The 57671-nt window shown below is 34.9% G+C and carries 57 protein-coding genes and 15 tRNA genes (1 of these 72 running past the window's edge); 51 read left to right on the forward strand and 21 right to left on the reverse strand.

Annotation, left to right across the window (positions count from 1 at the left end):
• From KJA13_03150 to holA, 5 genes are all read left to right on the forward strand, one after another.
• Positions 1–836 (forward strand): HAMP domain-containing histidine kinase (locus tag KJA13_03150; GenBank protein MBZ9578010.1); only part of this gene is annotated, 836 nt, incomplete at its 5' end.
• A gap of 101 nt (positions 837–937) precedes the next feature.
• Positions 938–1306, forward strand: a complete 369-nt coding sequence (locus KJA13_03155; GenBank protein ID MBZ9578011.1) for a response regulator — start codon at positions 938–940, stop codon at positions 1304–1306.
• A 120-nt stretch (positions 1307–1426) separates the two neighbouring features.
• Entirely contained in the window at positions 1427–2302 is an 876-nt protein-coding gene (mutM, locus tag KJA13_03160; GenBank protein MBZ9578012.1) for a DNA-formamidopyrimidine glycosylase, read from the forward strand.
• Positions 2303–2418: 116 nt separating this feature from the next.
• Entirely contained in the window at positions 2419–3108 is a 690-nt protein-coding gene (locus KJA13_03165; GenBank protein ID MBZ9578013.1) for a hypothetical protein, read from the forward strand.
• A gap of 81 nt (positions 3109–3189) precedes the next feature.
• Positions 3190–4113, forward strand: a complete 924-nt coding sequence (gene holA, locus KJA13_03170; GenBank protein MBZ9578014.1) for a DNA polymerase III subunit delta — start codon at positions 3190–3192, stop codon at positions 4111–4113.
• A gap of 5 nt (positions 4114–4118) precedes the next feature.
• Here holA and rpsT read toward each other — a convergent pair whose 3' ends face one another.
• Positions 4119–4382, reverse strand: coding sequence for a 30S ribosomal protein S20 (gene rpsT, locus KJA13_03175; GenBank protein ID MBZ9578015.1), 264 nt, complete (start codon positions 4380–4382; stop codon positions 4119–4121).
• Between the two features lie 130 nt (positions 4383–4512).
• Between rpsT and KJA13_03180 the strand changes: the two genes are divergently transcribed.
• The 13 genes from KJA13_03180 to KJA13_03240 all read left to right on the forward strand — a co-directional run bounded on the left by KJA13_03180 (position 4513) and on the right by KJA13_03240 (position 18187).
• Positions 4513–5985: a B12-binding domain-containing radical SAM protein gene (locus KJA13_03180; protein ID MBZ9578016.1), complete on the forward strand. Its 1473-nt coding sequence runs from the start codon at positions 4513–4515 to the stop codon at positions 5983–5985.
• An 86-nt stretch (positions 5986–6071) separates the two neighbouring features.
• Positions 6072–6644, forward strand: coding sequence for a Holliday junction branch migration protein RuvA (gene ruvA, locus KJA13_03185; GenBank protein MBZ9578017.1), 573 nt, complete (start codon positions 6072–6074; stop codon positions 6642–6644).
• Positions 6645–6864: 220 nt separating this feature from the next.
• The gene (locus KJA13_03190) at positions 6865–7275 is read left to right on the forward strand and encodes a hypothetical protein (GenBank protein ID MBZ9578018.1); all 411 of its coding nucleotides are present in this window, start codon (positions 6865–6867) and stop codon (positions 7273–7275) included.
• A 64-nt stretch (positions 7276–7339) separates the two neighbouring features.
• Positions 7340–8518 carry a UDP-N-acetylmuramoyl-L-alanyl-D-glutamate--2,6-diaminopimelate ligase gene (locus tag KJA13_03195; protein MBZ9578019.1) on the forward strand — a complete coding sequence of 393 codons (1179 nt, stop codon included), beginning with the start codon at positions 7340–7342 and terminating at the stop codon, positions 8516–8518.
• A gap of 7 nt (positions 8519–8525) precedes the next feature.
• Positions 8526–9929, forward strand: coding sequence for an RtcB family protein (locus KJA13_03200; GenBank protein MBZ9578020.1), 1404 nt, complete (start codon positions 8526–8528; stop codon positions 9927–9929).
• 78 nt (positions 9930–10007) lie between these two features.
• Positions 10008–10349 carry a DUF4870 domain-containing protein gene (locus tag KJA13_03205; protein ID MBZ9578021.1) on the forward strand — a complete coding sequence of 114 codons (342 nt, stop codon included), beginning with the start codon at positions 10008–10010 and terminating at the stop codon, positions 10347–10349.
• A gap of 159 nt (positions 10350–10508) precedes the next feature.
• A complete protein-coding gene (locus KJA13_03210) occupies positions 10509–10664 on the forward strand; it encodes a hypothetical protein (protein MBZ9578022.1) in 156 nt (51 codons plus the stop codon).
• The gene (locus tag KJA13_03215) at positions 10661–11605 is read left to right on the forward strand and encodes a Nif3-like dinuclear metal center hexameric protein (protein ID MBZ9578023.1); all 945 of its coding nucleotides are present in this window, start codon (positions 10661–10663) and stop codon (positions 11603–11605) included. The genes KJA13_03210 and KJA13_03215 overlap by 4 nt, the downstream gene beginning before the upstream one ends.
• 130 nt (positions 11606–11735) lie before the next feature.
• On the forward strand, positions 11736–13133 hold the full coding sequence (locus KJA13_03220; GenBank protein MBZ9578024.1) for a hypothetical protein: 1398 nt from the start codon (positions 11736–11738) through the stop codon (positions 13131–13133).
• Entirely contained in the window at positions 13130–14278 is a 1149-nt protein-coding gene (locus KJA13_03225) for a glycosyltransferase family 2 protein (GenBank protein ID MBZ9578025.1), read from the forward strand. The genes KJA13_03220 and KJA13_03225 overlap by 4 nt, the downstream gene beginning before the upstream one ends.
• Positions 14279–14318: 40 nt before the next feature.
• The gene (locus tag KJA13_03230) at positions 14319–16145 is read left to right on the forward strand and encodes a hypothetical protein (protein MBZ9578026.1); all 1827 of its coding nucleotides are present in this window, start codon (positions 14319–14321) and stop codon (positions 16143–16145) included.
• Positions 16146–16241: 96 nt separating this feature from the next.
• Positions 16242–17324, forward strand: a complete 1083-nt coding sequence (locus KJA13_03235) for a glycosyltransferase (protein MBZ9578027.1) — start codon at positions 16242–16244, stop codon at positions 17322–17324.
• Positions 17321–18187, forward strand: a complete 867-nt coding sequence (locus tag KJA13_03240; GenBank protein ID MBZ9578028.1) for a glycosyltransferase — start codon at positions 17321–17323, stop codon at positions 18185–18187. The genes KJA13_03235 and KJA13_03240 overlap by 4 nt, the downstream gene beginning before the upstream one ends.
• Before the next feature lie 52 nt (positions 18188–18239).
• Here KJA13_03240 and KJA13_03245 read toward each other — a convergent pair whose 3' ends face one another.
• Both KJA13_03245 and KJA13_03250 read right to left on the reverse strand, forming a co-directional pair.
• On the reverse strand, positions 18240–18959 hold the full coding sequence (locus KJA13_03245; GenBank protein MBZ9578029.1) for an ABC transporter ATP-binding protein: 720 nt from the start codon (positions 18957–18959) through the stop codon (positions 18240–18242).
• Position 18960: 1 nt separating this feature from the next.
• Positions 18961–19731, reverse strand: a complete 771-nt coding sequence (locus KJA13_03250) for an ABC transporter permease (GenBank protein MBZ9578030.1) — start codon at positions 19729–19731, stop codon at positions 18961–18963.
• 68 nt (positions 19732–19799) lie between these two features.
• On the opposite strand from KJA13_03250, the gene KJA13_03255 reads away from it, so the two are divergent.
• The 9 genes from KJA13_03255 to KJA13_03295 all read left to right on the forward strand — a co-directional run bounded on the left by KJA13_03255 (position 19800) and on the right by KJA13_03295 (position 24026).
• The gene (locus tag KJA13_03255; protein ID MBZ9578031.1) at positions 19800–20918 is read left to right on the forward strand and encodes a DUF763 domain-containing protein; all 1119 of its coding nucleotides are present in this window, start codon (positions 19800–19802) and stop codon (positions 20916–20918) included.
• Positions 20915–21388 carry an RNA methyltransferase gene (locus KJA13_03260; protein ID MBZ9578032.1) on the forward strand — a complete coding sequence of 158 codons (474 nt, stop codon included), beginning with the start codon at positions 20915–20917 and terminating at the stop codon, positions 21386–21388. Before KJA13_03255 ends, KJA13_03260 begins: the two co-directional genes overlap by 4 nt.
• Positions 21366–21438, forward strand: a tRNA-Arg gene (locus tag KJA13_03265). Before KJA13_03260 ends, KJA13_03265 begins: the two co-directional genes overlap by 23 nt.
• Positions 21439–21448: 10 nt before the next feature.
• Positions 21449–21534: transfer RNA gene (locus KJA13_03270), tRNA-Ser, on the forward strand.
• 2 nt (positions 21535–21536) lie between these two features.
• The gene (locus KJA13_03275; GenBank protein MBZ9578033.1) at positions 21537–21920 is read left to right on the forward strand and encodes a DUF4446 family protein; all 384 of its coding nucleotides are present in this window, start codon (positions 21537–21539) and stop codon (positions 21918–21920) included.
• 66 nt (positions 21921–21986) lie between these two features.
• Entirely contained in the window at positions 21987–23477 is a 1491-nt protein-coding gene (locus tag KJA13_03280; GenBank protein ID MBZ9578034.1) for a GTP-binding protein, read from the forward strand.
• A 1-nt stretch (position 23478) separates the two neighbouring features.
• Positions 23479–23826: a 30S ribosome-binding factor RbfA gene (rbfA, locus tag KJA13_03285; protein ID MBZ9578035.1), complete on the forward strand. Its 348-nt coding sequence runs from the start codon at positions 23479–23481 to the stop codon at positions 23824–23826.
• 33 nt (positions 23827–23859) lie between these two features.
• A tRNA-Cys gene (locus KJA13_03290) sits at positions 23860–23932 on the forward strand.
• An 8-nt stretch (positions 23933–23940) separates the two neighbouring features.
• Positions 23941–24026, forward strand: a tRNA-Leu gene (locus tag KJA13_03295).
• 48 nt (positions 24027–24074) lie between these two features.
• Here KJA13_03295 and KJA13_03300 read toward each other — a convergent pair.
• From KJA13_03300 to KJA13_03350, 11 genes are all read right to left on the reverse strand, one after another.
• Positions 24075–24584 carry a 3D domain-containing protein gene (locus KJA13_03300; protein MBZ9578036.1) on the reverse strand — a complete coding sequence of 170 codons (510 nt, stop codon included), beginning with the start codon at positions 24582–24584 and terminating at the stop codon, positions 24075–24077.
• Between the two features lie 81 nt (positions 24585–24665).
• Positions 24666–24737 (reverse strand) — tRNA-Gly (locus KJA13_03305).
• Between the two features lie 62 nt (positions 24738–24799).
• A tRNA-Phe gene (locus KJA13_03310) sits at positions 24800–24873 on the reverse strand.
• Between the two features lie 38 nt (positions 24874–24911).
• Positions 24912–24987: transfer RNA gene (locus KJA13_03315), tRNA-Val, on the reverse strand.
• A 3-nt stretch (positions 24988–24990) separates the two neighbouring features.
• Positions 24991–25073, reverse strand: a tRNA-Leu gene (locus tag KJA13_03320).
• Entirely contained in the window at positions 25064–25495 is a 432-nt protein-coding gene (rplS, locus tag KJA13_03325; protein ID MBZ9578037.1) for a 50S ribosomal protein L19, read from the reverse strand. Before rplS ends, KJA13_03320 begins: the two co-directional genes overlap by 10 nt.
• A complete protein-coding gene (locus KJA13_03330) occupies positions 25456–26100 on the reverse strand; it encodes an RluA family pseudouridine synthase (GenBank protein ID MBZ9578038.1) in 645 nt (214 codons plus the stop codon). The genes rplS and KJA13_03330 overlap by 40 nt, the downstream gene beginning before the upstream one ends.
• A gap of 1 nt (position 26101) precedes the next feature.
• Positions 26102–26174: transfer RNA gene (locus KJA13_03335), tRNA-Val, on the reverse strand.
• Between the two features lie 7 nt (positions 26175–26181).
• A tRNA-Ile gene (locus tag KJA13_03340) sits at positions 26182–26253 on the reverse strand.
• A gap of 7 nt (positions 26254–26260) precedes the next feature.
• Positions 26261–28165, reverse strand: a complete 1905-nt coding sequence (gene ftsH / locus KJA13_03345) for an ATP-dependent zinc metalloprotease FtsH (protein MBZ9578039.1) — start codon at positions 28163–28165, stop codon at positions 26261–26263.
• Positions 28166–28341: 176 nt separating this feature from the next.
• Complete coding sequence (locus tag KJA13_03350) at positions 28342–29436, reverse strand: S1 RNA-binding domain-containing protein (protein ID MBZ9578040.1); 1095 nt, start codon at positions 29434–29436, stop codon at positions 28342–28344.
• Positions 29437–29566: 130 nt separating this feature from the next.
• On the opposite strand from KJA13_03350, the gene KJA13_03355 reads away from it, so the two are divergent.
• The 7 genes from KJA13_03355 to KJA13_03385 all read left to right on the forward strand — a co-directional run bounded on the left by KJA13_03355 (position 29567) and on the right by KJA13_03385 (position 34464).
• On the forward strand, positions 29567–30223 hold the full coding sequence (locus KJA13_03355) for an MBL fold metallo-hydrolase (GenBank protein ID MBZ9578041.1): 657 nt from the start codon (positions 29567–29569) through the stop codon (positions 30221–30223).
• Positions 30224–30225: 2 nt separating this feature from the next.
• A complete protein-coding gene (locus tag KJA13_03360; protein ID MBZ9578042.1) occupies positions 30226–30426 on the forward strand; it encodes a hypothetical protein in 201 nt (66 codons plus the stop codon).
• On the forward strand, positions 30419–32899 hold the full coding sequence (gene gyrA / locus KJA13_03365; GenBank protein MBZ9578043.1) for a DNA gyrase subunit A: 2481 nt from the start codon (positions 30419–30421) through the stop codon (positions 32897–32899). The genes KJA13_03360 and gyrA overlap by 8 nt, the downstream gene beginning before the upstream one ends.
• A 2-nt stretch (positions 32900–32901) precedes the next feature.
• On the forward strand, positions 32902–33429 hold the full coding sequence (locus KJA13_03370) for a class I SAM-dependent methyltransferase (GenBank protein MBZ9578044.1): 528 nt from the start codon (positions 32902–32904) through the stop codon (positions 33427–33429).
• Positions 33430–33494: 65 nt separating this feature from the next.
• A complete protein-coding gene (locus KJA13_03375; protein MBZ9578045.1) occupies positions 33495–33848 on the forward strand; it encodes a hypothetical protein in 354 nt (117 codons plus the stop codon).
• A gap of 80 nt (positions 33849–33928) precedes the next feature.
• Positions 33929–34243, forward strand: a complete 315-nt coding sequence (locus tag KJA13_03380) for a hypothetical protein (protein MBZ9578046.1) — start codon at positions 33929–33931, stop codon at positions 34241–34243.
• A gap of 139 nt (positions 34244–34382) precedes the next feature.
• Positions 34383–34464 (forward strand) — tRNA-Leu (locus KJA13_03385).
• A 67-nt stretch (positions 34465–34531) separates the two neighbouring features.
• Here the strand turns inward: KJA13_03385 and KJA13_03390 are convergent.
• From KJA13_03390 to tsaD, 4 genes are read right to left on the reverse strand one after another with little or no spacing between them, the layout of a single operon-like run.
• On the reverse strand, positions 34532–35128 hold the full coding sequence (locus KJA13_03390) for an Hsp20/alpha crystallin family protein (protein MBZ9578047.1): 597 nt from the start codon (positions 35126–35128) through the stop codon (positions 34532–34534).
• Positions 35125–35892 (reverse strand): PrsW family intramembrane metalloprotease, encoded by a 768-nt coding sequence (locus KJA13_03395; protein ID MBZ9578048.1) that lies wholly within the window; start codon positions 35890–35892, stop codon positions 35125–35127. The genes KJA13_03390 and KJA13_03395 overlap by 4 nt, the downstream gene beginning before the upstream one ends.
• On the reverse strand, positions 35877–37922 hold the full coding sequence (locus KJA13_03400) for a valine--tRNA ligase (protein MBZ9578049.1): 2046 nt from the start codon (positions 37920–37922) through the stop codon (positions 35877–35879). Before KJA13_03400 ends, KJA13_03395 begins: the two co-directional genes overlap by 16 nt.
• 11 nt (positions 37923–37933) lie before the next feature.
• Positions 37934–38986, reverse strand: coding sequence for a tRNA (adenosine(37)-N6)-threonylcarbamoyltransferase complex transferase subunit TsaD (gene tsaD / locus KJA13_03405; protein MBZ9578050.1), 1053 nt, complete (start codon positions 38984–38986; stop codon positions 37934–37936).
• A 64-nt stretch (positions 38987–39050) separates the two neighbouring features.
• Between tsaD and KJA13_03410 the strand changes: the two genes are divergently transcribed.
• From KJA13_03410 to KJA13_03420, 3 genes are all read left to right on the forward strand, one after another.
• A tRNA-Glu gene (locus KJA13_03410) sits at positions 39051–39122 on the forward strand.
• 132 nt (positions 39123–39254) lie between these two features.
• Positions 39255–39788: a hypothetical protein gene (locus tag KJA13_03415; protein MBZ9578051.1), complete on the forward strand. Its 534-nt coding sequence runs from the start codon at positions 39255–39257 to the stop codon at positions 39786–39788.
• 93 nt (positions 39789–39881) lie between these two features.
• Positions 39882–41426: a glycosyltransferase family 2 protein gene (locus tag KJA13_03420; protein ID MBZ9578052.1), complete on the forward strand. Its 1545-nt coding sequence runs from the start codon at positions 39882–39884 to the stop codon at positions 41424–41426.
• Positions 41427–41753: 327 nt separating this feature from the next.
• Here KJA13_03420 and recG read toward each other — a convergent pair whose 3' ends face one another.
• Both recG and KJA13_03430 read right to left on the reverse strand, forming a co-directional pair.
• Entirely contained in the window at positions 41754–43877 is a 2124-nt protein-coding gene (recG, locus tag KJA13_03425; protein MBZ9578053.1) for an ATP-dependent DNA helicase RecG, read from the reverse strand.
• 2 nt (positions 43878–43879) lie between these two features.
• Positions 43880–43952 (reverse strand) — tRNA-Arg (locus KJA13_03430).
• 78 nt (positions 43953–44030) lie between these two features.
• On the opposite strand from KJA13_03430, the gene KJA13_03435 reads away from it, so the two are divergent.
• The 4 genes from KJA13_03435 (at position 44031) to KJA13_03450 (ending at position 45195) form a co-directional block, all read left to right on the forward strand.
• Positions 44031–44121: transfer RNA gene (locus KJA13_03435), tRNA-Ser, on the forward strand.
• A 5-nt stretch (positions 44122–44126) separates the two neighbouring features.
• Positions 44127–44213 (forward strand) — tRNA-Ser (locus KJA13_03440).
• 76 nt (positions 44214–44289) lie between these two features.
• The gene (locus tag KJA13_03445; GenBank protein ID MBZ9578054.1) at positions 44290–44706 is read left to right on the forward strand and encodes a nucleoside 2-deoxyribosyltransferase; all 417 of its coding nucleotides are present in this window, start codon (positions 44290–44292) and stop codon (positions 44704–44706) included.
• Between the two features lie 63 nt (positions 44707–44769).
• On the forward strand, positions 44770–45195 hold the full coding sequence (locus tag KJA13_03450; protein ID MBZ9578055.1) for an NUDIX domain-containing protein: 426 nt from the start codon (positions 44770–44772) through the stop codon (positions 45193–45195).
• Between the two features lie 61 nt (positions 45196–45256).
• Here KJA13_03450 and KJA13_03455 read toward each other — a convergent pair whose 3' ends face one another.
• On the reverse strand, positions 45257–45970 hold the full coding sequence (locus tag KJA13_03455) for a ComF family protein (protein MBZ9578056.1): 714 nt from the start codon (positions 45968–45970) through the stop codon (positions 45257–45259).
• A gap of 111 nt (positions 45971–46081) precedes the next feature.
• Between KJA13_03455 and pilM the strand changes: the two genes are divergently transcribed.
• The 10 genes from pilM to KJA13_03505 form a co-directional block, all read left to right on the forward strand.
• Complete coding sequence (gene pilM / locus KJA13_03460; GenBank protein ID MBZ9578057.1) at positions 46082–47176, forward strand: type IV pilus assembly protein PilM; 1095 nt, start codon at positions 46082–46084, stop codon at positions 47174–47176.
• A 4-nt stretch (positions 47177–47180) separates the two neighbouring features.
• Positions 47181–47705: a hypothetical protein gene (locus KJA13_03465; GenBank protein ID MBZ9578058.1), complete on the forward strand. Its 525-nt coding sequence runs from the start codon at positions 47181–47183 to the stop codon at positions 47703–47705.
• On the forward strand, positions 47705–48304 hold the full coding sequence (gene pilO, locus KJA13_03470) for a type 4a pilus biogenesis protein PilO (protein MBZ9578059.1): 600 nt from the start codon (positions 47705–47707) through the stop codon (positions 48302–48304). Before KJA13_03465 ends, pilO begins: the two co-directional genes overlap by 1 nt.
• A gap of 12 nt (positions 48305–48316) precedes the next feature.
• Positions 48317–48589, forward strand: coding sequence for a hypothetical protein (locus KJA13_03475; protein MBZ9578060.1), 273 nt, complete (start codon positions 48317–48319; stop codon positions 48587–48589).
• 87 nt (positions 48590–48676) lie between these two features.
• On the forward strand, positions 48677–50398 hold the full coding sequence (locus tag KJA13_03480; GenBank protein ID MBZ9578061.1) for a type II/IV secretion system protein: 1722 nt from the start codon (positions 48677–48679) through the stop codon (positions 50396–50398).
• Between the two features lie 86 nt (positions 50399–50484).
• Complete coding sequence (locus KJA13_03485; GenBank protein MBZ9578062.1) at positions 50485–50850, forward strand: response regulator; 366 nt, start codon at positions 50485–50487, stop codon at positions 50848–50850.
• Between the two features lie 6 nt (positions 50851–50856).
• Positions 50857–51924: a type IV pilus twitching motility protein PilT gene (locus KJA13_03490; protein MBZ9578063.1), complete on the forward strand. Its 1068-nt coding sequence runs from the start codon at positions 50857–50859 to the stop codon at positions 51922–51924.
• Position 51925: 1 nt separating this feature from the next.
• On the forward strand, positions 51926–53131 hold the full coding sequence (locus KJA13_03495; protein MBZ9578064.1) for a type II secretion system F family protein: 1206 nt from the start codon (positions 51926–51928) through the stop codon (positions 53129–53131).
• Between the two features lie 118 nt (positions 53132–53249).
• On the forward strand, positions 53250–57413 hold the full coding sequence (locus tag KJA13_03500; protein ID MBZ9578065.1) for a right-handed parallel beta-helix repeat-containing protein: 4164 nt from the start codon (positions 53250–53252) through the stop codon (positions 57411–57413).
• Between the two features lie 182 nt (positions 57414–57595).
• Positions 57596–57671, forward strand: the beginning of a protein-coding gene (locus KJA13_03505) for a prepilin-type N-terminal cleavage/methylation domain-containing protein (GenBank protein MBZ9578066.1). Its footprint extends 317 nt past the window's final position; the window shows 76 of its 393 coding nt (coding positions 1–76); the start codon lies at positions 57596–57598; its stop codon lies off the right edge, out of view.

Consider the following 57671-nt stretch of genomic DNA (forward strand, 5'->3'; position numbering starts at 1 on the left):
AAATTAGAGTAAATTTTATTTTAGAGATAACCACTGTGCCGGTGATAGTCAAGGAAAAGAAAGTTGGCACTTTAGTTATTTTACATAATGTTACTCGAGAAAAATTAGTAGATAGAATGAAAAGTGAGTTTGTTACTTTAGCTGCCCATCAGTTAAGAACTCCTCTATCAGCAGTTAAATGGAGTTTAATGATGCTTTTAGATGAAGATTTAGGAAAGTTAAACAAAGAACAAAAAAGTTTTCTTCAAGACACTTATAAAACAAACGAAAAGATGATTTCCTTAGTTAATAGTCTTTTAAATGTAAGTGAGATTGAAGAGGGAAAATATCTTTCTAAAATAGTTCTCTCAAGTATTGAAGATATAATTCAATCCATAGTAGATGCCCATAAGAAAGAGATGGAAAAAAGGAAACTCAGGTTTGAATTTAAAAAACCAAGAGAACAATTGCCTAAACTTATGTTAGATGTTGAAAAAATGAAAATTGCTATTAAGAATATTTTTGACAATGCTCTAAAATATACTCTTCCCGGAGGCAAGGTTTCAATTTCTCTGAAAGGGGATGAAAAGGAAATAGAAGTTCAGATTCAAGACACCGGGGTAGGAATTCTTCAATATCAACAGGGGAAAGTATTTACTAAATTCTTTCGAGGTGCTAATATAATAAAAATGGAGACCGAGGGGACTGGACTTGGACTTTTTATATCCAAGAATATTATTGAAGCTCACGGAGGAAGGATTTGGTTTGAATCCGAGGAAGGGAAGGGTTCAACTTTCTACTTTACTATTCCGGTAAAAGAAAGATTTGGCGAGTTTCTAACCGAGGAGTTTTATTAACATTGTATTTATCTTTTAAATAGAGTAAAATAAGAAATAAGAAACAAGAAACAGGAAACAAAACTCTTGTTATCTGTTACTTGCTACTTGTTACCTGACGTATGGCAAAAAAAATTTTAATAGTTGAAGACGATAAGTTTCTTCGGGAGTTAATTGCTCAGAAACTTATAAAAGAAGGTTATGATATTGTTGAAGCAGTGGATGGAGAGAAGGGAATAAAAAGCGTTAAAGAGGAAAAGCCAGATTTAATTTTGCTAGACCTTATTTTACCGGGGATAGACGGATTTGAAGTTTTAGCTAAAATAAAAGAAGACCCAGTTCTATCTCAAATTCCAGTGATTATTTTATCAAATCTCGGACAGAAAGATGATATAGAAAGAGGGTTAAAAATTGGAGCGGTTGATTATTTGATTAAAGCCCACTTCACCCCAGGAGAAATAATCGAAAAGGTTAAGGCCGTCCTTAAATAGATATTAGATATTAGATGCTGGATATTAGATAAATTGGATTTTGGATTTTAGATAGTTTCGCCTAACACCGCCTATCGCCTCACATCTATTATCCAACACCTAATATCTGACACCCAATTTGTGCCGGAGCTTCCTGAAGTAGAAACAACAGTAAGAGGTTTACGAACAAAGGTCCTTTCGAGGACCTTTATTGATGTGTGGACGGATACTAAAAAAATAATCAAGAAACCAAAAGATTTTGAGGAATTTAGGAAACAACTCAAAGGTAAAAAGATTCAAAAAATTTGGCGGAGAGGAAAAAATATTATTTTTGGACTTTCCAAAGATTATTCTCTTTTAATCCATCAGAAATTAACCGGCCATCTTTTAGTTGGATATTGGATATTAGATAATGGATATTGGAAACCAAAAGAAAAAGGTCTCTTAGAAGAGAAAATTAACACCTACATTCACTTATTGTTTACATTAGATAATAGAAAAATGTTGGCTCTTTCTGATTTAAGGAAATTTGCCAAAGTTGAGTTGTGGAGAACAGAAGATTTAAAAAATTCAAAAGAACTGAAAAGTTTGGGGCCAGAGCCCTTAGAAAAGAGTTTTACCTTTGAAAAATTTAAGGAAGTTTTAGAAAATAAAAAAGGAAAAGTAAAACAGGTTTTAATGAATCAAGAAATTATTGCTGGAGTGGGAAACATTTATTCAGACGAAACATTATGGGCAGCGAAAGTTCATCCATTTAGAGATGTTTCAAAATTAAAAGAAGAGGAACTCAAAAGAATCTATCAAGCCCTCAAGAAAATTCTCAAAAAAGCAATTAAGCTTCGGGGGGAAAGCATTTCTGATTATCGGGACCCGGCTGGCCGAAAGGGAAAATTTGATAAAATAAGAAAAGTTTACCGAAGAGAAGGAGAAAGATGTTCCCGTTGTGGAACAATTATCCAAAGAAAAAAAATCGGCAGCCGCAGCTGTCACTTCTGCCCTAAATGCCAAAAATTATAAATTTATCCGGGGACGGGCCTCGGGCAACTATTGACAGTGGCTTCTTCATTTGCTATTTTGTTTTATTAGGATAGTTCTTTGTAAAAACAATAAATTCAGTTAAGAAAGGAATAACCATGAAAAAAAAGACCAAAAAAACGATAGCAGGTATTCTTGGGTTTGTGGGGGTTGTGGCTTTTGTGATTTTCATATTCTCACTTGTAATAGTAATAGCGGTTATTGAAGATAGAGATACACTAGTGGAGGAACAGGAATTCTCATTTGGCGGTGCTGCCATGTTTTCGTCGGCAATCAACAATAGGGTCGAGCCCCTTATCCAGACTATCTGGGAGATGTTTGAACAGGCCAATGAGGCGGAAAAGGGCTCATATATAGGATATGCAGAGGCGCGAAGCAGTTATGAAGATGCAAAGAAGGTGCTCGAAGAGACGGTGAAAGCTGGAGACGAGGATAGTTCTCCCTTAAACCTGCAGAGACTGATTGTTGACAAGTTTGGCAAGGCCTTCGGGGATATAAAGGTAACTATTGAGGCTGCCCCTCAGAACGTCAGGATAACCGAGAACTTCCAGAAGGTTTGCAAAAAAGTTAATGATGCATACAGCGAATTGCATTCGGAGTGCACGAAGTGGATAACTGTCTGCCAGACTTATAATACCCACCGCCGTTCTGCTTTTACAAGCGTCTGCGTTTATCTCTTCTATCCCGACAGGAAGGATTTTCCAAAGAGGATTGAATATTACCAAGGTGGCTTAACTAATATTGAAAACTACCGAATTGATGTAGAGAAGCTTAGGTCAGATGGTTAAAATTGTATGGGTATGTGCAAAATAAAGCATATGCCCTTTTTATTTGAAATTGTTTTTTAATTTGGGTAATATAAAATTGCCATGATTATTTTTCTTTATGGTGAAGATACATATAGGATGAGGGAGAAACTGAAAGAGATAATTGAAAGATATAAGAAAATCCATAAAAGTGGGTTGAATTTGAAGTATTTTGATGATTTTACTAATTTGAAAGATGAAATCAGGCAAACCTCAATGTTTAAAGAGAAAAAATTAGCGGTTATAACTGATGTTTTTGCAAATCCTGATTTTAAAGAAAAGTTTTTAGAAAATAAAAAAGATTTTTTGAAAACAGAAGATATAATTTTGTTTTATCAGGAAGGAGAAATCAATAAAAATAACTCTTTATTTAAATTTCTTAAAAAAAATGCTAAGTCCCAAGAATTTAAATTCCTTGGAGGCCAAAATTTAAAAACTTGGATTAAAAAAGAATTTGATAGATATGAAACAAAGATAGATTCAGAGGTTTTGGAAAAACTTATTGAATATATTGGCAATGACCTTTGGCAGATGAGCAATGAAATAAGAAAACTGGCGAGTTTTAAAAAAAATAAAGCAGTTCAAGCAGAGGATATTGAGCTTTTAGTAAGGTCAAAAATTGAAACTGATATTTTTAAAACCATTGACGCTATAGCTGAAAAAAACAAAAAACAGGCCTTGAAACTGCTTCATAAACATTTAGAAAAAGGCGATTCTCCTTTATATTTACTGGCAATGATAAATTATCAATTCCGAAATCTTTTAATAGTTAAAGACCTTATCGAAAAGCACAAACCATACAATATCATTTTGAGAAAGAGCGGTCTTCATCCTTTCGTGGTTAAAAAAAGTTATTATCAATCACAGAAATTTAGTTTCCAAGAACTAAAAAAAATCTACCAGAAAATTTTTAAGGTAGACCTCGATATTAAAACTGGACGAATACAACCTGAAATAGCACTTGATTTGCTAATTACGGAAATTTAACAGGGTTAAACTTTTTTGTTAACTAATTTTGTTATTCTTGATTTCTTTCTATCTGCAGTATTTTTCTTGATTACATTAACTTTAGCTGCTTTATCTAATATTTTATACACCTGAGGCAAAAGTTTCTTTGCTTGTTCAATTTTTTTTTCTAAAACTAAAGTCCTAACCTTTTTTATCAGGTCTTTCATTTTCTTTTTATAAACAAGATTTCTGGCTCTTCGTTTTACATTTTGACGAAGAGCTTTTTTAGCAGATTTTGTTATCGGCATTGCAATTGTATATTAGCAGAAACAATAATTTTTTCAAGTTTTATTAATTGTATTTTTATAATAAATAAGTTAATATCATAGAATTAGCACTTTAACATAAAAAATGAACCAAAGAATGGGAGATAATATAATGGCTGAAAAAAAACAAGATAATCAGTTTTTGCTTAGAGTGATCGTCCCAGCTTATCCAGAGGTTAATATCTATAGCCGTATTGCGAAAAAAACAACAGCTTTAGGACCTATTATGATTGCGACATCGGCAAACGAACTATCAGGATGTAGAGTAAAAGTAACTGACGAAAACAATTTTAAAGGACCTAGGGGTAAAGACGGACTGCCTGATCATAGAGCGTTGCAAAAAGAAGATAAAGCTTCGGTAGTTGCAGTATATTGCGGACTTAGTAGCACGATAGAAAGAGCTTGGGAGACAGCTTCGTTCTATCATCGGCAAGGAGTATTTGTTATTGCTGGTGGGCTTCATGCTCATAATTGCCCCGAGGAAACTTTAAATCATGATTTTGATATAGTTGTTCATGGTGACGGAGACGTGGTTATTCAGCAAATTCTTCTTGCTTTTGAAGAAAAAAACTTTGAAAATATTCCAGGAGTCTCTTATCTTGAAGAAGGTCAATTTAAAAGAAATGGTCCGAAAAGGAATGAAATTTTAAATTTGGACTCTCTACCTTTTCCAAATTTTGGTCTTTTGGAATACAATAATAAAATAAAGACCTATCCAATAAGTCGTATTAGAGGGTGTAATGAAGGTTGTGAATATTGCGGCGTGAGGGGAAAAGTTCGTTTTGCTAGCCCAAAACATTTATTTGATACAGTTGGTTGGTTGGTGAAAACGAGAAAAGCAAAATCTTTTTTTATTGTTGATGATAATTCTAATGCAGACCACGAAGGAACCAAAGAATTCTTTGAGATGATTTTAACAAAGTATAAGCGACTTAAATTTGCGGTTCAAGAAAGACTGGATGATGCTGAAGATATCGGATTTTTAAAGCTTATGAAAAAAGCAGGAGTTAGAATAGTTTGCATAGGAGCTGAATCGCCTATTGACGAAGAACTAGAAGCTATGAAAAAAGGATACGATTCTTCTCAAATGCTTAAATGGCTGAAGATTTGGCGATCTCTCTTTTGGACACATGTAATGTTTATCTTTGGTTATCCTTTAAAAGAAAAAGTAACACTTATTAATGCCAGAGAAAGATTCATACTTTGGAAAAGATTTATTCGTAAGGCTTCTCCAGATAGTGTTCAAATACTACTTCCCATTCCTTTAGTAGGAACGCGTCTTAGAAAGAGAATAATGAACAGAATCTTTCCTAAAATTCAGTGGAAAAAATATGATGGAAACTTTCCTTGTTTTGAACCCAAAAACATGACTTTAAAGGAACTTCAAGAAATGCATATCAAGCTTATGAGTAGATTTTATAACCCATGGAGTATTTTTCGGATTCCTTTGAAAATTATTACTCTTCCTCTCCATTCTTTATTTTTAGGATGGGAAGACTGGCATCGTGGATGGGATGGAATCATCACAAAATATGGAGGATATTTGACTATTAAGAAATGGAAGAAACACAACTTGAAGAAATAAAACAATACAGTAAGTGCTGAAACTAAGTTTCAGCACTTTTTTTATTGATTTTTAGCATAAAATTCAATATACTGAAAGTACTAAATATGATAGCTTATTTAGACGGCAAAATTATTATAAAAAAAGAAAAGTTTATTGTGTTAAATGTTAATGGAGTTGGTTATAAGGTTTTTTTATCTAAGAAGTCTTTAGCCAAACTGCCGGAGATAGAAAAACCGTTAAAGCTATTTTGTTTTTTAAACGTTAAAGAAAATATAATGGATCTTTATGGGTTTCTAAATTATAAAGAACTTGAATTCTTTGAGATTTTAGAGAGCATCCGTGGCGTTGGTCCAAAAGCAGCTCTTGAAATTTCTTCTTTAGGGTCTTTAGAAAATATTAAAGAAAGAATTTTATCTAAAGATGAAGGGTTGTTTGATGGAATCCCGGGAATTGGCAGGAAAAAAGCAATGGCGATTATTTTAGAACTTACAGGAAAGATTAGAGATATTTCTAAGAAGTCCGCCTTCACTAAAGTTTCGGCGGACGAGGCAGAACAAGACCTTGTTGGTCTTGGTTTTTCTCGCGAAAAAGCGAGGGCTGCTTTAGCAAGGGTTCCAAAAGACATAAAAGACGCTGAACAAAAAATAAAACAAGCTTTAAAAATCTTAGGGAAATAAATAAACAGAGTTTATTTAAAAGTTGACAAGAGTTTTTGATTTGTTAGTCTAAAAGTATAAATGATGTATTCGGCGACTAAAAACATTATCAACCTTATTATTTTGGGACCTCTTATTGGAAAGGGGTAAGTTGAATTTTGATAATTTTAACTAACTGGCCTCTTTCCTCAAAAAGAGGTCTTTATTTTTGGTCTTTTACAATTTAGAAAGGAGAAAGAAAATGTTTGAAGTAATGAGCTTTGAAGTAAGAGTAAAGGGGAATCTAAATAGTTGTTTGGAAACAGAAGCTAAAATTAGAGTTAAAACAGAGCATGGGACAAAATATGAAATAGCCGAGGGTAATGGGCCGGTTAATGCTTTAGATGAGGCTTTACGTAAAGCTCTTTTGCCGTCCTGCCCATTTTTAGCAGAAGTCCAGCTTATTGATTATAAAGTATTCATAATCAACGGAGAAAGGGGGACCGCTGCTTTGGTGAAAGTGGAGATTGTTTCTTCAGATGGTGATGGTAGATGGACTAGCCGGAGTGAATCAACCAATATCATTCAAGCCAGCTTACAAGCATTGGTAGATAGTTTTGAGCAGGCAATTTTAAGAAGTTCTGCTAAAGAAATAGCAGAACAAACCGGCTAAGTAAATTAGTCGGTTTTTCTTTTTTTAATTTAAAAGTTTATGCTAATATGTTAGATTAAAAGAAATGGTCAAAGAATTAATTAAAAAATTTATTCCTGGTTTTTTGTTGGGGTTTTACCACTATTCATTAGCACTAATAGGAGCTTTTTTGTATGGGTTTCCTTCTCAGAAATTGACAGTTATTGGAGTAACTGGGACTAGTGGGAAGTCAACAGTAGTAGAATTAGCTGCTGATATTTTTCAAGAGGCAGGATTTAAGGTTGCTTCTTTGTCTTCAATTAGATTTAAAATCAGGGATAAAGAATGGGAAAACAGATTAAAAATGACTATGCCTGGCCGTCTAAAGCTTCAGAAATTCTTGAAACAGGCAGTAAAAGCTGGTTGTAAATATGTAGTTTTGGAAGTGACTTCTGAGGGGATAGAACAATATCGTCACAAATTTATTAACTTTGGTATCGCTGCTTTAACTAATTTGAGCCCAGAACATATTGAATCTCACGGTGGCTTTGAAAAATACCGGGCAGCAAAAGCAAAACTTTTTCAACAAACAAAAAAGACTCATATTATAAATATGGATGATGGGAATGCTAAATATTTTTTAAAGTTCCCTGCTGAGAAAAAGATAAAATATGGAATAAATGATGCAGAAATTTCCCCCAAAAATTTAAAACTTTTAGGCAATTTTAATTTATACAATGCTATAACAGCGAGCAAAATCGCAATGTCTCAGGGAATTTCTTTGGAAATTTGCAAAAGAGCTTTGGAAAAAATAAAAGGAATTCCTGGGAGAATGGAGATTGTAATTAAGGAGCCATTTACAGTAATTATTGATTATGCTCATACACCTCAAAGTCTCAAAGAAGTTTATGAAACAATAAAAAATAATAAACGCATGGTCTGCGTGCTTGGCGCGTGCGGCGGAGGCAGAGATAAATGGAAAAGACCTGTTTTGGGGAAAATAGCTGCTGAACACTGCCAGGAAGCGATTATAACCAATGAAGATCCTTATGATGAAGAGCCAATGGAAATAATTGAACAAGTGGCGGAGGGAGCTCAAGGAAAAGCTAGAAAGATATTGGATAGAAAGGAGGCAATTAAGAAGGCATTAGAATTAGCTAATCCAGGAGATATAGTAATAATTACTGGCAAAGGTTCAGAACCCTGGATGTGTGTTGCTAAAGGCAAAAAAATCCCTTGGGACGATAGGCAAATGGTTAAGGATTTGATTTTTTCAAAAAAATAAATAAAATATGATTTCTAAAAAAGATTTTATAAAAATTAATAATTGGTTATGGGAGATCCCTAAATCTTTTAGACAAGATATGCGGGTTCCTGCAAGGATTTATACTTCGGAAAAGATGTTAGAAGATATTTTTCAAGATGACTCAATTCAGCAATTGATTAATGGAACTACTCTGCCTGGTATAGTGAGATATGGTATAGCTATGCCTGATTGCCACGAAGGTTATTCAGTGCCTATAGGTTTTGTGGGCGCAATCAAAATTCCAGACGGAGTTATTTCACCTGGAGCCTGCGGTTTCGACATTAATTGCGGAATGAGATTGTTGAAATCAGAACATGCTGAGAAAGAAATTAAGCCGTATTTGGAAAACTTGGCAACTGAAATTCAAAAGCAAGTTCCTTCTGGATTAGGAAGAGGAAGGGGAATAAAATTGAGTATTGAACAAATTGATAAGATTTTACGACAAGGAACTCATGTTTTACTGAAACAAGGATACGGCGAAAAAGAGGATGTTGAAAATTGCGAGGCATCTGGGAGATTAGATTGGGCAGATGCTTCTGTTGTTTCGGACCATGCTAAAAATAGAGGGAGAGATCAGGTTGGAACTCTTGGGAGTGGGAATCATTTTTTGGAGATTCAAAAAGTAGCTGAAATCTTTGATGAGAAAATAGCTGAAACTTTTGGATTGTTTAAAGACCAAGTTGTAATAATGATTCATACTGGTTCAAGAGGTCTTGGCCATCAGGTTTGCACAGATTATTTGAAAACAATGATTCCGGCTATGAGCAAGTATAATATAAAAGTTCCGGATAAAGAATTTGCCTGTGTTCCTTTTGATTCTTCTGAAGGACAGAGATATTTTTCAGCCATGGCTTCAGCTGCTAATTATGCTTGGGCTAACCGCTATATGATTGCTCATTATGTAAGAAAGGCGTGGAAAGAGGTAATGGGGCAGAAAGAAAAACTTGAATTATTATATGATGTGGCTCACAACATTATTAAAAAAGAAAAATACAAAATTGATGGAAAAGATACTGAAGTCATTGTTCATCGAAAAGGAGCGACAAGGGCTTTTCCTGGACAGCCAGTCCTGCTTCCCGGGAGTATGGGAACTTCTTCATATATTTTAATAGGGACAGAAAAAGGAGAAGAGGCATTTTTTTCAACCTCTCATGGGGCAGGCAGGAGAATGTCTAGACGGGAAGCAATGAGAACTATTTCGGGAAGAGAAGTGATAGATAAATTAAAGCAAAAAGGGATAATTATAAAATGTCGTTCAATGAGGGGAATTGCCGAAGAGGCGCCTCTGGCTTACAAAGATATAGATAATGTAGTAGAAGTTGTTCATAATGCTGGTTTGTCAAAAAAGGTAGTCAAACTCGTTCCTTTAGCAGTGATAAAAGGAGAGTAGGTATTTGTTTTTACAATTTCATGATTGTGCTATAATATGTTAAAAGGTCGCTTATTTTAATATTAATTTTCTAAGATTATGAGTGAAAAAACTCCTCAAACACCAGGAGCATCAACAAAACAGGGAGACCAAAATTTAATAGCAGTTTTGAGTTATTTAGGTATTCTTTTTTTAATTCCCTTGCTTGTAGTTAAAGATAATCGTTTTGTTCAGTTTCACGCAAAACAGGGTTTGGTTTTATTTATTGCCGAGATTGCCACTGTTGTGATTGCCTGGATTCCGATTTTGGGCTGGATTGCCGGATTTATATTATGGATTGTATGGTTTGTTTTTTCTATTATGGGAATTGTAAATGTTCTTGGAGGCAAAAAAACTCCCCTTCCAATGATTGGAAAATTCGCTGGTAAGTTTAAGATTTAATTTGGTTTAAAAAGAATATTAAGTCAAGGGGTGGAGCAAGCCCGCTCCTTGATTTTTATTTTATTTTATACTAAAATATAAACATTATTCTTATGTGTTTATTTTTTGTTTTATACTTGGTCTCTTTGACTTTTGTAGTTGGAGTTAATTTTTTGTATTATGGGGAAGAAACGTATGCCAAAATCACTTCGCAAATTTATCAGAAAAGAGAAGGCCCGAATTCGTCGGGAAGTTTTAGATATGAAAGAACAAGAAAAATTAATTTCAGAATTATACCAGAGACTTACAAAAAAAGATAAAAAACAAAATCTATGAAGATAAAAGAAATCTACAATTTAGCTATTCAGATGGGGATTAAGGCAGATTTTCGGGGGGAAGAAGGAATTAAGAAATTTTTGGAAAACAAAAGAAAGCAATATGAGAAAATGGATGAGAAAGAAAAAGAAGAATTTGATAAGGAGGCATTGAAAAATCCCTATTTGGATTCCAGGATTTATCATATTACTGAAGATAAAGAGATTAAAAAAATTTTAGTTGGTATTGATATTGAGCCGGCTGAAATTTTAATGGCAAAAGAAATAGGGGATATTGACTTAATTATTGGTCATCATCCTATTGGCAAGGGATTGGCTCATTTGGCAGATGTAATGGATTTGCAGTGCGATGTTTTGAATTTTTATGGCGTGCCAATAAATATTGCCGAAGGCCTGATGAAAGAAAGGATTGAAGAAGTTGCCAGAGGGGTGAATAGATTAAATCACCAAAGAACGGTTGATACCACAAAACTTTTAAAAATGAATTTAATTAATTCTCATACTCCTTGCGATAATTTAGCAGCTAAGTTTTTAAAAGATTTAATTAAAGAGAAGAAACCAGAGAGAATCAGTGATTTAATTGATTTGCTAAAAGAAATTCCCGAATACAAAGAAGCGATGAAAATTGGAGCAGGTCCTAAAATTTTTGTTGGGGTTCCAGAAAATAGATGCGGGAAGATTGCCCTAACTGAAATCACTGGCGGAAGTGAAGGTTCTCCAAAGCTTTTTGGAAAAATGGCTAATGCTGGTATTGGCACGGTAGTTGGCATGCATATTTCAGAAGAGCATAAGAAGCAAGCTGAAGAGGCTAATCTAAATGTTGTAATTACTGGTCATATATCTTCTGATTCTTTGGGAGTGAATTTATTTTTAGATGAGTTAGAAAAACAAGGAATTGAGATTATTCCTTGTTCAGGACTTATTAGGATTCCCCGAATATAATACTCTTCCAAATCTCATGATCGTGAATTTTAGAGGAGTAAAATTCTGGAGTAGAATTTTTGATGTTGGCTGAAAAGCCAGTTTTTTGGTAGAATAGTTTAGTTAGGGATTAATTTATTAAGAAAATAATATGACAAAGGGCAAGGTTTTTCTTATTGTCTTAGTTTCAACAGCTATATTTTTATTGGTTTATACTCCCCATTTCGCTTATCCCTTCCCGAGCCACATAGATGAATGGCATCACATCACCGAAGCAATAAAACTCCAGGAAGGAGAATATTCAGGAGGCACAATGGGATATCGAGTTGGTTTCCATCTTTTACTTTTATTGTTGTCTAAAATTACAAATCCTGTTTTAATTTACCAATTTCTCCCGGCAATCTGGGCTGTTTTTTCAGCCCTTGCTTTATTTTACGTTGTTTATAAAAAAACAAACAAGCAATTTTATATAGCACTTTTAGCAGTGATTTTTTTCGCTTCAATAAAATCAAATGTCAATATAACAGGATTATGGTTTTTTACTCCTCTCACTTTTTCCCTGCCTTTTATTTTCTTGTATGTTTACTTTTTTACCGAAGGCATTGAAAAACAGAATAAAAAATTTATTTTAGCAAGCCTGGCAATAATAGTTGTCCTGTTATTTATACATTCAATATCTGTTTTATTTGCAATTCCCTTTTTGTTGATTTACTCTTTATTTAACTTTAGATATATTAAGAAAGAATGGAAATTCTTTTCTCTATTTTTAATAATTCCCGTAATAGGTATATTATTCTATAAATTTGTGACTAAAACGCCCTGGAATTTCTTAATAAGAAATTTAATTAAGGCATTACAATTTGAGCGCGGCTGGGGCGTCTTAGAAATAGATAATTCATTTTTTGAACTCTATAGTTTGATAGGTTATATATTAGCAATTATAGGATTAATTCTTGTTTTCAGAAACGAGAAAAATCTAAAAAAATACTTAGCTTACGGATTATGGCCAATCACAGTTTTAATATTAATAATGATTTATAAAAAAACAGGCGTTTCATATCTGTCTCCTTATCAAAGAAACTTATATTATTTTGTTATAGGTTTACCGATATTAAGCGCATTGGGTTTAAATTACTTATTTAAGTTAACAAAAAAGAAGACACTCGTGGTTATAGTTTTTATTGTAGTAATATTTTTTACTTTTAAATCTTATTGGGAAATTCCAGAACAACTTGATTTGTACCAGGTGATTGATAGTAATGATTACCAAGCCTTTTTATTTTTGTCAGCTCTCCCGAAGTCAGTAGTTATGGCAGATCCAATGGTTTCAGTAGCGATGTATCCGATTTCCCAACAGGAACCAGTTGCTACTTTATTTTTTTATGGAAACAGAGAAGATGCTAAAATGTTCTTTTCATTAGATGATTGTAAGGCAAAACAGCAAATCTTAAATGAATATAAGGTAAGGTATGTTTTATCAAAATTTAAGATTGATTGCGGCTGGGATTTAATATACGATAAAGAAAATTATATTTATGAAGTAAGATGAAAACAAAAACAAGTAATAAAAACCCAGAAGTAAGCATAATCCTTCCTTGTTTAAATGAGGAGCAATCTTTAGGTACCTGTCTTGAGAAAATAAAAAAGGTTGTTAGGAAAAATAACCTTAATGCAGAGATAATAGTTGTAGATAATGGTTCTACAGATAATAGCTGCAAGATTGCTAAAAGAAAAAAAGTTAAAATAATTTATGAACCAAAAAGAGGTTATGGTTCAGCTTTTTTAAAAGGCTTTGAGGTGGCGAAAGGGAAATATTTTTTTTGTGCTGATTCAGACGGTAGTTATGATTTTAGAGAAATTCCAAGATTTATAGAAGAACTTAAAAAGGGCTCTGATTTTGTAATTGGAGATAGATTTAAAGGAAAAGTGAAAAAAGGAGCAATGCCTTGGTTCCACAGATACATAGGAAACCCAATGCTTTCCGGGATTTTAAGATTATTTTTCAAAACAAAAATTCAGGATGTCCATTGCGGTATGAGAACTATAACTAAAAAAGCTCTTAAAGAACTTAATTTGAGGGCAACAGGTATGGAATTTGCTTCTGAAATGGTAATTCAGGCAGTTAAAAAAAATTTAAAAACTAAAGAAATTCCAATAGACTACCACAAAAGAAAAGGAACCTCTAAATTAAAAAGTTTTCGGGACGGATGGAAACATTTAAGGTTTATGTTGTTATACAGCCCCTTATTTTTATTTTTTATCCCGGGGGTTTTATTATTTTTAATTGGCTTGATTTCTATGCTTTGGCTTTATTTTGGCTCTCTAAATATCTTTGGAATAGAATTTCAATATCATCCGATGTTTTTATCAGCCCTGTTAATTATAATTGGTTATCAGTTAATCATATTTTCTTTGTTTGCCAAAACTTACGCCATAAATCATTTGGGAGAAAAGCCAATATTTAATAAACTTTATAAATATCTAACAATAGAAAAAGCAGGAATTGTCGGGATAATTATCGTTTTGCTTGGAATAATAATCTTCGCAACGATATTTTTTAAATGGCTCAATACGGGTTTTGGAGAATTAGATGAAATAAAAAATTCTATCACTGCTTTAACTTTAATTATTGTAGGAATTCAAACAATATTTTCCTCTTTTATGCTAAGTATCTTAGGGATTAAAGAAAAATGACTGCAAGTAACATCATTATAAGAAATATTTTAAGAAGAAAATGGATATAATAGTTAATTTTATTTTAAGAATACTTGGAACTCTAATCTTTTTCCTGCCGGGCGTTCTGCTGAGCTATGTTATTTTCAAAAAAAAGAATTTGATTGAAAGAACTGCTTACTCAATCGTCTTGGCTGTCTCTGTGGCTACTATTTTAGGCATGGCTTTGGCAAAATTAGGAATATTTACTCCTTTTTTTATTATAGTTGGAGTAAGCGTAATAAATATCATACTCTTAATTATTGTCGTTATTCAAAGCAGGAATACAGAATTCAAAACAGGCAAGATGGATACTTCTTTCAGATTGATTTGCCTCTTCTCTTTAATTGGTCTTCTGTGGAGACTTTATTTTGTATCTAAAGTGAACCAATGGGGAGATGGCATAACGAGCCACATAGAACATCTTATTGGAAATAGCATTAGAGGGAGTGGGAGTGCATTGATTTCTACACCTAATCTTAATTTTTATACCGGCATGGTAAGAGATCGTGCAAATTTTATTGGAGGTATTTTGTCAAAAAATATATTAAACCAGCTGTCATTTAATCATTCCATTATGAACATAATACTATCTGTTTTTCTTTTATGCAGTTTTACCTATGTAGTTATAAAATTATTCACAGAAAATGAGAAACTAGCTTTGTTCGGCGCTGCTGTTATGGCTATAGGGCTAGTAGAAATCTGGCAGAATACGTTTGGTTTTATTGGGGGTAATCTTTCATATGTAGCGTTAATCTCTCTTTTCATATTCTATAAGAAAGAGAATAAAGCCTATTTCTGGTTTTTACTCTTGATAGCTATAATAATGATGTTTAGCTATTATACCGGTTCTTTGGTAATGATTATCACTTCTGTTGGGTTTGCTTTTGCGCTAATTCTAAAAAATGTAAGGTTTAATGGAAGTATATTCCGGATATTTTTGAAGTCACTAATACAAAGGAAGGTGATTGCGTATTTATTTATTGCTTTGTTGTTATCTTCGTTTATTTTCTTATTTTCGAGTGAAACGGTTTCTGTCTATACTTCTGAAAACGTTCGTGCGGTTGCAAGCGAGATAAAAAGTGGTGAAGAGAGCGAAAAAATATCAATACCGGAACCTACAAGGCCATATAAATCTAAAATCAGGTTTCTTGGTCTGCCCATAATAAGCTGGCAGAATATTTTTTTCATCTTTCTGGGGTTAACATTTGCACTTTATTTTATCTTTAGAAAAACTGACAGTTATGACAAAGATATAGCCTATGCTTCTATACCTGTTATTACGTTGGCTCTTGTTTTTTTGAGTGTAAATATGCCTGAAAGAGCTTTTTCATATCTTGCTTTTTTTGGAATTCTCGCAGCTAAAATACCTAAGAGAGTATTTAGAATTTTTGTAGTTATCTCACTGATTTTTTTAGTCTCGACAACCTTTTTAGTAGCCTCGCAAAGAATAAAATTTTTTACGAACTCAGACGGCGAAATTAAAGCGGCAAAATGGGTAAGTGAAAATCTCAATGAGATAATTCTTAGTGATGAGCGTTTTATAAGTTTGGTTATACAAAATAATTATTTTAAAGTTAATGGTTTTGAGGATAATTCTCCATATATGTATCCTACTTTTTATAGAAATGATCCTGAAGAAGTCAGGATGGTTATGCGAGAACTAAGAGCGGGTTATTTTGCAACGACCAAGAGAATGAGGGACGATTATATCTTGATGCTGAATTTTCCTCAAGTCCCGATGGAGAACGGGCAGATGTATGAAGAAAATTTTACTAAAGTTTATGACAATGGAGATGTCAAAGTTTATAAAATAAATCAAGAACCTTGCTGCGTGCAAGAACCTTAATTCGCTCCTGCCCGCATTGTTATGCAAAGCCTTGCAGGCGGGAAGGTATAAATATATATTCTTGAATTAAGGAAGCCAAATAAACTAAAAACGAAAATGAAAATAGCCATCTTCCATAATTTTATGGACAATATTGGAGGAGCAGAAATAGTTGGTTTGACCTTAGCCAGAGAATTAAAGGCGGATTTCTATACTACAAATATAGATGAAGAGAAAATCCGAAAAATGGGTTTTTCTAATATAGAATTAAAATCTATTGGAAAAGTTCCAACAAATGCACCTTTTAGGCATCAGGCAGCTTTAAGAAAATTTAGAAAACTTAATTTGGGAAACAAGTATGATTTTTATATTATTGATGGTGACTGGGCAATGTCAGGAGCAGTTAACAATAAACCAAATCTTTGGTATGTTCATTCACCAATAAGAGAAATCTGGGATTTGTATAAACATACAAGAAAGAATAATGTCCCGTTGCCCTTAAGGCCTATTTTTGACACCTGGGTATATTATAATCGCTATTTAAACAAAAAATATGTCCAAGAAGTTGATAAAATAGTTTGTAATTCAAAAAACACTCAAAAAAGAGTTAAAAAATATCTAAATAAAGAAGCTACGGTAATTAATCCTCCAATAGAAACATCTAAATTTCATTATAAAAAAACTGGGGATTTCTGGCTTTCTGTTAACAGATTAATTAGTCATAAAGGAATTGATTTGCAAATAAAAGCATTTTCTAAATTACCGGATGAAAAACTAATTATTGTTGGAAGTTATGAAAAATCAAGACATTTTAAACAATATGCAAATTACATTAAATCAATAAAACCAAGAAATGTAGAAATATTAAGCTGGCTTAATTCTAATGAATTGGTTGATTTGTATACAAATTGCAAAGGTCTCATCGCAACTTCAAAAAATGAAGATTTTGGTATGGCTTCTGTTGAAGCAATGGCCTCTGGCAAGCCGGTCATAGCTTCAAATGAAGGTGGCTACAAAGAGACAGTTCTTGATGGTGTTACCGGAAAGCTGATTGATAATATTAATGAAGATAAATTATTAGAAGCAATCAAAGAAATTGGCAAAAATCCTGAAAAATATAAAGAGGCCTGCATAGAACAGGCAAAAAAATACGATGTCAAGATTTTTATTAAAAAAATTAAAGAGCAGATTGAAAAATGAAGCAATTAATTTCAATAGTTATTCCAACGTATAATGCAGAAAAAACACTAAAGCAATGTTTAAACTCTATCTTAAATCAGACTTATAAAAATTATGAGATTATTGTTGTAGATAATAATTCTACTGATAAAACTGAAAAGATAATTAAGGAATTGCAAAGAAAGAATAAAAAAATAAAATACCTATTTGAAAAAAGAAAAGGAAGGGGTGCTGCAAGAAATACAGGAGAGAAAAAAGCAAGAGGAAAGATTATTTTAATGACAGATAGTGATTGTATTGTTCCTAAGAACTGGGTCAGCGAGATGGTTAAAGCCATTAAAGAATATGATGCAGTACAGGGTTTTGAACAAGCTGTTTCTGATAATTTTTGGAGCAGATGTTATCAGATGGATTCTAAAAAAAAATATGAAAAAGAAAGTATGAAAAACCCAATTGGAAAAATCGATACAAAAAACTTTGCAATAAAAAAAGAAGTATTAAAAAAAATAGGATTCACCTCCCGAAAATACATAAGTGGGAATGATACTGATCTTTCAATAAAACTTGCAAAAAATAATTGTAAGGTAAGATTTATGAAAAATATAAAAGTTAAACATTCTCATGTTGATTCATTAAAAAAAATTTTTAAAAAAAGAGTCCATCATGCAAAATGGACTTCTATAATCTCTCGCGATCATAAAAAATTTCTTAAAAATACAAGTTTTTTAGCAGATACTTGCCAAACCCCTTGGACATTTATTAAATTTTTCCCCGGAATCTTCGGAACTTTAATAAAAAAAGGTTTTAGATATGCTTATTATGATTTTGTTGTGGGAATTTCCTGGAGAATTGGGTTAGTTTATGGCTGGATAAAACAATCTTAAATCCGAAGGAATCAAGGTTCTACAAGCGCGGCTTGTAGGTTTTTATTATTGATTATTGTTTATATCCCATAATAATCCTTCTTGGCTCCCCTTCTTTGATAATTCTGCCTTTATCAAGCAAAATAACCCTGTTGCAGTATTTTTCAATCATCCATAATTCATGACTTACCAATAAGACCGTTGCCCCTTTATTTACTAATTCTTTTATTTTGTTTGCACTTTTAATTTTAAAATCCTCGTCTCCAACTTCAAGAACCTCATCAAGCAGAAGAATGTCCGGATTGCAATGAATTGCAATTGAAAATGCCAACCTTTGTTTCATTCCCTCTGAAAACTGATATATTTTTGTGTTGACAAAATTTTCAAGTTCTGCAAATTCAACTATTGAATTGAATTTCTTTTTTATTTCCTTTTTGCCTAAATCAAAAAGAGAACAACACAAATAAATATTATCTCTGGTTGTTAATCTTTCTTTCGGCCCAACTTTCAAATTTATTAGAGAGATTAATTTCCCATTAATTTTGACTGTCCCATCATCTTTATCATATATTCCTGCGATAATTCTTAATAAAGTACTTTTACCAGAGCCATTTTCACCAATAATTCCAATTATTTCTCCTGCCTTTGCTTTAAACGATACATTCTTTAAAGCCCAGATGATTTTTCTGGGCTCTTTTCCGGAAAAAAAAGAAATAAATCTGGCTAAAGCTCCTTGATTTTTTTTAAATCCTATTTTAAATTTTTTTGATATATCTTTGACAATTATTCCCATTTTAAATCATCTCAGCGGATTTAATTTTTAATTTATTAAAAATTAACAAGCCAATTATTAAAGACAATAAGCCATAAACTATTACTCCTAAAATCATCCATATTTCAGGCATCTTATTATATATAATTAAGTCCCTTGCTGCCGTAATAAAATAATACATTGGATTAAATAGATTAATATAAAAAAGACGAGTTTGTCCCTTGATAGCGTAAAAGATAGGGGTTCCAAACCATATTAACTTAGAAGCAAAAAGCCAGATATTTTCCAGGTCTATAAAATAGATTGTTAGGATCGCTAAGATAAGAGAGGCCCCAAAAATAAAAAAACAGAAAAATACTAATATTATAGGATAGAAAATTATCCCAATTAAAGAGTTTTTAAAGATTAAAAGAAGTATAATAAATAAAATTATTTCAAATAAATGCGAAAAAAGAGTTTTCAGAACAATTGAAGCTATAAGAGATTCTTTTGGGAAATTTATTGATTTTATAACCTCCCTATATTCCAGGGTAATAACTCTAGTGGATTCGGTTGTTGTTTGTTGAAAAAAATTAAACATAATTATACCAAGTAATAAATATAAAGGATAGTTCGGAATATCAGCTCCAAGTCGGTCTGAAAAAACTAATAAGAGCAGGATAAAGACGAGTAAAGGATTTAATAAGTACCACAAAATACCCAAATAACTGCCTTCATTTCTTAACTTAAACCCGGCTTTTGCTAAAGATAAGCTTAATCCTAATATGCCTTTTATTTTATGATAAATTTTCATAGTTTCTAACTACTTTATTCTAATAAAAAACTGGCTGAAAAGCCAGTTTTTTGATAGAATTAAGGAACATGCCAAAAGTTGGTATCGCTACAATTCCACTTGATTATGGCCGGTGCCCGCGTTGGTTATTTGAAAGGATGAAGCGGCTTTCCCGAGGGATAATGTTGGCTATCCGGGAAGAGTTTGGGCCAGAAGAAATTTTGAAAAGATTATCTGACCCGGTTTGGTTTCAGAGCTTGGGGTGTGTAATTGGATTTGACTGGAATAGTTCCGGTTTAGCCACTACTACTTTAGGGGCTTTAAAAGTTGGGCTTTTTGATATTCAAGATGAATTAGGTATTTATGTTTGTGGAGGTAAGAAAGAATCAAGAAAAACACCCCAAGAAATTGAGGCCTATGGAATTTCTCGTGGCTTTCCATTTGCTCCAAATTTAATTTATGCCTCAAAAATGGCAGCCAAAGTTGATAGCTCGGCTTTGCAGGATGGTTTTCAAATTTATGCCCACAATTTGATTTTTTCAAAATCAGGTCAGTGGACAGTAATCCAGCAGGGAATGAATATTAATGTCCAAAAAGCTCGGCGTTATCATTGGTTGTCTTCCGGAATTAAAGATTTCGTTGAGGAGCCGCATTCAGGGATTATTTCTGATGCTCGGGGTAAGCCCTTAAATTTAACTGCTAAAGAGAGCAATAAAAATAGGGAGGTTTCAACCGGCTTGGTAGCAGAGGAGCCAAAAACATTTTTAAAAGATTTAGATTTAATTCAGACCAAAAGGTCAAAAAATCTTACCCTAATGGAACTTAGAGATATTGAGTTTTATTGGCATCCAGTTGTGCAGGAGAAATTTGATTTAAAGCGGCTTGAGAAAACTATTTTCTTCGCCAATGCTTTAAAGCCAAAAAACTTTGAACAACTCTTAGCCTTAAAAGGCATTGGTCCCAAAACAATTCGTGCTTTGAGTTTAGTTTCCGAATTAATCTACGGCGCCAGACCCTCTTACGAAGATCCTGCAAGGTATTCATTTTCAGTAGGCGGGAAAGACGGCACTCCTTTTTTCGTAGAAAGAGATGTTTATGATAAGGTATTGGATGTAATGGAAAAAGGCATTAAAAAAAGCAAAATCTCCTTACGCGAAAAAGTTGAAGCCCAAAAAAGATTGAATAGTTCATATATTCGTGGGGTATGAAAAAATTGTCATTTTATGTTGTTTGTGATAATATACGGAGTTTAGAGAATATTGGTTCTATTTTTAGAACTGCTGACGCTTTGAATGTTGATAAGATTTTTCTTTGCGGAATTTGCGGGAGACCACCTAGTCAGAAGATATCAAAAAGCGCGCTGGGCGCGGAAAAATGGATTGCTTGGGAGTATTGCGGCAAGACTTGGCGAGCAATAGAGAGGTTAAAAAAAGAGAATGTTTTTATTGTGGCTTTGGAGCAAGAAGAAAATAGTTTAGTTTATACTAAATTCAAGCCAAAATTCCCTTTAGCTTTAATAATAGGGAATGAAGTCAAAGGAGTTTCGCCCTCTGTTTTAAAAAGAGCAGATAAAATAATATCTTTACCAATGTTTGGCAGAAAAGAATCTCTGAACGTGGCAGTTGCTTTTGGCATAGCAGCTTACAGAATTCGCTGCCCCCATAGTTCAATTGGATAGAACATCAGCTTCCGGAGCTGAAAATATAGGTTCGAGTCCTATTGAGGGCACACGGATGTTGGAGGGGTGCTCCGAATGGTAAGGAACCGCTCTCGAAAAGCGGCGCCCGCTCAGCGGGCTTGTGAGTTCGAATCTCACCCCCTCCGCTATGTTTAAATTTTTTCAAAAAGGCAAAGAGCCGAGGAGTTTGAAGGAGGCTTTGAAACAGTTTGAAGATTTGAAAAAAGAAGTTGAGAGAATTTCTCAAGGGCTTGAAAATTTGAAAGAAAAGGGTAAGCTTTCTATTCAGAAAGTAGGGATAGTTAGATATAATCCTTTTTCTGAAGTCGGAGGCGACCAGAGCTTTTCTGTTGCTTTGCTTGATGAGAACAATGACGGAGTAGTGGTTACCAGCTTATACTCCCGAGAAGGAAACAGGGTTTATGGGAAACCAGTGAAGAGTGGTATTTCTGAGTATTCCTTGTCTAATGAGGAGAAGAAGGCGATTGAGAAAGCCGTAAGCTCTAAAATCCCAAATCCTAATGGTCAATGACCAATCAAGCCCCAATTATTTAAATCCCAAACAATATATTCTGGTCATTGGGGCTTTTAATTAATTATGGTTGAAAAAAAACAACAAAACTTAATATCTCGTCCTCCAGTTGTAGTAGTTTTAGGTCATGTTGATCATGGCAAGAGCTCTATTTTGGAAAAAATTAAGGATTTGAAGATTACAGAGAAAGAATCAGGAGGGATTACCCAGCATATTGGAGCTTATGAGGTTGAACATCAAGGCAAGAAAATTACTTTTATTGATACTCCTGGTCATGAGGCGTTTTCAGCCATGCGTTCCAGAGGGGCAAAAGTAGCTGACATCGCGATTTTAGTAATAGCTGCTGAAGAAGGAATAAAGCCGCAAACTAAAGAAGCAATTTCTCATATTAAGAAAGCTGGAATTCCAATGATTGTGGCTATTAATAAAATGGATAAGCCAGGAGCTGATCCTGAAAAGGTTAAAAGAGAATTATCAGTCCAAGATATTTCAGTTGAATCAATGGGAGGCAAGATTCCTTCAGTAGAAATATCGGCAGAAACAGGCAAGGGAATTCCCGAGCTTTTAGAATTAATTTTGTTAGTGGCTGAAATGGAAGGTTTTAAAGCAGATGTTTCCAAACCAGCTGAAGGAGTGATAGTTGAATCATATTTAGATTCTCAGCGAGGACCAACAGCTACTTTAATTTTGCAAAATGGAATCTTGAAAAGAGGCGATATATTAGGAACTTCTTCTGTTGTTGGCAAAATTAGAATTATGGAAGATTTTCAGGGCTTATCTATTAAGCAGGCTTCTCCGTCAATGCCGGTTATTGTTTTAGGATTTGAAAATGTCCCTAGAGTTGGGGAGAGATTTAAAGTTTTTACTGATATTGAAACGGCTAAGAGAAGACTTGAAGGAATAGTTAAGCCGGGCCCTCAAGTGCTTGATATTGAGCCAGATAAGAAAGTTTTAAATTTGATTTTAAAAGTTGATGTTTTAGGGTCGCTTGAAGCAATTGAAGAGGTTTTGAAAAAGCTTCCTCAGGAGAAAGTTATTTTAAGAATTTTGAAGGGGGAAGTGGGGGAGATAAATGAGTCAGATGTGAAGTTAGCCGGAGGAGCTAAAGCTATAATAGTCGGTTTTAGAGTGAAAACAAATCCAATTGCCCAAAAATTAGCCTTGAGGGAAAAAATAAAGATAATGTGTTTTGAGGTAATCTATGAATTAGTTCAAGAAGTTAGAGGGGTTTTGGAAAAAAAGGTCAGACCCGAAGTAGTGAGGATTGATTTGGGAAAAGTTAAAATTTTAGCAATTTTTCGAACAGAAAAAAATCGCCAGATTATTGGAGGAAAAGTAATTGAAGGTGAGGTGAAAAGAGGGGCTTCTCTGGAGGTTTTCCGAAATGAGGAAAAAGTTGGCAGAGGGAAAATTGTTAATCTTCAGCGAGATAAAAAAGAGGTTGAGGAATTAGCAAAGGGAGCAGAATGCGGAATACTTTATGAAGGAGACATTAAGATGGAAGAAGGGGACGTGCTGTGGGTATACACAGAGGAGAGAAGAAAAGGAGAATTATAATATGAGTAATCGCATTCAACGCGTTAATGCGTTGATAAAAAATGAGTTAAGTCAGATTCTTTTAAAAGAGGTTGGTTTTCCAAAGGATACTTTAGTAACTATTACCCGGGTGGAAAGTTCGGTGAATTTGAATCAGGCAAAAATATATATTTCAGTAATGTCTGAAGATAATATTGATGAAGTTTTCGAGATTTTAAATAGAAGAATTTATGATATTCAGCAGACCCTAAACAGACGTTTAAAAATGAGACCAATTCCTAAAATAGAATTTAAAAAAGAAGAAAAAACTGAGGAAGCAGCAAGGGTTGAGGAGCTTTTGGAGGAGATAAAAAATGAAGAGAAGGGTTGAAAAAAGAGTAAGAAAATGTTATAATAAAATAGTGGCCTGGTAGCCAAGTAGCTAAGGCGGCAGTTTGCAAAACTGTTATACGCGAGTGCAAATCTCGCCCAGGCCTCAAGACATGCCGGGGTGATGGAATTGCTAGACATGAAGGACTTAAAATCCTTTGGAGATAAAACTCCGTGCGGGTTGGAGTCCCGCCCCCGGCACAAATAAAAAAAGCCCCCGTCTTGGCGGGGGCTTTAAGGTTTTATGTTTTAGTTTTCTAAAATTTCGGCTTCAACTATTTTTACCCCAAAGCTTTTGGCTTCTTCATAAGAATCCATCCAGATATCAAAATGATAAGATCCTTTTTTCCAATTCATTCGGTCCTCGACTACAAAAACTTTATCTCCGTAAATCTCAGGAAATCTTATCTCGGTCCCAAAGGAGTACCTATTATTAGCTACAATTCCTTGTTCAACTGTTTTTCCTGAAGCGGTTAGAAATGGAGTATTGTCTGTCTGCCAAGTAGTACTGGAATAAGCAGTGACTACCACTTTTACTTTCTTGACTTTAACAGGAGCTTCGGGATTAGATACTGCTAAGAGAGAATTTTCTTGGATTGTAGCCAGTTCTAAAGCAGAAGCCGGCTCATCGGCTTTTGCCTGCTGCATTTTTGTTATTCCTAATCCTAAACCACTGGCAAGAATTCCAGCCGTTATTAAAATAACTAAGATTTTTTTGGCTCCCAGATAAGGATCCTCTTTTTCAATATAAATATCCATTCTAAAACCCCAATTTTAGGGGTTTTATCATATTAACTTATCCACAGGCCTTGTCAAGTCTTTTTAGGTATTTTTCGAGTGAGCGGGTGAGCGGAATTGAACCGCCATCTCAACCTTGGCAAGGTTGCATAATAACCACTATACGACACCCGCCTTCGTCAGCCGTAGCTGGCTTCGGCGGGCGAAGCCCGCAGAGACAGCGTAGCTGGACTTAGTGCCGCGAGTCAGACTTGCACTGACCACCCCAGCTTTTTCAGAGCTGTGCTCTAACTACCTGAGCTATCGCGGCCTAATTAAATTTTATTACATTTTTCCAAAAATTTCCAGTGGTGGGCGGTGAAGGATTCGGACCTACGACCTCCTCGGTGTAAACGAGGCACTCTAACCACTGAGCTAACCGCCCATGTGCCCAGGGTGGGACTTGAACCCACACGCTCTTACGAGCCATGGCCCTCAACCATGTATGTATACCGATTCCATCACCTGGGCTCTTCTTTTTTCTCTTCCGTTGGTTTTTCTCTAACGATTTCTTCTTTTGGTTCTTCCTCAGCTATTGCTTCAGTAAATTCTTTCCTTTTTAGCCGGGCTTTTTTGCCTTTCGCTTTTCTTAAGTAATAAAGCTTTGCCCTCCTAACTTTTCCTCTTTTTAAAATTTCTATTTTTTCAATAGTCAGGGAGTGAATAGGAAAAATTTTCTCTACTCCAATCCCAGAAATCACTTTTCTTACAGTTATTGTAGCAGAAATTCCTTTTCCATGCTTTTTGGCAAGAACTATACCCTCAAAGGCCTGAAGTCGCTCCTTATCTTTTTCTTTGACCTTTTGATAAACCCGAACAGTATCACCTGGACGGATGTCAGGCAGACCTTTTTTTAATTGGGTTTTGGTAAAAGTTTCAATTTTTGTAGGCATAATTTTAAATCATCTGGCAATGCTGACTTAAATTCTTTTATTTCTCCATCTGGCAGCTTTATTTTAATGTAGCTGGCATGTAAAAATTGGCGTTTCAATCCTTCTGGGCAGGGCTGATTTTTAAAACCATACATTTTATCTCCAGCAATTGGATGGCCAAGATAAGAAAAATGGCATCTGATTTGATGCTTTCTTCCTGTTTTGGGAGCAACTTCAACTAAAGTGTAATCTTTAAATCTTTCTATCACCTTATATTCACTAATTGCTTCTCTTTTTCCTTTGGAGCCAGGCTCAGCAGGAAGATAAACTTTTTGCTTTTTTCTGTCTTTCGGAGCTCTACCAATTAAGGCTTCAATCACCCCTTGATTATTTTTAAGATTTCCAACAACTAAAGTAATATATTTCTTTTTTACCTTTCTATTTTTAAATTGTTTTTGCAAAAAAATCAAGGCCTTATCATTTTTTGCGATTAGAAGAACTCCCGAAGTTTCTTTATCTAACCTATGAACTTTTTTCAAATCAGGATATAAATCACTCGTTACAATCCCTGCTGGTTTATCAATCACCAAGACATCATTATCCTCATAAATTATTTTCGTCTCCATGTGGGCGCTGAGGGATTCGGACCCACGACCTTCTCGATGTCACCGAGACGCGCTAACCACTGCGCCAAGCGCCCATTATTGTGCGCACGGATGGATTCGAACCATCAACCTCGGCCTTATAAGGACCTTGCTCCGCCATTGAGCTACGTGCGCATAATAATTATCTTACCTCTTTCATTTTGATTTTCAAGGAGGGGACAGGTTTTCTGCTTGGTTTTTTATTTTTTTGTGGGACGAAGGCGGGTGCCCTCTGTTTTACTAATCTCTCAAATTCTTCTTTTTCAATGGTTTCTTTGACAATTAAGGTCTGGGCAATTTTATTAAGTAATTTTTTTCTTTTAGTTAAAATTTTTGTTGCTTGTTTTTCTGCGTTTTTAACAAATTTTTCAACTTCTTTGTCAATTTGGGCAGCTACTTTTTCAGAATAATTTCTCTGTTCTGAAATTTCTTTTCCTAGAAAAACTAATTCTTCCTTTTCTCCAAAGGAGATTGGTCCTAATTGAGACATCCCGTATTCTTTAACTAATTTTCTAGCTAAGTCAGAAGCTCTTTTTAAATCATTAGCTGCTCCAGTGGTAATTTCTCTAAATTTCAACTTTTCAGCGCAGTAACCACCAAGTAAAGTCGCTAGTTCAGCTAAAAATTCTTTTTTTGTTTTAATTTTCCTTTCCTCGGCTGGCATTTTTAAGGTGTAGCCAGCTGCCATACCTCTGGCAATAATTGAGATTTTCCTGACTGGTTCAGCTTCAGGCAGAGAGGCAGAAACTAAAGCATGGCCTGCTTCATGGAAAGCAGCAATTTCCTTTTCTTTTTTGGATAAAATATGGCTTTTTCTTTCAGGCCCTAATAAAACCTTTTCAATCGATTCTAAAAACTCTTTTTGATAAACTTGATTTTTATTTCTTCTGGCAGCTAAGATAGCTGCTTCATTAACAACATTAGCTATGTCAGCACCAGAAAATCCTGGAGTTCTTTCAGCAATTTCTCTTAAATTAACACTTGAAGCCAAGGGCTTGCCCTGACAGTGAATTTCCAAAATCTGTTTCCGGCCATTAACATCTGGCAGGTCCAAAACTACTTTTCGGTCAAACCTGCCAGGTCGCAAAAGAGCTGGATCCAAAATATCCGGGCGATTCGTCGCAGAGATAACTATGACCTGGGTTTCTCTTTCAAAACCGTCCATTTCTACTAAAATTTGATTTAAAGTTTGTTCCCTTTCATCATGTCCTCCACCAAGACCAGCTCCTCTGTGTCTGCCAATAGCATCAAGTTCATCAATAAAAATAATTGAAGGAGCTGCTTTTTTGGCGGTAGAAAAGAGATCACGTACTCTTCCTGCGCCCACTCCTACAAACATCTCTACGAATTCTGAACCTGAAATATGAAAAAAAGGTACATTAGCCTGCCCTGCCACGGCACGGGCCAAAAGGGTTTTTCCTGTGCCGGCTGGGCCCATTAAGAGGACTCCTCTTGGAATCCTTGCCCCTATTTTTAAATATTTTTTAGGATTTTTTAGAAAATCAACAACCTCTTTCAATTCTTCTTTGGCCTCTTTTAAACCAGCCACATCCTTGAAAGTGATTTTTTCTTTAGGATGTCCTTCAGCGCCGAAAAGTCGAGCTCTGGCTTTGGTAAAACTAAATGCCTGGGTAGCTCCAGCTTTTGCCTGGCGGAAAATCATCCAGAAAAATAGACCAAAAAGCAAAAGAGGAAGTCCAAACATCAAGACAGGTCCTAACCAGAGCCAGGTTCCTTGCTCTTTTTTTGCCTCAATTTCTACTTTTTTTAATTTTTCTGAATCTATCCCCAGATTCATCAAAGACTCAGAAAGAGAACTTTCTGTTTCTTTTCTTGATTTTGCCGTTGTTTCATCTTGATATAAGATAGAAAGCTCTGAGCCAGAAACAGTAATTTTTTTAATTTTTTCCTGATTAATCTCCTCAACTAATTGTGTCAAAGAAATTTCTTTTTCCTTTTTAAAGGGCTGGGAAAATAAAGCAAAAACTGCTGAAATTATCAGAAAGATAAGCAGAATAAAAACAAAATTTTTAACCAGAGATTTCATAATTGTAAGTTAACTTGTCATATTACTTAATTTACCATATTTTTCAAGAGATTTCAACTATAAAGAAAAGCCCCTGCTATTTTAATGCCAGGGACTACCGGACATGGAGATAAAAAATATTTTTTTGTCGGAATTCTTCTACGGGGTCAAGCCCATTACTACCAATTTCATTGGTGTCAGGGTAAAAGTTTCAGGGTCATTCGGTGTTCAGCCGGCTCAATTAATAAGATTTTAAAGTCGCATTTTTCTCCAATTTTCAGAGTTTCCTCCATTTTTTTCTGAGAACCAAATTCAGAAACATGGCACAATCCCTGAATTTGGGGAGAGATTTTAATAAAAGCGCCAAAGGGATTAAATTTTGTTACTTCCCCTTTTGCAATATCACCCTTTTTATATTTTTTTTCAATATTCTTCCAAGGGTCTTTTTTCAGGGCTTTTAGAGATAAGGAAACCTTACCATTTGAAATATCAATAATTTTTGCTTTAACTTTTTGGCCAACTTTAACTATTTCTGAAGGGTCTTCAATTAGTTGCCAATCTAATTCAGAGATGTGAATAAGGCCTTCTAAGTTTTCCGGAGTTTCCTCGGCGGGACCTCCTTTCGTTGCCGCTACGGAGGGCGAGAATTTTATAAATGCGCCGAAATTTACAACACCAGTAATTTCTCCTTCAACCGCATCTCCTATTTTGTAATTTTTTAAGATTTCTTTTATTTTTTTGGTTTCTTTTGCCTTCTCAGATAAAATGAGTTTTTCTTCCTTTTGGTCAAAGTCAAATATTTTTACTTCCATCTCTTTTCCAATAAATTTCTGAAGGGCTCTTAAAATTTTCTGAGTATCCCCTCCTTCTATTTTAGGATAATTAGCAAGAGAGAGCTGAGAGACCGGCAGAAAGGCAGGAATTCCCGATACCTCTGTTAAGAGTCCTCCCTTGTTTGCTCCTGAAATTTTTACAACGATACTTTCATCTTCTCCCTTTTTCTCTGAGAGCTGCGCCCAGGCAAGTTCTTTCCCTGCTTTAGTTAAAGAAAGTTCAATGTAACCTTCTTCATTTTCAAGGTCAGTTATTTTTGTAAAGACACTATCCCCGATTTTTAAATCTTTCAATTTATCTTTTGCTTCGTAAAATTCTTTCCCATAAATTATTCCTGTTCCCAAAGTTCCCAAATCCAAAAACACCGAGGCCTTGCCTTTTCCTACAATTTTTCCCTGAACAATCTCGCCAACCTTGGGTGGTTTTAATAAATCATTTTTTTCAATTATTTCTTTCATATCAATATATATAACATAGAATTTGTATTATGGCAACATTTATTTAACGTTTAAATCGACGATTTAAACACTTGAAGGATTGAAACTAAGTTTTATTTATGATAAAATAAAAAAATATAGTAATATAATTATGAACATTACTTGGTACGGACAATCTTGTTTTCAAATTTCCTCAGCGCAGGGGAAAAACAATCACGTCTCAATTATAATTGACCCCTTTGGAGGGGATATTGGCTTAAAGCTTCCCAGAAAGCTTGAAGCTGATGTTGTGTTGGTCAGCCACGACCATTTTGACCATAACAATATTAAGGCAGTTTCTGGTCAGCCCTTGGTTATAAAAGGACCTGGTGAATATGAAATAAAAGGAGTCTTTGTTCAAGGGATTTCTGGTTTTCATGATAACTCTCAAGGAGCAAAAAGAGGAAATGTAACAATTTATACTATTGAGACAGAGGGAATGCGAATGTGCCATTTAGGGGACCTGGGTCAAAAAGAATTAAGTTCTGACCAACTTGATAAAATTGGTGAAGTTGACATACTAATGATTCCGGTTGGAGGAATTTATACAATTGACGCTGGCGAGGCAATAAAAGTAATGGCTCAGATTGAACCCAAAATTACAATACCAATGCATTATCAAATTCCCAAACTTAAAATCAAGCTTGAAGGAATAGGTAAATTTTTAAAAGCTCTGGGGATAAAATCCTTAGAGCCATTACCTAAGTTATCTATTAGGAAAAAAGACATTTCTTCTGAGGAAGCAAAAATAATTGTGTTGAAACCGTAATCGTGAATATCTTAAAAAAACTTCAGAAACAGCCAGAACATGTAAGAAAGATGATTCTTTGGTCAGTGGTCATTATAGTGGGTTTGGTTTTAGCAGTTTTATGGATTAATAGCTCGTATAAAGGAATTCAAAAGCTTGAATCACAAAACATTATTCAAGAATTAAATGTTCCTAAAATAGAGATGCCTGCAATCAATGAATAAAGAACAGAAAACAACAAGCAAAGTGGGGAGTATAAGGGATCGGGAGATAACCGAAGAGATGAGAGAGTCCTACATTGATTACGCAATGTCAGTTATTATTTCGCGAGCCCTTCCTGATGTTCGCGATGGCTTAAAACCTGTTCATCGCCGAATTTTGTATGCCATGCACGAGATGGGACTAGGATATACTGCTAAATTTAGAAAATCGGCTGCCGTAATTGGAGAAGTTCTTGGGAAATTCCATCCTCACGGCGACCAGGCAGTTTATGATGCTGCAATGAGAATGGCTCAAGATTTTTCATTAAGATATCCTTTGATTCAAGGACAAGGGAATGTAGGCTCTATTGACGATCCGAGCGAGTTTGCAGCTATGAGATATACCGAGATGAAGCTCTCAAAAATTGGCGAAGAAATGTTAAGAGATATTGGAAAAGATACAGTTGATTTTAGACCTAACTATGATGGTACAAGAAAAGAACCAATAGTTTCACCCTCTCCTCTGCCTCAACTTCTTTTAAATGGTTCTTTGGGAATTGCCGTTGGGATGGCTACTAATATCCCTCCTCACAATCTTTCTGAAGTTTCAGACGCTTTAATTTACTTGATTGACCATCCTAAGGTAACAATCGAGGACCTTTTTAAATTCATCAGAGGTCCGGATTTCCCAACCGGAGGGGCAATTTTTGGCAAAAAAGAAATAATTTCCGCCTATTCTCAAGGGAAAGGGCCAATTGTAGTTCGTGGGAAAGCAGAGGCAGTGGAAAAAAAGGAACGGCGTCAACAAATTATTATTACTGAGATTCCTTTCCAAGTTCAAAAGTCAAGTTTAATTGAGCAGTTTGCCAAATTGGTTCAAGACAAAAGAATTCAAGGGATAAAGGATATCAGGGATGAATCAGACAGAGAAGGGATGAGAATTGTGCTTGACCTTCAAAGAGACGCTTATCCCAAGAAGGTTTTAAACCGGCTTTACAAGTTTAGTGATTTGCAAAAAACCTTTCATCTAAATATGTTAGCCCTGGTAGATGGAATTCAGCCAAGGGTATTATCGCTTGTTGACTTTTTAAATTATTTTATCGTTCACAGGAAAGAAGTGGTTGTTAGAAGGACAAAATATGATTTAGAGCGGGCCAAAGAAAGAACCCATATTTTAGAAGGTTTAAACAAGTGCCTGACAAAGATTGATGCGGTAATAAAAACGATTAAGGCCTCAAAAAATAGAGAGGAAGCTCAGAAGAATTTAATCAAGAAATTTAAATTAACTGAAATTCAGGCTAATGCTATTTTAGAAACAAAATTAGCTGCTTTGGCAAAGTTAGAAAGAAAGAAAATTGAGGATGAACTTAAAGAAATGCGGGCTAAAATTAAAGAGTTTACGGCAATTCTTAAAAGCCCTCAGAAAATAAAAGAAGTTGTCAAAAAAGAATTAGAAGAACTTAAAGAGAATTTTGGGGATGAAAGGAAAACAAAAGTTTTTGCTCAAAAAGTTGGAGAGATTGCAGAAGAGGATTTAATCCCCTTAGAGGAGACAATTATTACCTTAACCCGGGGGGGTTATATTAAGAGAATAAATCCTGCCACTTATAAAATTCAAAGAAGAGGAGGAAAGGGGATTTTGGGAATGAAAACCTTACAGGATGATGTTGTTGAGCATTTTCTTTTAGCTCAGACACACGACTCATTGCTTTTCTTTATTGATTCGGGAAAAGTTTTCAGAACTTTGGTTTATGAAATTCCTGAAGGGGCACGGGTGGCTCGGGGCAGAGGCCTTTTGAATTTCATTGAGGTTTCCCCTGAAGAAAAGGTTTTATCTTTAATGACTCTCGGTAAGGAGGACATCAATCTGGGGATAAAAAATTTAGTAATGGTAACCCAAAATGGTATAATAAAGAAAACTGCTTTGGGGGAGTTTAAAAATGTTCGGAGGTCCGGCTTGATTGCAATAAAACTTAGAAAAAGCGACCTTTTAAAAAAAGTTGCCAAGAGCACCGGCCAAAATGAGATAATTATAGTAACAAAAAAAGGCCAATCCATCCGATTTAAAGAGCAAGATATAAGAGAAATGGGGAGACCGGCTTCGGGTGTCAAGGGAATTAGGTTAAGAAAGGGAGATAAGGTGGTGGGGATGGACATGATAGAACAAGAAACAAGAAACAAGAAACAAGAAACAAGAAAATATTTATTAGTAGTGACAGAGAATGGGTATGGGAAGAGAACAGATTTGAGAGAATACAAATTGCAAGGAAGAGGAGGAACGGGCATTAAAACAGCTAATATTACTACCAAAACCGGAGAACTGGTTGCCTCAAGGCTTTTAACAGGCGAGGAGGAAGATTTGATTGTTATTTCTCAAAAGGGTCAGGTAATTAGGGCAAAGATTTCCTCAATTCCCAAAATCAGCCGAGCAACTCAAGGAGTAAAAATAATGAGATTAGACGAAAGAGACAAAGTTGCTTCAGCCACCTGCATTTAAACATGAATCAGTCTTTTCTAAATCCAGAAGAAGTATTAGACCAACTTGAGCTGCGTCTGGATATGGTTGCAGCTGAGTTTGGTTGTGGTTCAGGCGGTTTTGCTATTCCTTTGGCAAAAAGATTGGAAGAGGGATTAGTTTATGGTTTAGATATTCAGCGAGCTCCCCTCTCTGCTTTAAAAAGCCGAGCCCTTTTGGAAAATATCACTAATATTAGAACTATCTGCTCTGATTTAGAAAAACCAAAAGGTTCAACATTAACTAGATCTTCAGTGGATTTGGTATTTATCCCCAACGTACTTTTTCAAATAAAAGATAAAAATGCTATAATATCAGAAGCAGAGAGAGTTTTGAAAAATAAAGGGAAATTAGTAGTAATTGACTGGGCACCCAAGGCGCCCCAAGGACCTGAGGAGGGAAGGATTTCTCCAAAAGAAGTAAAAAAAATCACGGAGAAAATAGGATTTAAATTAGAAAAAGAATTTGAAGCAGGAAAATATCATTTTGGACTTATTTTTGAAAAACCCTAAAATCATTTTAACATTTTAACATATGCTTGCATGTTTAAATGTTTATATGTTAGAATGAATCATTAATGAAACCCTATCTATCCAAATTAATATTTTTCTTGCTGTTAATTTCTTTTCTTATTCCCTTAACAGTTCAAGGAGTTACAATTGAGAATCCTTTAAAAGCTCAAAGTTTCTGGGATTTGATAGATAAACTTATTGATTTTATATTTTACCTTGCCATAGCCATAGCTCCGATAATGTTTATTGTTGCTGGATTTTACTTTATAACAGCAGCCGGCGACCCAGAAAAAATCCAGACAGCTAAAAAAATGATTCTCTGGGTTCTAATTGGATTACTTATTGTTTTTTTAGCTAAAGCATTGATTGTATTTTTTGTAGAAATGTTTGGTATACCAATACCGCCAACAACACCTTAAAATTATAACCGTTATAAATTATAAAGGTCGACCTCAAACTTAATAACTTTGACAAAAAAATGAAAAAAGTTTTAGTAAGCTTGATTTTAACAAGTCTTCTATCTATTCCAGTATTGGCATTAGCACAGGCACAACCAGGTCCTATTACTGCGCCCGGCTGGTTAACTTACGATGTCGTAGATACGCTCGACAGTGTCACTAATTACCTTTTTGGATTTTTATTAGTTATAGCTGCTATCGCCATTATAATTGCTGCTTACTTTTTTGTTACAGCAGCCGGAGATCCCGATAAGACAAAAAGAGCAAGAGATTTTGTTATGTATGCTGTGATTGGAGTGTTAGTAGCTTTCCTTGCCAAAGGATTAGTGATGCTTGTAAGTTATGTAGCAAGGTAACATAATCTTTTTAGGTAGACTAAAAGAATAATATTTGTATTGTAACCCCGTTAGAGGTTCTTTCGTTTTGTGCTTTCATCTTAGCGTTGTAACCTCTAACGGGGTTGATTTTTTATATAAAAAAGGTATAATAAAAAAAGCCCTCGTGGTGGAACTGGAATACACGCGTGGTTTAGGACCACGTCCTGAAAAGGTTGCGGGTTCGAATCCTGCCGAGGGCACAAAAAACCGCCCGATAAGGCGGCTTTTGTTTACTGTTTACTGTTTACTGTTTACTGTTTGCTGTTACTATTCTCTCACAGCTATCTTTCTTTTCTTTTCTCTTTCAATTTTTGGTATTCTAATAGTTAAAATTCCATTTTCTATTGTGGCTTCAGCTCTTGAGCTGTCAACTTCTGCAGGTAGAATAATCTCTCTGGAAAACCTGCCCCAATAACATTCTTGATAAAAATAATTTTTTTTCTCTTCTGTAAATTTCCTTTCTCTATTTCCCCTTATGATGACTAAATCATTTTCAATAGTGATATCTAAATCTTCTGGCTCTATTCCAGCAATAGCTGACTGAATAATAATTTCTTTATCTGTTTGATAAACATCAATCGTTAATTGCCCCTCTGGTTCAAACCATTTTTTTTCCTTTCCTGTTTCAATCTTTTTCTTTTCAGTTTTTTCCTTTTTTATTTCAATCTTTTTGGCTTTCTTTACCCCGTTAGAGATTTTCTTTCTTGGTGTTTCTTCTTTACCTTTGTAATCTCTAGCGGGATTTACTGGCTTTTTTCTTTTCTCTGGTTTAGTTTTAGCAGCAGCCAAAACAACGGAAGATTCTTCTTCTGGTAATTCTTCAACATCCATTCCTTTTTTAAGTTTCTCAAAAAAATCTGTCATTTTATCTTGCAGACACTTGCCATTTTCTTAAGTTTCCTAAAGCCGAAGGAAACAAAAAAGGCAAGACCGCTTAAAATAATAACTAAAGAGATAACTGAGGAAGTTAATAAGAGAGAATTTTGACTCGTTAGTCCTTCCTCAATTCCTATTATAGAAATATTGAAGAGACCATGCAAGAGAGTAGCAATTACTACTCCTTTGATAATTAATTTCAGCCGTTTTTTAGATTCAAAAAAAGATAGAGCCAAAAAATAGCCCAGAGTTCCGGAACATAAAGCATGCAAAAAAGTAGCTCCGATAAAACGGAAAGAAGTAATAGCTATGGCTTCACCAAAAAGAAGAGGCCCTTTTCCGGAAAATAAAACCAGGATATTCTCCAAAGCAGCAAAACCTAAAGCTATAATAATCATATAAAGTATAGTATCTACAGGTTCATCAAATTCTGGATTATTTATTACTTTTTCTCTAACAATTAGATATTTAGAGCACTCTTCCACCAAAGCTATTATAAGGAAGTGGTATAAAGCAAAAAATAAAAAAGGGAAAGTTTTAAACCAGTTTTCGCCAACTATAACTAAAGCTCCGGAAATTCCTATTTCTATCAGGGCAGCTATTATAGCTGCTAGCATTCCATAAAAGAAAATTTTTAAAATCATTCTGTTTGATTCAGGATGAGCATCTTTTCGCAAGTAAAAGAGAAGCCAGATAACACTGGGAGCTAAACCAAGAAAGATGTAGAGGAGATAAATCATGATTTTGGCCATTTTTCAATCATTAAGCATTTCGTTTTGTTCTTAATGGGTATTTTCTGATAAATTTCTTCTGTTATAAATGGAATAAATGGATGTAAAAGTTTTAAAGAAGATGATAGAACATAAAGTAAAATCTTTTGAGTTTTTTTATTATCTTGCTTTTTAGATGCTTCAATATATACATCACAAAAATCATGCCAAAAGAAATTATATAAAGTATGGGTTGCCTTCCCAAACCGAAAATTCTCCAAATCATTATTAACTGACTTTGTTGTTTTGTTTAACTGTTTTAAAATCCTTTTATCCGCAGAGGTTAAATTCTTCTCCTTGGGTTTAGAAATTAGAAATTCGAAATTAGAAATTCCGATTTGTCCCAAGACAAATCGGCTTGCATTCCATATTTTATTACAAAACTTTTTCCCCATTATCATATTATCTTTTACAAATCTCATATCTTGGCCTCCCATAATTTGGTAGGCAATTCCAAAACGAGTAGCGTCAGCGCCATAGTCATTGATAAGATTTATCGGGTCTACGCCGGTGCCAAGGGACTTTGACATTCTTTTTCCCTCTCTGGTTAGGATAGTGCTATGAATATAAACATCTTTAAATGGAATTTTTTCCATAAACTCTATTCCAGAAAAAATCATCCGGGCAACCCAAAGATTTATTATATCTCGAGCAGTACTCAAAACATCGGTAGGATAAAAAGTTTTAAGGTCTTTAACCGAAGAGGGCCAGCCGAGCGTGGCAAAAGGCCAGAGAGCAGAGCTAAACCAAGTATCTAAGACATCTTTTTCTTCTTTTAAGGGAATCTTATGGCCCCACCAGATTTGGCGGGAAATACACCAATCTTTTATATTTTTCAGCCAATCAAAATATGGTTTTTCAAAACTTTTGGGATGAAATTTTATTTTACCCTCTTTTACTGGTTTTTCTGCCATTTTAGCTAATTTGTCCATTTTCAAAAACCATTGCTTAGAAAGAATTGGTTCCAGAACAGTATTACATCTATAACAACGGGCAATATTATGGGTATATGGTTCTGTTTTCTCCAAAATTCCAATTTTTTTCATATCTTCTACAATCTGCTTTCTCGCTTTCATCACCGTGAGCCCAGCATATTTTTCAGCCAGTTTTGTCATTCGTCCATCCGGACCGATTACTTGTTTTTTTTCAAGTTTGTATTTTTCGCCTATTTCAAAATCATGAAGATCATGGGCAGGTGTTACCTTCATAGCGCCGGTACCAAAACTCATATCAACTGCTCTATCTCCAATAACCTTCATTTTATTTTTACCTAAAACGGTTTGAATAACAATGGTTTTACCAATGTATTTTTTATATCTCGGGTCTTTCGGATTCACCGCCACGGCGGTGTCACCTAATTTTGTTTCCGGCCTAACCGTAGCAATGGTAATAGGCCCGTATTTAATGTAATACATTTCAGCTGGTTCTTCTTTATATACAACCTCAAGGTCTGACAAACTTGTGTAACATCTTGGACACCAATTAACAGCTCTTTTTCCCCGATAAATCCACCCCTTTTTATAATAATGTAAAAAGGCCTCTTTAACTGCAAGAGAATAATCTTTATCCATAGTGAATCTGGTTTTGGACCAATCGCAAGAGCAGCCCAATTTTTTTAACTGGTCTAAAATAATATCTCCGTATTTATCTTTCCATTTCCATATTTCCTTGATGAATTTTTCTCGGCCCAAATCAAATCTGGTTAAGCCCTCTTTTTTAAGTTTTTTCTCAACTACGTTTTGGGTAGCAATTCCGGCGTGGTCTGTTCCAGGGAGCCAAAGGGCTTTAAATCCCTGCATTCTTTTCCAACGAATTAGAGTATCTTGAATAACTGCATTCAGAGCATGGCCCATATGAAGTCCGCCAGTAACATTTGGTGGAGGGATAACAATTGTATATGGCTTTTTGTGGCGTTTGGGAAGTTTATCTGGATTGAAAAAACCACTCTTAAGCCAGAGCTTATAGATTCTGTCTTCAACGTCTTTAGGACTATAAGTTTTAGATAGTTTCATGTAGGTTCATTTTAACATATTTTTAAATTAGCATCAGCTTTAATTTTCTTCCAGGGTTTGCCCTTTCCTTTGAGCCAATTGAAATATCCTGCTATTCCTATCATTACTGCATTGTCAGTACAGAACTTAAAACTTGGAACCTGAAACCTGAAACTTAATTTTTCTTTTTGAATTCTTCGTTGGAATTGCTTACGGAGTTCTTTATTGGCTGAAACGCCGCCCCCTAAAATTATGCTTTCCGCTTTATAATCTTTTGCTGCTTTGATGGTTTTTTTAACCAGGACATCAATAATTGCTTGTTGAGTTTCTTTACACATTTCCCGAATATATTTCTTACTTTTTCTTATCCTTTGGGGCTGGGTTTTAAAATTATACAAAACAGCAGTTTTCAGGCCAGAGAAACTAAAATCATAATTTTTCTGCTTTATCATCGGCCTCGGCAAACTGACAGAGGACGGGCCTCTGTTCGTTCTGCTCGCTTCAATGGCGATAGCTGGTCCTCCGGGATATTCAAGGCCTAAAATCTTAGCTACTTTGTCAAAACATTCTCCTGCCGCGTCATCCCTTGTTTCTCCAAGAATTTTGTATTTCCCAAAATCTTTCATTAATATCAATTGCGTATGCCCCCCGCTTACCACTAAACAAATCGCCGGAAATAACTGTTCTTTGTTCTTTGTTTTTTGTTCTTTGATGAAGTTGGCAAAGATGTGCGCTTCAATATGGTTAACTGGTACAATCGGCAAATTCCAGAAATTCGCCAGGGCTTTGGCAAAGTTTACTCCTACCCACAAACAAGGCTCCAAGCCAGGCCCAACGGTTACTGTGATTAAATCAATTTTAGGGTTTTTTGCTTTCTTTAATGCTTTTTCCAACACAAGAGGCAGATTCTTTTGGTGTTCTCTTTTGGCTAGAGTAGGGTATACTCCTCCCCATTTTTTATGAATTTCTACTTGCGAAGAAACAATATTTGATAAAATATTAAAACGAGGACGTCTTTGTCCTTTTGCTTCTATAATTGCTACGCAAGTATCATCGCAGGATGTCTCTATTGATAAAATATTCATATTCCATTATCTTATCTAAAAACTTGATTTTTTTCAATTTTTATGATAGAATAAAAAATAAATTGGCCCCATCGTCTAGTGGTTAGGACATTTGATTTTCAATCAAAAAACCGGGTTTCGACTACCCGTGGGGCCGCAAAAATTAAAAATACCACAAAAAAGCCCAAAGGGCTTGACAAAATATATAGGTATGCTATAATACAGGTGTACTTTGAAAATTAAACAATGGGTGTAAATGGTAACCTTTTAAAGAAAGAGAGGTAGTAAAATGAAACGCTTAATTTTGACAATCACAATAGGATTAGTACTGATTGGCATTAACACAGATGTGGCAAATGCACAAGTTAACTGGGGATACATTGCACGGAGTGAAGTGACACGTCATACCGGATGTTTTCCACGTATAGGTGGCGGCTATAATTTGTCGCGTCTAATACGTGGTGGGTTCGGTGGCCGCCGCTATTATGGCGGATATGGCTGTGGGCGTGATCGTACGCTCAGGAGAGTAGTAGGTTATGGCGGATTAGCAATGGATGTGCTTCAAATGCTAGACCAGAATTCAGCAAACAATCGAGTATTAAACAGTCAGATATCAGCAACCAATCGAACGCTGACTATGGCTGAAAGAGAACAGCGGTTTAGGCATCAACAAATCAGAACCCGGAACAATAGGGTCTTGGTGAGAAAAGGGTCAATAGCCCAGGGAAACGAAGAACTTCGGAAAGAAGTAGAGAAGTTAAGGCTGGAAGTGGAGAAATTAAATCTCCAGCAAGAAATCAAGAAAGAAGCGGAAAAACAATAACACATTACACCCGCAACACAAAGTACCAGGGCGATCCCAAAATATTGGATCGCCTCTTTTTTTTCTAAAAAAAGTGCTATTATACAGGATATAATGGAACAAAAAAATTACTATCTTAAAATTGGCAGAGCTACAGATTTAAAAAATCCAAGAGAGAGGTTTCTTTTTAGATTATTTGAAATTTTTCCCGGAGCCCTATCTTGGGGAATTTTATTTTTAGCTATTTTTCTTTCTTGGAAACAGCCCTTTTGGGTTGCTGTTTTTATTATAATTTTTGTAATATTTTGGTTTTTCCGGACGATTTATTTTTCTTTACATCTTTGGTCAGGCTATAAAAAAATGGCAGAGCACGAAAAAATTAACTGGCTTGGAAAACTTAGTAAATTACTGGCTACAAAGAATTGGAAAACCCTTTATCATTTGATTGTTATTCCAATGTATGAAGAATCTTTAGAAATTGTTCGGGATACTTTTAAAAGTTTAGAGAATACGAATTATCCGAAAGATAAAATGATTATAGTTTTAGCTTGCGAGGAAAAGGTTAGGGGCTCTATAGAAAAGACAGTTAAAGAAATTGAAAAAGAATTTAGCTCAAAATTTTTTAAATTTTTAGTCACCTGGCATCCAGCTAATTTACCGGGCGAAATCGCAGGTAAGGGTTCAAATGAAACCTGGGCAACTAAAAAAGCAAAAGAAGAGATTATTGACTCGCTGAAAATCCCTTATGAAAATATAATTTTTTCCTCTTTTGATGTTGATACCTGTGTTTTCCCAAAATATTTTAGTTGTCTGACTTACCACTATTTAACTTCGGAAAAACCAACTAAAACCAGTTTTCAGCCAATCCCCCTTTTTGTCAATAATATCTGGCAAGCCCCGGCGATTTCCCGAGTTTTTTCTTTTTCCTCAAGCTTCTGGCATGCTATGAATCAGGAAAGGCCGGAAAAACTGGTAACCTTTTCCTCTCATTCAATGAGTTTTAAGGCATTAGTTGATGTTGATTTTAAGCAAACAAATGTTGTTTCAGACGACTCAAGAATTTTCTGGCAATGCTTTTTGAAACATAATGGAGATTACCGAGTTCAACCCTTATACTACCCAATTTCTATGGATGCTAATGTAGCGAAAAGTTTTTTTAGAACTTTGTTTAATATTTTTCGGCAGCAAAGAAGGTGGGCTTATGGAGTGGGGGATATCGCCTATTTTCTCTTTGGCTTTTATAAAAATAAAAAAATCCCTTTTCTTAAAAAACTTTCTTTGGGACTTGAATTGATTGAAGGGCATCTTTCTTGGGCTACTACTAGTATTATAATTTTTGTATTGGGTTGGCTTCCCCTAACTTTGGGAGGACCTGAGTTTTCTCACACCTTAATTTCTTATAATTTACCAAAGATAATCAGCCGACTTATGACTTTAGCTATGATTGGTTTATTAAGTTCTATTTATTTGAGTTTTCTTTTGCTTCCGCCCAAACCTCCAGAGTATGGTCGCTTTAAGTATTTAGTTTTTATTTTTGGCTGGCTTCTATTCCCTATAATGATGATATTTTTTACTGCCCTTCCAGCTCTGGACGCCCAAACCCGTTGGCTGCTGGGAAAATATATGGGCTTCTGGGTTACTGAAAAAGTTAGGAAGTAGGCCAGGCCTACTTTTATTCTAAGAAACCAAAAAGTAAAAAAATATCATGGGATAAAAAAAAGAAACCCTAACACATGGGCACTCATGTATTGTTAGGGTTTTAAGAAGTACCTCTCCAGTCGGTTCTCGCGGCATTCAGGCCGCGACTGGAAGACCTGAGCACCGTATTTCTTTTGTATTCCATTATAGCAAACTCCCAGAATTTGTCAAGGTTTTTCATCTGAACTTCTTCTCTGATTTGAAAAAAATTCTGTAAGCACTACAGAAAACATATAGTACATCAGGATTCGTATCATTGGTATATCATTCGTATATTGATATCGCTGTTTATTCTAAGTGGATGCGTTGGCGGAATCTTGATAATTTATCCTGCAGAAAAGGATATTTTTTTAATTGGGGGTCTTCTAATAGAATTTGTTTTGCTGATTCTCTGGTTTTTTCAACCAAAGATATATCTTTTAGAGAATTCATCATCAAATCAGGAATTCCCCATTGTCTGGTGCCGCTAAAGTCACCAGGCCCTCTGATTTCCAAGTCCTTTTCAGCTAAAGCAAATCCATCTTCAGAAGTAATTAAAGCTTTTAGGCGCTGGTGAGTTTTTTTGGCAGGCGAGTCAGTAAATAACAAACAATATGATTGATAACCTGCTCTACCAACTCTTCCTCTAAACTGATGAAGTTGAGCTAAGCCAAAACGTTCTGCTCCCTCAATCATCATTACCGTAGCGTTAGGGACATCAATTCCTACTTCAATTACTGAAGTTGAAACCAAGATATCAGTTTTTTTGTTTTTGAAATCCTTCATTATATTTTCTTTTTCTTTGGTTGCCATTTTTCCATGAAGCATTTCTACTTTTAAATCGGGGAAGATTTCTTTTGAAAGTTTTTCATATTCTTCTTTTACTGCTTTTACTTCTGACCAACCTAAAACGTCTGTTTCATTTGCTTCCTTATTACCAGCCTCGATGCGAGGACAAATTACAAAAACCTGTCTTCCTTTTTTAACTTCTTTTTCGATAAACTCATGGGTTTTTTCTCTTTCTTTTGGGTTAATTACCTTGGTAATTATTTTTTTTCTGCCTTTTGGTAATTCATTAATTAAAGAAAGGTCCAGGTCGCCATAAACAGTTAAAGCAAGAGTACGGGGGATAGGAGTGGCAGTCATAGATAGAAGATGAGGCAAAATTTTAGCCTGTCCGTTCTGCTTGCAGAGGCGGGCTCGCTGCTCTACTCCAAAACGGTGCTGCTCGTCCAAAATAACCAGTCCCAATTTCCCGAATTTTACCTTGTCTTGGATTAAAGCGTGAGTGCCAATTAAAATATCCAGTTCGCCATTTATTGTTTTTTCTAATAATTTTTTTCGGGAAATCTCTATTACCTCGTTTTTTAATTTTTTTGAACGAAACTGGTCTTGTTTCCCGGTTAATAAACCAATATTTACTTTAAAATCTTTAAGGAGCTTAGCTACTTCCTGGAAGTGTTGCTTAGCTAAAATTTCAGTGGGAGCCATAAAAGCAGCTTGATATCCTTGCTTAATAGTATTTAAAGCAGCCATTGCAGCAACAACAGTTTTTCCAGAACCAACGTCTCCTTCAAGAAGACGGTTCATTGGTATTGGCCTTTCCAAATCCTTTAAAATCTGCCAGGCAGATTTTTTCTGCGCGTCAGTTAGTTTAAATGACAATGACTTAACAAAATCCTGAATTGTTTCTAATTTAATTGGAAGAGAAACTGATTTTTCCTGATTAAGACGGTTTCTTTCTCTTAAAACAAAGAGCTGGATATAGAAAAGTTCTTCAAAAGAAAATCTCTCTTGGGCTTTTTGCGATAATTTTACAGAGCTCGGGAAATGAACCTCCCAAAGAGCTTTCTTAACTGGCATAAGATTATATTCTTTTATTATTTCTTTAGGCAGGGTTTCATTGATTTGATTTTCAAGATTGGTTAATAAAGGTTTTAGAATAAACCTGAGCCATCTTGAAGACAAGCCAGCTGTTTCCGGATAAACCGGAATGAGCCGGCCAGTATGAGTTAAATCAGATGACAAATCTCCTTTTTCATAAATAGGGCTTGATAAATACACGCCGTTTTTTGATATTATTGCTTTTCCTGAAAGAAAAACATTATCTTCTTTTTTTAAAACTCTGGTTAAATAGGGCTGGTTAAACCAGGTTACTTTTATTGCTCCGGTTTTGTCTTCTATAATTGCCTGGGTTAGAAACATTTTTCTCTTCCAGGTTTTGGCGGTTTTAATTTCCAGAATTTTTCCATAAACTGTACAAATTTCATTTATTTTTACTTTTGAAATAGGAATTAAATTAGAAAAATCCTCGTAGCGGCGAGGAAAATGAAAAAGCAAATCCTGAACTGTTTTAATGCCTAATTTCTTTAATTTCTTCTGAAAAACAGGCCCAATCCCAGAAATATTTTCAATAGGAGTAGAGAGAGTCATTGTGCGCCTAGTAGGAATCGAACCTACGACCTCGAAGTCCGCAACTTCGCGCTCTATCCACTGAGCTACAGGCGCATTTACTTTTTTAATTTATCATAAAATTTCCCAAAAATCAATTGACGCCGACAGATTTATTTGATAAAATAAAGATACGGAGAGGTGCCTGAGTGGTTGAAAGGGGAAGTTTGCTAAACTTCTATAGGGTGTAATAGCCTTATCGAGGGTTCGAATCCCTCCCTCTCCGCATAAGGCGGGATGCTGGAGTCTGGTTTAACAGGGCTGTCTTGAAAACAGTTGTACCGAAAGGTACCGTAGGTTCGAATCCTACTCCCGCCGCAGATGTTGCATGTTTGCCACTTCTGAAGTTGGATAGATGCAACCCCTGATTCATCTCTAACGAATCAAAAAATTTATGAAAATATATTTTGCAGGATCAATTCGTGCTGGAAGAGAAGATCAAAATACCTATTTTAAAATAATTGAATATCTTAAAAAATACGGACAGGTTTTGACCGAACATATTGGAGAGAAAAATTTAACTGATTTAGGAGAGAAAGATATATCTGAAGAAGAAATTTATGAAAGGGATCTGTCTTGGCTTAAGGAGGCAGATGTTTTTGTTGCAGAAATTTCAACCCCTTCTCTTGGTGTTGGTTATGAGATAGCAAAAGTTGAAGAATGGGGGAAAAGAATTTTGTGTCTTTGTAGGAAACCAGAAGACGGGAAGAAAATATCTTCTATGATGAAAGGAAATAAGAACATAATATTGAAAGAGTATAATGATTTAGATGAAGCATTTCAATGTATTAATGATTTTCTAAAACAATAGACCTTGTCTAGATTCGAACGTTGTCCAAGAGAGATACTGATCGGGTTTTTTTTAAAATATTTTATGGCAGAGAAATATGAAAAATTTCATATAGGAATAAATGTTTTTGTTGTAAGAAACAAAAAGTTATTATTAGGAAAAAGAAAAAATGTATACGGTGCAGGGACCTGGGGTTTACCAGGTGGTCATTTGGAATACGGAGAAAGTATGAGGGGAGCTGCTGCTCGGGAGCTGGAAGAGGAGGTAGGGTTAGAAGCACGTGAATTTAAATTCGCAGGACTTATAAACGATGTACGTAAAGACGAACATTACCTCCAAGTAGGGTTCTTAGCCAAAGATATGGAAGATAAAGAACCTATATTAAATGAGCCCGAAAGATGTTACGAATGGAAATGGTTTGATTTGGATAATCTACCAGAAAAAATTTTCCCCGGACATATTAAACAAATTCAGATTTTTAAGAAGGAAAGTTATTTTTCGGATAAATAGGTTTGAACGTCGTCCACGAGGCCCCGCCAAGAACAAAAAACCGGCTTCGCCGGTTTTTTTGTTACCCCCTGGCGACGACTATGCCCCAGACTTCTTTGGCGCCCGCCTCCTGAAGGAGGCGGGCGCATTGTTCCATTGTTGAGCCGGTGGTGAAAATGTCATCGATTAGAAAAATTTTTTTACCCATTACTAATTCTGGTTTTTGACATAAAAATACTCCTTTGATATTTTCTTCTCTTTCTTCTTTTTTTAATTCCACTTGGGCTGGGGTCTGTTTTATTTTTATTAAGATATCATCAAAAAATGGAATCTTCAAAACCTTTGAAAGTTCTTTGGCGATTTCGCTTGCCTGGTTAAATCCCCGTTTTTTTAATTTCTTTTTATGAAGGGGAATGGGGATGAGAATAAAATCATTAAATGTAGTTACTTTGTTTAGATTAATAAAATGAGCTATAATTGAAGAAGATAATGGTTTTGATAGTTCTTTAATATAGGGTTCATATTTGAATTGGTTTATCAGTTTTTTGACAATGAAATTATTGTAAGAAGCAGCACAGTAAAGACCATTTAAACTTTTTGACCTCTTGCAAAAATTACAGGTTTTGCCATCAATAACAACTTTTGGCTGGGGGCAAAAAGGACAGTATTGTCTTTCTAAAATATCAATTAAAGAAAAACAATCTTGGCAGAGATAACTTCCTTCTTTACCGCAGCTGATACAAAATTTCGGAAAAAGAAGGTCAAGAATAAACTCTTTAGTTGAGGATAGATTCATATTAACATATTAACATTTTAACAAAATGTTTGGATGTTTAAATGCTAAAATGTTTAAATGAGCTGGTTTTTCCACATAGTCCTTTTCGTTTTAATATGATATGATTAAGTAATGTTTCAAGATATACGCGGTTTTTTTAAACTCCGACCTAAAAAATTCTTAGGGATAGATATCGGAACCTCATCAATAAAAATTGTTGAGATGGGACGCCAAGGCAAGAGTCGCAGACTTGAGAACTACGGAGAAATAAAAACTTCATCTTTTAAAAAGAGACGCTTTAGGGTTTTTCAAAAAAACACTCTTTCACTTTCTAATAGAGAAGTAGCCAAAGCTATTCAGGCTGTCTGTAAAGAAACGGGAATCCAGACCAAAGAAGTTAGTTTTTCCATCCCTGATTTTTGTAGTTTTTTTACTGGTTTTAAACTTCCTGTGATGGGTAAAGACGAGATTCCCCAGGCAGTTAAATACGAAGTTAGGCCGTATATTCCTCTTCCGCTTCCCGATGTCACTTTAGATTGGTCAATAACTGAAGGAGAGGTTTCTAAAACTCCTCTTAAGGTTTTGGTAGCAGCTATTCCCAATGATATTATTAATCAATATCAGCAGATTGCCCACTTTGCGAATTTAAAATTAAGGATTTTAGAATCAGAGGTGTTTGCTTTAGTTAGAGCTTTAACTAAAAAAAATGAAAAAGAAAAAAAAGCAATAGGTTTGATAGACATTGGAGCTCGGAGTACTACCTGTAGTGTTCTTGAACAAGGAATTTTAAAAACAAGCTATAGCTTTAATGTTGCTGGGAATGAATTGACAGAGATTATAGCCAAATCTTTAAATATTGATTATAATGAAGCTGAGGAGATGAAAAGAAAGCATGGATTGCTTTTTAAGAATGGGCTTGAGGAATCCCAAAGAAATATTAGAAAAATTTTACTTCCTTTAATTGATTCAATTTTAGAAGAGATTAAGAAAGCTTTTCGGAATTTTTATCGCGATGAAGGAAAAGAAGTAGGGAAGATTATTTTGGCCGGAGGGTTAACTTCAATGCCTGGTTTAAAAGAGTACTTTTCTACAGAGTTAAAAAAAGAATTAGATATTGCCGATCCCTTTTTTAACATTGCTTGCCCAGTAGTTCTTACCAATACTCTAAAAGAAATAGGACCGAGTTATGCTATTAGTGTTGGTTTAACATTAAAGGGGCTGGAATAAGAACATGGCTATAAAAATTGCTCCCAGAGGAAAAATTAAACTACCTCTTTGGATAATTATTCTTGGAGTTTTTACTATAATTTTGCTTATAGGTTTTTTGGGCAGCTATTTTTATTTAGAAATATCCATAAGAAAAATGTCTCAGGAGATTCAAGAAAAAGAGCCGATACTTACTCCTTTGGAAGAAGCCATAAAGAAGAAAGAGGAAGAACTTAGTCCTGTTGGGGAAAAAATAGATGATTTTGGTGAATTGCTCCAAAAACATAAAATCCCATCAAATATTTTTAATTTTTTAGAAAAAATCTGCCTTCCTACTGTTTGGTTTTCTGATTTCAGTCTCACTTCTGAAAATGGAGAGGTAACCGTTTCCGGCCACACAGATAATTTTGTGACCCTTGAGCAACAAATCCTCGTTTTAAAACAAGACCTCCTCGTAAAAAATTTAAATATATCTGGGGTTTCAATAAGCGAGGAAGGAAAAGTTAATTTCACCTTCCTACTTGCTTTTGCCCCCCAAATATTTAGATAATGCAGCGACCTATTCCTGTTATTATTATTGTTAGCATTTTAATCCTTTTGATTGTAGGAGGATATTTTTTGGGGTGGCCTAAATATCAGGAGTTTGGAGATAAGAAATTAGAGGTTGAAGGAAAAGATACAGAGATAAGACAAAAACAGGAATATCTTTCAAAATTAGAAGTTTTTTCTGATAGACTGTCAGAGTATAGTGATGAGCTTGCCGAAATTGATTTCGCTCTTCCCACCGAGCCCTCAATAGCTGCCCTCTTTATTTTTTTTCAGAAGATAAGCTCGGAAAATGGTTTAATTTTAAAAGATACTGATTTAGGCGAACTTTTTTCTTCAGAGACCCCAGAAACCCCAGAGACCCCAGGGACTCCTGGGGAGAGAATTCAAAAAATGCCTTTCTCTATTTCGGTCACGGGCTCTTATCCTGCTTTAAAAAATTTCCTCTCTGTTGTTTATAGAAACACTAGATTAATTGAAGTAAATTCTATTAGTTTTTCTTTTCCCGAAGAAGAAGAAGGCCTGTTTACTTTTAATTTGGCATTGGAAACCCATGCTTATCAACCAAAGGCGGAGAAAGAAGAAGCAGAAACCCCCGAGTAAAAATAAAAAACTATGGCTGTTAAATTTATTAAAGAAAGAAAAAAACAAAGGTATTTAATTATAGGTTTTGGGATAATGCTTGTAGCTATTAGTATTGTTTTGTGGTCAGGATATTTTAAAAAGGAAGAGCCTATCGCTCCTCCAGTTTCGGTCATTCCTCTTAGAGAAATAAAAATAAATTTTGAAGTTTTAGAAAATCCGTTCTTGAAAGAACTTCAACCTTTTGTAGAGATTTCTCCCTTTGTAGGTGAAAAGGGACGAGAGAATCCATTCTTACCGTATTGAAACTTGAAACTTGAAACTTGAAACATTATTGATTGATAAGAATGTTTTCAAAATAAAATAAGTTTTAAGTTTTAAGTTTTAAGTTTCATGACATTAGTTCAGCAATTAGTTAAAAAAGGGGCATTGGAAAAGTCAAAGGCTACTGCCCTGGAATACGAAATCAAGACTTCCGGACGAAGAGAAGAGGAGGTAATCTTAGAAAAAAGAATAGTTTCTGAGGATTTTCTATTTGGTTTAAAAAGCGAAAGCCTAAAAATACCTCTAAAGATAGTTTCTCCTAGAGAGGTTCTCTTGAAAGTTTTAGAAACAATCCCTGAGGAATCAGCCAAATATTACCGGATGATACCTTTAACCAAAGAAGACAGTCGTTTGGAGATAGGAATGGTTTATCCTGAGGATTTGAAAGCTCGAGAGGCCTTGGAGTTTTTAGCTCGCCAAAACAAATTTAGCTACCGGATTTTCTTAATTACCTTAACGAATTTTAACGAACTTTTAAAGAAATACCGGACCCTAAGGAAAGAAGTAACCAGGGCTTTGGAAGAATTAGAGACCGAACTCAAAGTAGAGAAGGTTAAAAAGGTTGGAATAGCTGAGGTTGAAAGAATGGTAGAGGAAGCCCCGATTTCAAAAGTGGTGGCAGTTATATTAAGACACGCTGTTGATGGAAATGCTTCTGATATTCATATTGAGCCGGGCAGGGAAAAATTACGAGTCAGATTCCGATTAGACGGCGTATTACATGCCAGTATTTTTTTACCCCTTAGAATTCTTCCTGCCGTAGTAGCCAGGGTTAAAATCCTTTCTAATCTAAAAATAGATGAGACCCGAGTTCCCCAAGATGGCCGATTTTCTACTAAAATTGAGGATAGAGGTATTGATTTTCGGGTTTCTACTTTTCCAACTACCTTGGGAGAAAAAGTAGCAATAAGAATTTTAGACCCTGGTCAAAGGAAAGTGGAATTTAAAGAACTGGGGATAACTGGAAGAAATCTTAAAGTAATAGAAAAAGCATTGAAAAAACCTTATGGGATGATTTTAGCTACCGGCCCGACAGGTTCAGGTAAAACCACTACCCTTTATGCTGTTTTAGGACTTTTTAATAAAGAAGAGGTAAATATAATGACTCTGGAAGACCCGGTAGAATATTTTATGGAAGGAGTTAACCAATCTCAGGTAAAACCGGAAATTGGCTATAGTTTTGCTAACGGTCTTCGCTATACTTTAAGACAGGACCCTGATATTTTAATGGTAGGAGAGATTAGAGATGAAGAAACTGCCTCTTTAGCTATCCATGCAGCTTTAACCGGGCATATCCTGCTTTCTACCTTACATACGTCAAATACTCTTGGAGTAATCCCAAGATTGGTTGATATGGGGATACAGGCATTTTTAATCCCCCCTACTTTGAGTTTGGCTCTTGCTCAAAGGTTAGTAAGAAAGCTTTGTCCTCATTGTAAAAGAAAGGTGAAAGCAAATGAAGAAGCAAGAAAATTACTTTTGGAAGAAATAGAAAAGTTTCCGTCAACTATTAAAAAGAGCGTTGGGCCGACCAAAACCCTTTATGTTCATGAGCCAGTGGGTTGTAAAAGGTGTAATAATGTAGGTTATTCCGGGCGAATTGGAATTTTTGAAATTTTGGAAATGACTGACCGGCTCGGAGAAGTAATTTTAAAAGAGCCCTCTGAAGCTAAAATTCAAGAAGAAGCTAAAAATCAAGGAATGATAACAATGAAACAGGATGGAATATTAAAAGTTTTGGAAGGTACTACATCTATTGAGGAAGTGCTGAGAGTGGCCGAAGAGAAGTAATGATCAACGCAAGATTAAAGGCAAGATTAACACAAGATAAAATAATCTGCGTTAATCGTGTTAAAAATCTTGCGTAAATCAAATTTGTGAAACAAATTTTATTAGTTGAAGACGACCCATTCTTGGTAGAGATTTATACTACCAAACTCAAAGAGGCTGGATTTTCTGTAGAGGTAGCTACTGATGGAAACGAGTGTTTAAAAAAAATGAAAAAGAAATCTCCTGACCTCTTACTTTTAGATGTTGTTTTGCCCAGTTTTAATGGTTGGGAAATTCTTAGAGAAATTAAAAAAGATAATAAATTAAACAGTTTAAAAGTAATTATTCTTTCTAATCTTGGCGAGAAAGAAGAGATAGAAAAAGGATTAAAACTTGGAGCAGTAAGATATTTAGTAAAAGCCCACTACAGCCCAAGCGAAGTAGTGGAAGAGATTAAAAAGATACTTAAGTAAATTTCTATGAACTACTCATCTTTATTAAAAGAACTTCTTAGTGCGACCCTTACCCAGAAGGCGTCGGATTTACATATTTCAGTTGGTCATCCCCCGGTTTTACGAATAGGCGGCAGATTAGTCTTTTTAGTTAGAAGGAAAAAAGTTTCCCCAGAAGATTCTAAGGGACTTGCTTTTGAATTAATGACCGAAAAACAGCAAGAAAGATTTCTTAAAAACAAAGAGATTGATTTTTCTTACAATTTTGAAGGAAAAGCCAGATTTAGGATTAATATTTTTTATCAGAGAGGAGATATTTCTTCTGCTCTTCGTTTAATCCCGGCTAAAATTCCCACCGTTGAAGAATTAAATCTTCCCCCGATTTTACATGAGTTTATTAGACCTTCTCAGGGGTTTGTTTTGGTTACCGGTCCTTCCAGCCAGGGAAAATCTACTACTTTAGCTGCTTTGGTTGACGAGGTAAATCATACCAGGGCTGTTCATATAATTACGGTTGAGGATCCCATTGAATATGTTTTTGAGGATGACAGGTCAATTATTGACCAGAGGGAGCTGGGCCGAGATACTTTAAGTTTTGCCAAGGCATTAAAATCTACTTTTCGTCAGGACCCGGACGTAATTATGGTAGGGGAAATGAGGGACCCTGTGACTATCTCTACTGCTATTACTGCAGCTGAGACAGGCCACTTAGTTTTAGCTACCTTGCATACTAATTCAGCTTCTCAAAGTATTCATCGAATTGTTGATACCTTTCCCGGTGCCCAACAGGGCCAAATTCGAGCTCAACTTTCAGGGTCTTTGCTTGGAGTAGTTTCTCAAAGATTAGTGCCTAGAATTAAAGGAGGATTAATACCTGCCTGTGAAATAATGATGAATACGCCGGCTATAGCCAATTTAATACGGGAAAATAAAATTCATGAAATGCCTTTAGTTATTGAAACCTCAGCTGAAATAGGAATGGTTTCTTTAAATAGGTATTTGGCTAATTTAGTCAGGGCAAAGGAAATTGCCTTAGATACTGCCCAAAATTATTCCTTAAATCCAGCTGAATTGAGAGGCCTCGTTAGGAGATAATATGAAATTTAACTATCAAGCGAGAGATGAAACAGGAGAAATTCAGTCAGGGGTTGTGGAAGCTTCTAACCGAGAGGCTGCTTTTAATGTTTTAAAAACTCACGGGCTTTACGTAACTGCTTTAGAAGAAATAACAGCTGTTCCTATTTATGCTAGAAAATTGAAAATTTTCGAGAGAGTTACCAAAAAAGACATTGTCCTTTTCTCTCGGCAAATATCAATTATGTTCAAATCCAAGGTGCCGGTAGTTGAGACCCTCCAGACCATTGCTAAGCAGACAAGAAAATCTACCCTCAGGGAGAAAATTTTAAAAATAGCCGGGAAAGTGGAAGGAGGAACACCTCTTTCTGGGGCCCTCAATATTTATCCAAAACTTTTTTCTCCTTTTTATATTAATATGGTGAAGTCCGGTGAGGCCTCTGGTAAACTGAGCGATGTTTTTATGTATTTAGCTGATTATTTGGAAAGAGAGCATTCTTTTCACGGAAAAGTAAAAGGGGCACTGGTCTATCCTTTTTTTATTTTATTTGTTTTTTTAGCGGTGGTCACAATAATAATGGTTTATGTTATTCCTCAACTAGCCGAGGTTTTAAAAGAAACCGAGCAAGAGCTTCCTTTAGTTACCCGGGTAGTAATGGCAATTTCAGATTTCTTGAAAACGCAAGGCATAATCGCAGCTTTAATTTTTCTTGGCTTAATAGTTGCTCTTGTCCGATTTGTAAGAAGTAAAGCGGGAAAAAAGTTTTTTGATAGAAACTTACTAAAATTACCTTTATTAGGTGGTTTCTTAAAAAAACTTTATCTTGCTCGTTGCGCTTTAAATCTTTCTACTTTAATTTCTGGAGGTCTTCCTATAGCTCAGGCCTTAGAAATTACTGGCGAGGTAGTGGGTAATAACCTTTATAAAGAAGTTATTCTTAAAACCAGGGACGAAGTTAAAAGAGGAGAACCAATAAGCTCAGTTTTGGAGAGATATCCCAACCTTATCTTCCCTCTTTTTTATCAAATGGTAATGGTGGGAGAAAAAACAGGTACTTTAGATTCTTCTTTAATGAATGTGGTAGAGTTTTATCAGAGGGACGTAGACCGGGCCTTAGATGGTTTTATAAAACTTCTTGAACCAATCTTTATTATACTTTTGGGAGGAGTGGTAGCTGGTTTAATGGGAGCAGTTTTAATGCCCCTTTACTCAATTGGAGTCGTATAGAATCTTGAAACTTATAACTTGAAACCTATTTCAAATCATCGTGAAACTGTGACATAAAATTTCAGGTTATAAGTTTTAAGAAGTATGACTATGGAAATTACTCCCAAAGGAAAAATTCATGAGGACTAAACCAATAACAGTTATTTTGGTGAGTGTAGTAGCACTATTGATAACAGTGTCTGTGTTGGCTAATGAGGAGCTACCAGAATTAGAACCATTAATGCCAGGAAGAATAGAGGGAAGTGGTATCTATTTTAAAATTGAAGATAGCGAATACCTTAACCTTGTTCTAAAAAGCAACGAGGAAATAAAAGTAGTTTTAGAGTCAATTCCAAGAATGATAAGTCTGGAGATTGAAGCTACCTTTTCTGCTTCTTCCACTCTCTTAACTATCGAGGGGTTAGAACCAAACAAAACCTATTATAAATATCAAGACAGCTACAAAAACGAAGCTGTTTTTATTTCGTCTGAAAATGGAAGTTATAGCTGGACCCAAGATTTAACCAAATCCCATCACATCTGGATTCAAGAAGGAAGAGGAACAATATTTATTAATACAGATACTATATTAACTTCTGATTTGAGTGAGAGCGTAGAAATAACTGCTGACAATATTAGTTTGGATTGTAATGGTCATAGTATAACTGGTTCCAGCACAGGGTACGGAGTTTATTTGAACAATAGAAAAGGCGTTACCATTAAAAATTGTAATCTTACCAATTTCTCTTATGGCATTTTTTTATACTCCTCTTTGAATATTGAGATTGATAAAAACGATATATCAAATGCAAGGTATGGCATAAGACTTGATTATTCCCCAAATAACAAATTAACCAATAATATTGCCAGTTCAAATATTTATAGCGGAATATGTTTGATGCGCTCAGGTGATAACATCTTAATTGACAATACGGCTAACTTAAATAAAAAACATGGAATATTCTTGTGGGAAGATTCTTCTCATGAATATACTAATGATAATACCTTAACCAATAATACCGTAAACTCCAATGATGACTATGGAATATTTTTGTACAACTCTTGCAACAATACTCTCACAAACAATAAAGTTGCTAATAATAATCATGGATTAGTAGTAGATTCAGCTTCTTATAATAATACATTAACCGGTAACTTAGTAAGCTCAAATAATTATGGGATATGGTTGCTTAGAGGTGCACGGAACAATACCTTAACTAATAACACAGCTTCTGATAACCATTATTATGGCATCTACTTATGGTGGCGCATTTCAAACAGTCAGATTAACAACAACATATTATCGAATAACGGAGTTGGCATCTACCTGGGTAATTCCTCGGACAACAGTATCTATCACAATAATTTTATAAATAATTGGCACCATCAAGCTATTATTGATCATCGGGGTGTTAATAACCTTTTTGACGATGGCTACCCATCTGGAGGGAATTACTGGTCAGATTATATTGGAGTAGATTTATACTCGGGTCCAAATCAAGACGAGCCCGGAGGCGATGGAATGGGTGATAGTCTTTATACTTTCCTTGGTGGAGAAGATAGATATCCGTTTATGGAGGAGAGTGGATGGGGGGTGCCTCCGGTTCCAAGTTACAATGTTGCTGTGATTTTAGCTGAACCGAATAATATTAGTCATGATTCTTCATCGACTTCCGCTCAACCCTGTAAACTTCTTCCTGAGAAAACTTATCCAAATGGTCGTAGTAAAGAGTATTACCAAGACTTAGTTTATTGCGTTGCCGATTATAACAAAGAAAATTCTTTTGAAACAATCGATTTAGATTTTGAGATTTTTGATGATAATGGTAATTGGTTTAAAACAGATAAAAATGAACAAGATTATTTGGGCAAAGAACATGAATTTGTTGCCGAAGCTATAGATTTAGCAACGGATAAAGGCGTTGATTTATCTGATAAGGATATAATTATTGTTATTCATTCAGGGGAAGCTGCTAGAACAAAAGAAGATATAGGCAAAAAACTGATTACCATGACTTGGGGGCTTATATCTCAACCATTAGAATATCCTCCTTATAAAATTATAGTTGCTGAAGATGATTTTGTTGGAGCTTGGGCTCACGAAATTGGACATATTATTGGAGCATTAATAACACCCCAAAACACAATAACACCCGACCTTTATAAAATGGGAAACGTGGGGAAATGGGATGTTATGGCTATGGGCTCTCGGAATGATGATGGAAAGAACCCGCCGTATATGAGCTCTTATACAAAAGAATTTCTCCAATGGTTAAATTATGATATTCATCCCAAATCTGCTTATGGTGAATACTGGATAAATTCTTTAGAAACAAGTAAGTCCGGAGATGGTGTTTTTAGATATAATTTAAGCGATGATACAGATGATCTTTCGCCAAAATATTATATTTTAGAAGGACGAAACAGAAACTTAGAAACTTGGGACTCTTCTTTACCAGAAGAAAAAGCACTTGTTCTTTATAAAGTTGATACCAGAAATTATCCAGAATATGGCTATGCCCCAGATGGTGTAATGAATAATCAGTATCGAACGATTGATATTCCATTTTTTGATAGTATTTTAACCCCTGATGGAGATTCACATTTAGACATGAGAAATCTCGTCTACATTACCGCCCTTTCAGATGAACAAACAGCCGAGATATATAGAATCAAATCAAAAATAGAAAAAGTAGATTATGATTTCTTTGAAGATAGATTTCGTGGTGTTATTTTAGAACCATCTTCTCAATTTTATCAAAAGATTATTCAATATCTTCCTTTTCATCATTATCCATTTAGATTCGAACTTGAATACCGAAAAGCTTTTAGGGAACATGGGGCACTAATAGAACTACCACATCCTGATGTGGCAAGGAAACAGATAATTGAGGAAATTTCAGTAATATTGGCTTCCTTTGTTTTATTAAATCTTTTATTGATTTTATTAAAAATAAAAGTTATTCCTCGTTTGAAATCAGAATCCCGAAAAAGAATAACACAAATTCTCTTAAGAATATTCTGGATTATTTGTATAGTTGTCTTTATTATTTTGCTTTATCTATACTTTTTTGAGATGCGTACCCTAGCGGATATTTTTGAATATATTATAGGAACCCCTGGAATAGAAACTTCCACTATTGTAGAGGATATAAAAGCACTAGAATGGGGGGTAGTAAATTTTTCTTTCGGGTTATTAATTCTTTTTATCCCATTAAGCCTTTCATTGCTATTTATAGATAAAGTAATTATTTCAAGATGGAAATTAGAAAGAGGAAGGGGGACAATAAAAACAATTTTTAGAATAGTATGGCTAATTACTTTAGTTGTTTTTATTATATTTATTATTTGTTTTGCCCTACCAAAAATATCTTTTAGTAGAGAAATAGAGGAGTCCAATACCAATACTAATATTATAAATCCACAACCGAAAGGTCTTTCTGCTCCATTACTACAATCTGTTTTTCCCGATCTTGACCTTCATCTTTATTGTGAGGATGGTAAGCATATTGGAATGAATTATGAGACTGGAGAATATGAAATTCAGATATCTGGGGCGATGGTATCTGGCGATAATCAGGATGCACCAGAGTGGATATTTATTCCTGAAGATATAACTGGCTGTCATTTTGTAGTTTCCTCTTATGATAATCAAAAATTCTTAGAGGAAAACCCAGAAATTGCTCAAGAAATAGAAGATACTACTGATGGTTATGATGTTTATGCTCGCTATATTGACCCTGCTACTGATATTTACACCTCAACTATTATTTCAGAAAATATCCAACCCGCTACAGAACTAGAACATCCAATTAGTGGTACTCACGATGTTACTATAGAGCCAGGAATTTTACTTGCTCGTGTTGATCTTGATCCCGATACCTTAAATCTAAAGAGCAAAGGAAAATGGCTAACAGTTTATATTGAGTTGCCAGTAGATTATGATGTCAATGATATTAATTTAGAAAGCATTAAGTTAAACGGCCAAATTCCGATTGAAACAAAGCCAACTGAGATTAGTGATTACGATGGGAATGGTATACCTGATCTAATGGTCAAATTTGATCAATCAGCTGTTCAGGCTATTCTTGAAATAGGAGAAGAAGTAGAAATAGTAATTACCGGTGAGCTGATTGACGGAAGATTGTTTCAGGGTAGCGATATTATTAAAGTGATTTCAAAAGGTAATCAAAAAGAGGCTCTGGCTGTAGTAATTTTAGCTTGTTTTGCGGTAGGAGGATTGTTAGTTTATAGACGGAGATTTAGGAAAATAAATAGAGTTCTTAATGAAAAATCAGAATAAAAATTTGGAAATTAAGTTCCATTAAAAACCTAAAACCTGAAACTTTTAAATAATATGTTTTAAGTTTTGGAGTTTTCCACACCCCTGTTTGATATAGATGTGCTACAATTTAAATAACGGTAACTAAAAAACCTAAAAGGTCGAAGGTTTAATAATTAGCAAAGTAAAAAATTAAAATTAAAATGACTAAAAAATATAGAGGATTTACTCTGATTGAATTATTAGTGGTAATTGCTATTATTGGAATTCTTGCCTCAA

Source organism: Patescibacteria group bacterium, assembly GCA_020148045.1.
Taxonomy (GTDB): Bacteria; Patescibacteriota; Minisyncoccia; order Minisyncoccales; family GWA2-38-27; genus JAHCRG01.

Coding starts and splice junctions, on each gene's coding strand:
- KJA13_03200 (MBZ9578020.1), top strand. CDS start 8,526: ATGATTTCTAAAAAAGATTTTATAAAAATTAATAATTGGTTATGGGAG.
- gyrA (MBZ9578043.1), top strand. CDS start 30,419: ATGAATAAAGAACAGAAAACAACAAGCAAAGTGGGGAGTATAAGGGAT.
- ftsH (MBZ9578039.1), bottom strand. CDS start 28,165: ATGAAATCTCTGGTTAAAAATTTTGTTTTTATTCTGCTTATCTTTCTG.
- KJA13_03240 (MBZ9578028.1), top strand. CDS start 17,321: ATGAAGCAATTAATTTCAATAGTTATTCCAACGTATAATGCAGAAAAA.
- KJA13_03400 (MBZ9578049.1), bottom strand. CDS start 37,922: ATGAAACTATCTAAAACTTATAGTCCTAAAGACGTTGAAGACAGAATC.
- KJA13_03395 (MBZ9578048.1), bottom strand. CDS start 35,892: ATGGCCAAAATCATGATTTATCTCCTCTACATCTTTCTTGGTTTAGCT.
- pilM (MBZ9578057.1), top strand. CDS start 46,082: ATGTTTCAAGATATACGCGGTTTTTTTAAACTCCGACCTAAAAAATTC.
- KJA13_03275 (MBZ9578033.1), top strand. CDS start 21,537: ATGTTTAAATTTTTTCAAAAAGGCAAAGAGCCGAGGAGTTTGAAGGAG.
- KJA13_03235 (MBZ9578027.1), top strand. CDS start 16,242: ATGAAAATAGCCATCTTCCATAATTTTATGGACAATATTGGAGGAGCA.
- KJA13_03230 (MBZ9578026.1), top strand. CDS start 14,319: ATGGATATAATAGTTAATTTTATTTTAAGAATACTTGGAACTCTAATC.
- KJA13_03165 (MBZ9578013.1), top strand. CDS start 2,419: ATGAAAAAAAAGACCAAAAAAACGATAGCAGGTATTCTTGGGTTTGTG.
- tsaD (MBZ9578050.1), bottom strand. CDS start 38,986: ATGAATATTTTATCAATAGAGACATCCTGCGATGATACTTGCGTAGCA.
- KJA13_03205 (MBZ9578021.1), top strand. CDS start 10,008: ATGAGTGAAAAAACTCCTCAAACACCAGGAGCATCAACAAAACAGGGA.
- KJA13_03390 (MBZ9578047.1), bottom strand. CDS start 35,128: ATGACAGATTTTTTTGAGAAACTTAAAAAAGGAATGGATGTTGAAGAA.
- KJA13_03255 (MBZ9578031.1), top strand. CDS start 19,800: ATGCCAAAAGTTGGTATCGCTACAATTCCACTTGATTATGGCCGGTGC.
- KJA13_03475 (MBZ9578060.1), top strand. CDS start 48,317: ATGGCTGTTAAATTTATTAAAGAAAGAAAAAAACAAAGGTATTTAATT.
- KJA13_03350 (MBZ9578040.1), bottom strand. CDS start 29,436: ATGAAAGAAATAATTGAAAAAAATGATTTATTAAAACCACCCAAGGTT.
- KJA13_03445 (MBZ9578054.1), top strand. CDS start 44,290: ATGAAAATATATTTTGCAGGATCAATTCGTGCTGGAAGAGAAGATCAA.
- KJA13_03210 (MBZ9578022.1), top strand. CDS start 10,509: ATGGGGAAGAAACGTATGCCAAAATCACTTCGCAAATTTATCAGAAAA.
- KJA13_03155 (MBZ9578011.1), top strand. CDS start 938: ATGGCAAAAAAAATTTTAATAGTTGAAGACGATAAGTTTCTTCGGGAG.
- KJA13_03225 (MBZ9578025.1), top strand. CDS start 13,130: ATGAAAACAAAAACAAGTAATAAAAACCCAGAAGTAAGCATAATCCTT.
- KJA13_03280 (MBZ9578034.1), top strand. CDS start 21,987: ATGGTTGAAAAAAAACAACAAAACTTAATATCTCGTCCTCCAGTTGTA.
- KJA13_03415 (MBZ9578051.1), top strand. CDS start 39,255: ATGAAACGCTTAATTTTGACAATCACAATAGGATTAGTACTGATTGGC.
- KJA13_03500 (MBZ9578065.1), top strand. CDS start 53,250: ATGAGGACTAAACCAATAACAGTTATTTTGGTGAGTGTAGTAGCACTA.
- ruvA (MBZ9578017.1), top strand. CDS start 6,072: ATGATAGCTTATTTAGACGGCAAAATTATTATAAAAAAAGAAAAGTTT.
- KJA13_03245 (MBZ9578029.1), bottom strand. CDS start 18,959: ATGGGAATAATTGTCAAAGATATATCAAAAAAATTTAAAATAGGATTT.
- rbfA (MBZ9578035.1), top strand. CDS start 23,479: ATGAGTAATCGCATTCAACGCGTTAATGCGTTGATAAAAAATGAGTTA.
- KJA13_03455 (MBZ9578056.1), bottom strand. CDS start 45,970: ATGAATCTATCCTCAACTAAAGAGTTTATTCTTGACCTTCTTTTTCCG.
- KJA13_03330 (MBZ9578038.1), bottom strand. CDS start 26,100: ATGGAGACGAAAATAATTTATGAGGATAATGATGTCTTGGTGATTGAT.
- KJA13_03260 (MBZ9578032.1), top strand. CDS start 20,915: ATGAAAAAATTGTCATTTTATGTTGTTTGTGATAATATACGGAGTTTA.
- KJA13_03300 (MBZ9578036.1), bottom strand. CDS start 24,584: ATGGATATTTATATTGAAAAAGAGGATCCTTATCTGGGAGCCAAAAAA.
- rplS (MBZ9578037.1), bottom strand. CDS start 25,495: ATGCCTACAAAAATTGAAACTTTTACCAAAACCCAATTAAAAAAAGGT.
- KJA13_03480 (MBZ9578061.1), top strand. CDS start 48,677: ATGACATTAGTTCAGCAATTAGTTAAAAAAGGGGCATTGGAAAAGTCA.
- recG (MBZ9578053.1), bottom strand. CDS start 43,877: ATGACTCTCTCTACTCCTATTGAAAATATTTCTGGGATTGGGCCTGTT.
- KJA13_03370 (MBZ9578044.1), top strand. CDS start 32,902: ATGAATCAGTCTTTTCTAAATCCAGAAGAAGTATTAGACCAACTTGAG.
- KJA13_03375 (MBZ9578045.1), top strand. CDS start 33,495: ATGAAACCCTATCTATCCAAATTAATATTTTTCTTGCTGTTAATTTCT.
- KJA13_03195 (MBZ9578019.1), top strand. CDS start 7,340: ATGGTCAAAGAATTAATTAAAAAATTTATTCCTGGTTTTTTGTTGGGG.
- pilO (MBZ9578059.1), top strand. CDS start 47,705: ATGCAGCGACCTATTCCTGTTATTATTATTGTTAGCATTTTAATCCTT.
- KJA13_03215 (MBZ9578023.1), top strand. CDS start 10,661: ATGAAGATAAAAGAAATCTACAATTTAGCTATTCAGATGGGGATTAAG.
- holA (MBZ9578014.1), top strand. CDS start 3,190: ATGATTATTTTTCTTTATGGTGAAGATACATATAGGATGAGGGAGAAA.
- KJA13_03465 (MBZ9578058.1), top strand. CDS start 47,181: ATGGCTATAAAAATTGCTCCCAGAGGAAAAATTAAACTACCTCTTTGG.
- KJA13_03190 (MBZ9578018.1), top strand. CDS start 6,865: ATGTTTGAAGTAATGAGCTTTGAAGTAAGAGTAAAGGGGAATCTAAAT.
- rpsT (MBZ9578015.1), bottom strand. CDS start 4,382: ATGCCGATAACAAAATCTGCTAAAAAAGCTCTTCGTCAAAATGTAAAA.
- KJA13_03355 (MBZ9578041.1), top strand. CDS start 29,567: ATGAACATTACTTGGTACGGACAATCTTGTTTTCAAATTTCCTCAGCG.
- KJA13_03450 (MBZ9578055.1), top strand. CDS start 44,770: ATGGCAGAGAAATATGAAAAATTTCATATAGGAATAAATGTTTTTGTT.
- KJA13_03250 (MBZ9578030.1), bottom strand. CDS start 19,731: ATGAAAATTTATCATAAAATAAAAGGCATATTAGGATTAAGCTTATCT.
- KJA13_03220 (MBZ9578024.1), top strand. CDS start 11,736: ATGACAAAGGGCAAGGTTTTTCTTATTGTCTTAGTTTCAACAGCTATA.
- KJA13_03420 (MBZ9578052.1), top strand. CDS start 39,882: ATGGAACAAAAAAATTACTATCTTAAAATTGGCAGAGCTACAGATTTA.
- KJA13_03495 (MBZ9578064.1), top strand. CDS start 51,926: ATGAAATTTAACTATCAAGCGAGAGATGAAACAGGAGAAATTCAGTCA.
- KJA13_03180 (MBZ9578016.1), top strand. CDS start 4,513: ATGGCTGAAAAAAAACAAGATAATCAGTTTTTGCTTAGAGTGATCGTC.
- KJA13_03490 (MBZ9578063.1), top strand. CDS start 50,857: ATGAACTACTCATCTTTATTAAAAGAACTTCTTAGTGCGACCCTTACC.